Source organism: Arthrobacter sp. B1805, assembly GCF_002929745.1.
Taxonomy (GTDB): domain Bacteria; phylum Actinomycetota; class Actinomycetes; order Actinomycetales; family Micrococcaceae; genus Arthrobacter_D.
The window spans coordinates 54,250-109,692 of the sequence record NZ_PJIQ01000001.1 but is presented as its reverse complement, the minus strand read 5'-3'; the positions used below and the strand labels follow the sequence as shown (position 1 = coordinate 109,692).

The window sequence follows — 55,443 nt, the reverse complement described above, 5'->3', positions numbered from 1 at the left end:
TTCGACGGCTGATCGTAGGAGTACGCGTCAGGGTTGGTGAACCTGCCCTGCCGGTGACTCGTCAGGGTCGTCGGGCACGAGGCGTGGTCCGTTGATCTCGTCCTCGACTTCCCGGGCGAGCGTTCGTAGCTTCCTGCCGTCCCGCATCGAGTATTCCCGCGGCTGCTGGTCGATCACGCACAGCGTGCCGATCGTCCAGCCGCCAGGCCCTCGCAACGGATAGCCGGCGTAGAAGCCGATGTAGGGCTCCCCCAGGACGAGTGGGTTGTCCTTGAACCGCTCGTCCTGCAGCGCGTCCCGCACGATCAGCGGGCCCGCATTCCGGATCGTCGCGTTGCAGAAGGAGATTTCTCGTGGCATGTTCTGCTGAACCGGCCCGATCACGGATTTGAGGAACTGGCGCCGATCGTCGATCAACGCCACGATGGCCGAGCTGACCTGGAAGTAGTCCTTCGCCTGTCGTGTGATCCGGTCGAACCTCTCCTCCTGCAGGGTGTCGAGCAGGTGTGTCCGGGTGACCGCATCCAGGCGTTCCTGCTCCTGCTCCTCCGGGGTGAAGAGGAACGATCCTGCGACACCGAGAGCCCGCCGGGAATCGATCGACGATTGCTGCGGCCCCTCCACCGAACAGCGCTCGATGCGGTCCTTCGCGCCGACTCCCGCCAGCAGCTCGTTCGTTGCATCAGCCAGGATGTCGCACTCGATGTCCTGCAACTCGAACATCCCGGAGAGGTACGCCTCGAGCTCGAAGCGCGACACCGCACCGCCCCGGCCGTAGTAGCTGACCCATATGTCCTCGAGAGTCAGCCCTGTTGCCGACAGGACCTCCCTCAGCTGCTCAACCTGTGCCTGCGCGCTCATACCAGTACCCTCCATGCCGACAGCCCCGCCCAAGCCGTTGATTGTCGTCAGTGCTACCGCTTCGACCGGCAAGACGTCGGACCGTCAGCAGGCTTACTACCCCACGTTAGCAAGCCTTGCCTCCGATGACACCAGTTGCCGGACGATCTGCACCGCATACCACTGTGGCCCGGCAGCAGGAGTCCTCAATGCCGTTCAGTTGTTTTGACTTAATCAAAACAACCAGTAGGCTTGGATCATGACGCTCTCGCCCTCCGCCCCTGCCGATCCGGAGGTGCTGCGGCAATCCATCCGAGCGGCAGGGCTGAAGGTCACCGCTCCACGGGTGGCCGTGCTGCAGGCGCTGCAGAGCAGGCCGCACTCGAGCGCCGACCACGTGTTCGAGAGCGTGCGGAATACCCTTCCCGGCACGTCCACCCAGGCGGTCTACGGGGTTCTCGCCGCCTTCACGGAGGCGGGCCTCGTGCGAAGGTTCGATCCAGCCGGATCGCCGGCGCTGTTCGAGTGCAGAGTCCGCGATAATCACCACCACCTGGTGTGCATCTCCTGCGGAGCCATCCGGGATGTCGATTGCGTCATCGGCGCGGCTCCCTGCCTGACCCCCTCGGACACCCACGGATTCACCGTGATCGCGGCCGAGGTCACCTTCAATGGCCTCTGCGAGCAGTGCCGGGAGACCGTGGCTCCTGCCGGCTAGGCCGCCAGCGACACCCATATGCAACGGGTGCAGTGGCGGCGACGGTCAACAATCGAAAACCGACAACCCTCTCTTCGGCGTGCCTGATTCACCCCCCTGCAGGCACCCCTCCATCAACGGAAAGAAGCTCATGACACTCCTCGATCGCGTTTCGCCCCACACCCAGAAGCCTTCGACAGCACTCTCCGACCTCAGGGCGCCGGCCCCCATGGGCGGCAGTTACGTCACCGTCTCCGCACCCGCAACTGTTCACGGTCAGACCGGAGGGACCTATGTGACGACCGGCAGGGCCGTACCCGCGACGCGCGGAACCTACGTCTCGACGTCGTCTGCAGCTCGACCCTCCGGCGGGTTCTACACCTACTCCGCCTGACACTTCGAAAGTGGCAGAAGTCCCAACCGGGCACACCTACAGCTGGTCGTCCAGATGGAACACCTCATCGAGCCGGAGGAATCCTTCGTCCGGGCGCCCGTCGAGGGCCACGAAGAACGGTGCCATTTCCGCCTGCCACCTGGCATTGACCTCCGTGTCGGCCATCGCGGACTGGGATGCTGCGAAGTCCTCGCACTCCACGTATCCGATCAGCAGACCGTCGGGACGCAGGAACAGCGAGTAGTTGTTCCACCCCGTCGCCTTCAGTGCCCTCGCCATGTCAGGCCAGATCGCCGCGTGCCGTTCGCGGTACTCCGGGATCCGCTCGGGCCGGACCTGTAGTTGGAAGCACACACGCTCCATTGATATCGGTTCCTTCGCTGCTGGAAGAGCTGGTTGATGGGATCAGAGGGCTACGTGACGGTGCTCGACGCCGAGGAGGCTTGCTGCCGCCTTCACGTCGGCCGCCCGGTGCCCCACGCACAGGGCCCAGTGATGGCCGATGCCGGTCTGGCTCCACTCGTCCACCCACAGGCCCGGGTCTCCGCCGAAATCCACCCGCGACGTCGTGTTGCCGATGGCCAGCAGGGGCCCGGGCACCACGGTGCCCTCGGACGTGATGAAGACGTAGGACCCGTCCGGATCCTGCCCGATACCGAAAGTGGTGACGGGACCGTGGCGCACGTCGAATTCCACGGAGACGCCCCAGCCCCGCTTGCCGTGGTAGACACCCAGTCCGCGCAGCAGTGGATCAGCGGCGCTGACGGCGAGGTGGGCAGGACCGTCGTGTCCCATCTCCACCACGTTGTCGAGGAAGTTGAGCGCCTGGATCTCCGTGAAGGAGCCTCCCGCGCCCATGGTGTGGGCGGCGAGCATCGCGATGGAGGTCCGAAGCTCGTACTCGCCCGCCATGGGAACACCACGCGCGGTCAGGATCGAGGCGCCCAGGATCATCCCTGCGCCCAGGCGTTCGTGCTGCTCCCCCGCCAGGCCACGGTGGTAGTAGGCCAGCGAATCCAGGTCGAACTCCGTGACGAGGCGATCGAGCCCGACGGACACCTTCGCGCCCCACGCGAAATCCTCGTCGACGACGGATGCGTCAATGGTGAAGAGGTCCCGCGCCAGGGCCACGCGCTCACGCACCTGCTCATCGGTCACCTCGGCGACGAACTCGCGGAGGTCGTCGAACTCGACGACCTCGACGTGCGAGCCGAACGTCGTCGACACCGTGGTGAGATCCGTCGAGACATCGAGCATGCCCGGGTAGACGTGGCCCATGAGCCCGTGGCGCGCGTGTCGCAGCCTGCCGCGCACTCCGGCAGCGTGCACCCACTGGTTGATGCGCTGCCACGCCGACTCCTGCTTCAGGTGGCCGGACACGGAGCGGAACGGAATTCCTGCCCTCCGGAAGACGTTGGCGACCTCGGGTACCGGACATTGTCCGCAGTAGGCGAGCCACCTGCCGGTATCGACGTTCGCGTGGTCCATCGCCTCGGTGGGCTGCAGGTCGATCACGAGGACCGGCGTCCCCGACCGCTGTGCGATCGGCAGGACCATCGAGGACGTGAGGTAGGTGGTCAGGAAGATGACGATCAGGTCGCAGTCCGCTCGGCGCAACTCCTCCGCGGCAGTCGCCGCCTCTCGGGCATCGGAGACGAAGCCGACGTCGGTGACCTCTGCGTCGAGCTCGCCGAACCTGGCGGTGACGTAGCGCGCCGACTCCTGAAGCTGCGGCAGCAGGTCGGGGAACTGCGGCCAGTACGCACCGAGCCCGCCGGAGACCAGACCGAGGCGCGTAGGACGGCGGCGGATGGGCTCGAGCTGCTCAGGGACGGCCAGCGGGCCGGCGGATCCGGCAGTGGCATCGGTGGTCAAGGGTGCTCCTCGGACGGCGGGTCGGGGCGGGGTGGGAACAGCGAACGTTCGGGTGGGGACGCTGGACGGGGAAGGGCGGGGCGCCCGCGAGGACGCCCCGTCCGGACCGGCTAGAAGTCGTAGTCGTCGATGTTCTCCGCGTTGAACTGCGTGGGCGGACCGACCAGGACGATGCCGCCCTCGCCGACCTCGCGCTCTCCGAGCTCACCGGCCTCGAAGGTGTCACCGGGCTCGCCGGTGATGTCGCCGTCGGCCAGTGCCTTACCTGCGAACGCGGCCACGTAGCCGAGCTGTGCCGGATCCCAGAGCGCGAACTCGCTGACCGTGCCGTCCTTGACGAACGGACGCATCTCGTTGGGGAGGCCGAGGCCCGTCAGGGCGACCTTGCCCTTGTACTCCGAGGTGGAGAGGTACCGGGCGGTCGCCGCGATGCCGACCGTGGTGGGCGAGATGATGCCCTTGAGGTCCGGGTAGGCCTGCAGCAGACCCTGCGCTTCCTGGAAGGACTTCGTGTCGTCGTCGTCGCCGTAGACCTTGGCGACGAGCTCGATGTTCGCGTAATCCGGGTTCGACGCCAGTTCCTCCTCCATGAACTTGATCCACTCGTTCTGGTTCGTGGCGTTGGCCGTGGCTGAGAGGATTGCGATCTCGCCCTCTCCGCCGATCTGCTCCGAGATCAGCTCGAGCTGGACCAGGGCCACGTCCTTGGCGTTGACCTGGCTCACGAAGAGGTCGCGGTAGTCGGGGTTGGTGTCTGAGTCGAAAGCGACGATCTTCGAACCCGCCGCCCGTGCTTCCTCGAGGGCGGGACCGACGGCGTCGGGATCGTTCGCGGCGATCACGATGACGTTGGTACCACGCTGCGTCTCCGCGTTGATGAAGGACACCTGGCTCGAGGCGCTGGCGTCCAGCGGACCGACGACCTCGGATTCGGCGAAGCCGGCCTCAGAAGCACCATCCTCGCCACCGCCGAGCACCACATCGGTGTAGGGGTTGTTGAGCTGCTTGGGGATGAACGTGATCGTCTGCTCGCCGTCCGATCCGCTGCCACCCTCGCTGCCGCCGCCTTCGGAGGCAGCACCGCCACCGCACGCGCTGAGCACCAGGGCGGCACTCGTGGCGAGGGCCGCGAACGCTGCGCGCCGTCGGGTTCCGGAGTGAATAAACCTCATTGTTTTTTCCTTTCGATGGGCGCTGGAAACCAGTCGCCGGGTGCAACCCTAGGAGGACGGCCTAGGGAAGTGGTGCGCTGCGGACCTGCCGGGAATGGCGGGCCCGCCGGATGGCTGACGCGATGTTCGGCGCCACCACCGAGATGATGAGCAACGAGCCCGTCACGATGATGAGGACCACCTCCGAGACGCGATCCAGCTTCAGGGCGTAGTTGATGGTGCCGATCAGCAGCACTCCGGCCAGGACTCCTGGGATGGACCCCTTGCCGCCGAAGATCGACACTCCCCCGAGGAGTACAGCGGCGATGACCGCGAGTTCGAGCCCGCTCGCGTTGTCGCTGCGGGCACTGGAGTAACGGAGTGTCCAGTAGATACCGGCCAGTGCGGACACGGTGCCCGTGGCCAGGTACAGCAGGAACTTCGAACGGGCGACGTCGATACCGACGAAGGTCGCGGCTTCCTTGCTGTAGCCCAGCGCGAAGAGCCCGCGGCCGAACGGCGTGAAGTGCAGCACGACGGCGAAGGCGATGATCAGCACGACGACGCCGATCATGACGGTCGGGATCCCGGTGCCGCCGAGCTTCGAGGTGAAGAAGGCGGTCAGCCCGGGCGGGAAGTTCGCGACGGCGTTGTCACCGATGACCACGAGGGCGAGACCCCGGAAGAGGGCCAGCGTACCGATGGTGACGGCGAGGGACGGGAGGCCGAGATAGGCGATGAGCACGCCGTTGAAGGCACCGGCGACCAGACCGGCCAGCACGCAGATCACCAGGACGAGCGCGATGTTCATACCGCCCTGCCACAGCACGCCCATGAGGGCGCTGGTCAGTCCGGCGATGCTCGCGACAGAGAGATCGATCTCGCCCGAGATGATCACCAGCGTCATCGGCAGGGCGATGAGCAGCGTGGGAATCACATCGAGGAGCAGGAACCCGACGGTCACAGGTGAGGCGAAGCGCGGGATCACGATGCTTGCATAGAGCACGACGACGAGGAGCACGTAGATCATGATGGCGTCGCGCCCGAGCAGCATCCGCGCGGCTCCCGTGCGGCCCTTGGATACGGCGAGCACCGTGGACGTGTCGGCCTTGCCTGTCCGGGACCTCGCCGGCTTCCGGCCTGCCTCGGCCGCGGTCTTCGTGCTTCCGGGCGTAGCGGCCATGCGCCTGCCTTTCGGTGGTGGGCCGGATTCCGGCTGGTGCCCTTCGGGCTGGACGGCGGTGGGGGAAGCGGAGGGGTCAGACATTGCGGGCCTCCGCGATGCGAAGTTTGCGGGCGGACCGCACGCTGGCGATCCGATCGATGACGACTGCCGCTAGGATCAGGATGCCCACGATTGCCTGCTGCCAGAACTTGTCGACGCGCAGCGCCGTCAGGGCGCTCGTGATCGTCGTCAGGAGAAGGGCGCCGATGGCGGCTCCCACGACGGTGCCGCTGCCTCCGAAGATGGCGACCCCGCCCACGACCGCCGCTGCAACGACGTCGAGCTCGAGTCCCGATCCCGTCGTCGCGCCGACCGAGTTGAAGCGGCTCGCGTAGAGCACCCCGGCCAGACCGGCCAGGAGTCCGTTCACCACGAAGGCGAGCAGGACCCGGCGGGTGACCGGAATTCCGAACAATCGGGCGGCGTCGGGATCTGAGCCGATCGCGTAGAGGTCGCGGCCAGGGCGCGTGCCGAGCATGTAGACGGCGACGATCGCGACGACGACGACGGCGATCAGGGTAATCACGGGGAATCCGAGAGCCGTGTCCACCGAGAGGTTGCCGAACGCCTCGGGCCGGTCGCCGGCGAAGTACTGGGTGCCGCCCGCCCAGGCGTTGTTGATGCCGCGGAAGATGTAGAGCGTACCGAGCGTGATGACGAGTGCCGGCACCTTGGCGATGGTGATGAGCAGGCCGTTCAGGCCGCCGAGCACCGCTCCGAAGAGCATGCCGAGCACGAACACGGCGACGATCGGCAGGTTCGGTGCCGCCACGAAGAGGCTGCCCGTCGAGAACGCCACGAGTCCGAGGATCGAGCCGACCGAGAGATCGATATTCCGTGTGATGATCACGAGCGTCTGCCCGACGGCCAGGATCATGAGGATGGTCGCGTTCAGCAGCAGGTCCTTGATGCCCTGCTCGCTCAGGAAGAGCGGATTGATGGCCGCGGTCACGGCGACCAGCACCACGAGCGCAAGCACGACGGGAAGTTCGCGGAGCTTCAGGAGGGAGCCGAGGGCCGACGTCCGCCCGTGCTCGGGAGTGGGATGTGCGGGTGCCGTACTCTTGCTGTCGAGGCTCATCGCGTTGACTCCAGGGATGCGGTGGCGGCGTGCATGACGGTTTCGGCAGTGGCTTCCGTGCGATTCAGCCGGCCGGTGATCCGGCCCTCCCGCATGACCAGGACGCGGTCCGCCATGCCGAGCACCTCGGGAAGCTCGGAGGAAATCATGAGGATTGCGATACCGCGCCCCGCGAGTTCCGAGATCAGGCGGTGCACCTCGCTCTTGGTCCCGACGTCGATCCCGCGCGTCGGCTCGTCGATGATGAGGAGTTTCGGATCGGTCGCGAGCCACTTTGCGAGGACGACCTTCTGCTGGTTGCCACCCGAGAGCGTGGAGACGGCATGTTCCGGTGAGCCGGCCTTGACCTGCAGCCGCTTGCCCCAGGTCTCGGCGGCTTCCCGCTCGGCCCTGCCGCTGATGATGCCGAACCTCGCGAGTGAGTGGCGCAGCGTGAGCGCCGCGTTGCGTTCCACCGACAGGTCCATCACGAGTCCCTGCTTGCGCCGGTCCTCGGGGACGAACCCGATGCCTGCGTCGATGGCGGCCCGCGGGTCCTTGCGGCGGAGCGCACGTCCGAACATCTCGACGGTGCCCGACTCGTAGCGGTCGATGCCGAACACTGCCCGGGCGACCTCCGTCCGGCCGGCTCCCACGAGCCCGGACAGCGCGACGATCTCGCCCGCCCGCACCTCGAAATCGATGTCGTGGAACACTCCCGGACGCGTCAGTCCGGTCACCCTGAGGACGACGTCACCCGCCTCGGTCTCGGTCTTCGGGAACAGCGCATTGATGTCGCGCCCCACCATCTCGCGAACGATTTCCTCCACGGAGGTCGCGGCTGTGTCGTGCGTCGTGATGTAGGTGCCGTCACGCATGACCGTGATGCGGTCGCAGAGGCCGAAGACCTCGTCGAAGCGGTGCGAGATGAACAGGATGCCGCTGCCGCCGTCACGCAGCCGGCGGGCGACGGCGAATAAACGGTCCACCTCGACGCCGCTCAGTGCGGCGGTGGGCTCGTCCATGACGAGGATGCGGGCATCCAGGGAGATGGCCTTCGCGATCTCGATGATCTGCTGGTCCGCGATGGACAGGCCCTCCGCCACGCGGTCAGGATCGATTGGCACACCGAGCTGGTCGAAGAGTTCCCGGGCGCGGCGGCGCATCTCGACACGGCTGATGAGGCCGAAACGGCCCTTCGGCTGCCTGCCGATGAAGATGTTCTCGGCCACCGTGAGGTCGGGGAAGAGCGTCGGCTCCTGATAGATGACGGAGATGCCGGCAGCCTTGCTGTCGGCGACGTTCCGGAAGCTCACGGCCTGCCCTGCGACGAGGAACTCCCCGGCGTCGGGCTGGTGCACGCCGGCGAGGATCTTGACGAGCGTCGACTTCCCGGCACCGTTCTCACCCACGAGTGCGTGGATCTCCCCCGCCGCCAGCTCGATCGTCCCGTCGGCCAGGGCCACGACCGGCCCGAAGGTCTTCAGTGCCCCCCGGAGGGCCAGCACGGGCGTCCCTGCTGCCGGGTCGGTGGCGACACTGCCACCATCAAAGTGCGTCACTGCAACTCCTCCAAGGAAATGAATCGTTTCAGAGCAACGGTTCACATCGAATAGTAGGCGTGACCTACATCACCGTCAACCGCCCGAAATCGACCTGTGACCTCGGTCGGCTCTCCGCGTGATCGTCAGACCCCGGCGCGGACCGACGTCGTCGTGCTCCCGCGTTCGACCAGCTCCGGATCGAAGATGACCTGCCGGCGCCGGGAAGCGGGTGCTTCGATCTCTTCCAGGAGGAGCTCGACGGCGGTCCGCCCCATCAGCTCGGTGGGCTTGCGGACGGTCGTCAGCGGAACGACCGTCGAGGCGGAGAAGTCGATGTCGTCGTACCCGATGAGGGCGAGGTCCTCGGGGATCCGGAGCCCGCGGATCAGCAGGACTGCCTGCATGACGCCGATGGCGAGGAGGTCGTTGGCGCAGAAAATGCCGTCCGGAAGACCGCTCCCCCTGCGCCGCGCAATCTCCTCACCGGCATCCCGGCCCGCGAGGACGGTCATGGCGTCGGCCTCCACGACCTCGAGCACCGCGTCGTCGTACTCCTCGACGGCCTGGCGGGCGCCCGTCAGCCGGTCCGCCACCTGCCGGTAGTCGGCCTTCGTCCCCACGAAGACGATGCGCCTCCGCCCGGCCTCGAGGAGGTGCCGCACGGCCATGTAGCCTCCGGCGATGTCGTCCACGGACACCGAACTGCAGCGCCGCTGCGGATCGACACGGTCAACGAGGACCACGGGCATGCCCCGCTTGCGGAGCGCCTCCACCCGCGGGCCCACATCACCGACGGGCGAGATGAGCATGCCCTGGACGCGCTGCTGTTCGAAGACGTCGATGTACCTCGCCTCGCGTACGACGTCCTGCCCACTGTCACCCAGCACCACCGTGCTGCCGTTCTCCGATGCGCAGTCCTCCGCAGCGCGGGCGAGGGACGAGAAGAACGGGTTGCCGACGTCGAGGACGATTAGGCCGATGGTGCGGCTCTGGCCTGCGCGCAACTGCCGGGCGGCGTCGTTGCGGACGAAGTTCAGCTCGTCGATGGCGCCCTGCACGCGCTCCCTCGTTGCGGCGGAGACCCGGGCGGGGTGGTTGAGCACATTGGACACCGTGCCGATGGCAACGCCCGCGCGATCCGCAACGTCCTTGATGCTGACTGGTCGCCTGTCCATGGTTTCCTCGACGCTCAGGCCCCGGCGCACGGAAGGCGGCGACAGGACTGTTGACACTCGGTCTCAAGCAAGGATAACTTTGAAACGTGTCACTGAAACGATTCAAAGACACGCCATCCGCACTTCACCCTCCCGGCACGATCCATGCCGGGAAGGCCCACGAGAAACCGCCGTCCGAGGTGTGACGAAGCACCCGGTCGCCACCACGCTGGAGAGAGTACATGACTGTCATCGACGACATCGCGGCGCAGCTGGAGCAGCTCGCCATCGAGGTGCCCTCCTGGGCCTACGGCAATTCCGGAACACGCTTCAAGGTCTTCGCCACCCCCGGCACGCCTCGTACCGTGCAGGAGAAGATCGCGGACGCGGGCATGGTCAACCGCCTGACCGGGCTCGCTCCGAGTGTCGCCCTCCACATTCCCTGGGACAAGGTGGACGACTACGGTGTCCTCGCTGACTTCGCCGCCGAGAACGGCGTCGCGCTCGGCACCATCAACAGCAACACCTTCCAGGACGACGACTACAAGTTCGGCAGCCTGACGCACAGCGACGCCGCGGTGCGGAACAAGGCGATCGACCACATGTACGAGTGCATCGAGGTCATGAACGTCACGGGTTCGCGCGACCTCAAGATCTGGCTGGCGGACGGCTCCAACTACCCAGGGCAGGCGGACATGCGGTCCCGGCAGGACTGGCTGCAGGATTCCCTCCGGAAGGTGTACGACCGCCTCGGCGAGGACCAGCGGCTGGTCCTCGAGTACAAGTTCTTCGAACCGGCGTTCTACCACACGGACGTTCCCGACTGGGGCACCTCCTATGCGCACTGCCTGCAGCTCGGGGAGAAGGCCCTCGTGTGCCTCGACACCGGTCACCACGCACCAGGCACGAATATCGAATTCATCGTGGCGCAGCTCATCCGCCTCGGGAAGCTCGGATCCTTCGACTTCAACTCGCGTTTCTATGCGGACGACGACCTGATCGTCGGAGCCGCGGATCCGTTCCAGCTGTTCCGGATCATGGCGGAGGTGGTGCGCGGCGGCGGCCTCGCACCCGAGAGCGGCATCGCCCTCATGCTCGACCAGTGCCACAACCTGGAGGAGAAGATCCCGGGGCAGATCCGTTCGGTGCTGAACGTCCAGGAGATGACGGCGCGTGCACTGCTCATCGACCGGCCGGCGCTCACCGCGGCACAGGAATCCGGCGACGTCCTCGCTGCCAACGCGATCATGATGGACGCCTTCTACACGGACGTCCGCCCGGGCCTGGCGCAGTGGCGCGAGTCCAAGGGACTGCCCGCGGATCCCATGGAGGCGTACCGCGCCAGTGGGTACCAGGACCGAATCAACAGCGAACGACAGGGCGGCCAGCAGGCCGGATGGGGAGCATGACAGTGACGACGACGACGGGGCACGCAACGAGCGCCTCCACCAACGGTTCCACAGACCAGACCGTCAACCAGACGGTGCAGGACCTCATCGAGCGGTCGAACCGCCTGGGCGCGGACAAGCGCAACACCAACTACGCCGGCGGCAACACGTCCGCGAAGGGTATCGGATTCGATCCGGCCACGGGCGAGGACGTCGAGCTTCTCTGGGTCAAGGGATCCGGCGGCGACCTCGGTACGCTCAAGGAATCCGGGCTCGCCGTCCTGCGGCTGGACCGGATGCGCGCCCTGCGTTCGGTGTATCCGGGTGTCGAGCGTGAGGACGAGATGGTCGCGGCGTTCGACTACACGCTGCACGGCAAGGGCGGCGCAGCGCCGTCCATCGACACGGCCATGCACGGGCTCGTCGATGCCGCGCACGTCGACCACCTGCACCCCGATTCCGGCATCGCCATCGCCACCGCTGTCGACGGGGAGGCACTGACCTCGACCATCTTCGGCAACAAGGTGGTCTGGGTGCCCTGGCGCCGCCCCGGCTTCCAGCTCGGCCTCGACATCGCCGCCATCAAGGAAGCCAACCCCGAGGCGATCGGCACGATCCTCGGCGGCCACGGCATCACCGCGTGGGGAGAGACCTCGGCCGAGGCCGAGGCGAACTCGCTCTGGATCATCGAGACGGCCGAACGGTACATCGCCGAGCACGGCAAGGCGGAGCCCTTCGGCCCTGCACTCGAGGGCTACGCGGCGCTCCCCGAGCAGGAGCGCCGGGCCAAGGCCGCGGCCCTGGCACCGACGATCCGCGGGCTCGCCTCCACCGACAAGGCACAGGTGGGCCACTTCACCGACGATCCCCGCGTCCTCGACTTCCTCGCCTCGACCAACCACCCGCGTCTCGGCGCGCTCGGAACGAGCTGCCCCGACCACTTCCTGCGCACCAAGGTCAAGCCACTGATCCTGGATCTGCCCGCGGGCGCCGACGTCGAAAGCTGCCTGCTGCGCCTGCACGAGCTGCACGCGGAATACCGGAAGGACTACGCGGCCTACTACGAGCGCCACGCAGCGCCGGATTCGCCGGCCATGCGCGGCGCGGACCCCGCGATCGTGCTCGTACCGGGCGTGGGTATGTTCTCCTTCGGTGCCAACAAGCAGACCGCCCGCGTCGCCGGTGAGTTCTACCTGAACGCGATCAACGTGATGCGCGGGGCGGAAGCCATCTCGACCTACTCACCCATCGACGAGGTCGAGAAGTTCCGCATCGAGTACTGGGCGCTCGAGGAGGCCAAGCTCGCGCGCATGCCGAAGCCGAAGTGGCACGCCGGGCGCATCGCCCTCGTGACCGGAGCCGCGTCGGGCATCGGCAAGGCCATCGCCACACGGCTGGCGGCCGAGGGTGCGTGCATCGTCATCGCGGACCTCAACATCGACAGCGCGAGCTCGGTGGCCGACGAACTCGGTGGCCCCGACGTGGCGATCGGCGTCCAGGCGGACGTCACCGATCCCGCCCAGGTACAGGAGGCCGTGAAGGCCGCCGTGCTGGCCTTCGGTGGACTCGACCTCGTGGTGAACAACGCGGGCCTCTCCATCTCGAAGCCCCTCCTCGAGACGACCGAGAAGGACTGGGACCTGCAGCACAACGTCATGGCGAAGGGCTCCTTCCTCATGTCGCAGGCGGCAGCGAAGGTGCTCATCGAGCAGGACATGGGCGGCGACATCATCTACATCTCCTCGAAGAACTCCGTGTTCGCGGGCCCCAACAACATCGCCTACAGCGCCACGAAGGCCGACCAGGCACATCAGGTCCGCCTGCTCGCCGCCGAACTGGGCGGCTACGGCGTCCGCGTCAACGGCATCAACCCCGACGGCGTGGTGCGCGGCTCCGGTATCTTCGCCGGCGGGTGGGGTGCCAAGCGCGCCGCCGTCTACGGCGTGGAAGAGGAGAAGCTGGGTGAGTACTACGCGCAGCGCACGCTCCTCAAGCGCGAGGTGCTGCCGGAGAACGTGGCCAACGCCGTCGCCGTCCTGACCTCCGCCGAACTCTCGCACACCACGGGCCTGCACATCCCCGTGGACGCCGGCGTCGCCGCGGCGTTCCTGCGCTGACATGGCCGGTGGGATGAAGGGGGCCCGCAGGGAGGTGTTCGCCGCCGTCGATATCGGCGCCTCCTCCGGACGCGTGATCCTGGGCAGCCTGACGGAGGATGGTCCGGACCTGCGCACCGTCCACCGCTTTCCGAACGGCGCACAGTTCCTGGGCGGAGCGCTGCGCTGGGACATCGAGTCACTCTTCGAGGAGGTTCTCGCCGGGCTCGCGGCCGCCGCCGAGACGGCGGCCGCGGCCGGCGACGCCGTCACGAGTATCGGGATCGACACCTGGGCCGTGGACTACGGACTGGTCGACGACGCCGGCAGGTTGCGCCACCTTCCCTTCAGCTACCGCGACGCCCGGACCGAGTCGACCATCGGCGTCGTGCACGCGGCCGTCCCACCGGAACAGCTCTACGCGCGCACCGGGCTGCAGTTCCTGCCCTTCAACACGGTCTATCAGCTGGCCGCCGAACGCTCGCTGGACGGCGTCCAGGCACTGCTCATCCCGGACCTGCTCGCGTACCGACTGACGGGCGTGCGCCGTACCGAGTCGACCAACGCATCGACCACGGGCCTGCTCGATGCCGGTACGGGCACCTGGGCGGCGGACCTCTTCGTGCCACTGGGCCTGTCACCGGACCTCTTCCCGCCGCTCGTCGAGCCCGGAGCGGTCATCGGGCACCTGTCCCCCGCGGCCGCGCGAGCGACGGGCCTCTCGGAGCGGACCGCCGTCGTCGCCGTGGGATCGCACGACACCGCATCCGCCGTCGCCGCCGTTCCGGCGGAATCACCGCACTTCGCCTACATCTCCTCCGGCACGTGGTCTCTCGTGGGCGTCGAACTCGAGGCACCCATCCTGACCCCCGAGAGCCGCGCCGCGAACTTCACCAACGAGCGGGGCGTCGACGGGACCATTCGGTACCTCCGCAACACCGGAGGTCTCTGGCTCTTGCAGGAGTGCCTGCGGGAGTGGAGCATCGAGGGGCCCGAACCCGACCTCCTCAGTCTGCTTGCCAGCGCGGGACACCTGCCTCCGGGCGGGCCGACCGTCGACGCCGACAGCACCGAGTTCCTGGCGCCGGGCGGCATGCCGTCCCGTATCCGTCGCGCCGCCGAGGCAGCAGGGGGGCCTGTACCGTCGTCACGCGAAGCCGTCGTGCGGTGCATCCTGGACAGCCTCGCGAACGCCTACGCGCGCACGCTGCGGGACGCCGAGCGTCTGTCCGGAACACGGATCGACGTCATCCACGTGGTGGGTGGCGGGTCCCAGAACGCCCTGCTCTGCCAGCTGACAGCGGACCGGACGGGCCTTCCCGTCCTCGCGGGGCCGGTGGAGGCCACCGCACTCGGCAACGTCCTCGTCCAGGCCCGTGCTGCCGGCCTCCTCGCCGACGGAGCCGGACTCGCAGGCGTCAGGGCAGCGGCCCGTGCCGCTGCACGGACGATCCGCTACGAACCTGCGCCCCTAACCGCCGGCGAGCAGCAGCGCCTGCTCCCGGCGAGCCAGCCGTAGGGACTCCGGCGCGCATGAGACGAGCACTCACATCCGGCCGAAGACGGACCGGATGATGGCGAAGATCCCGTAGCAGATCAGGCCCACGGCGATCGCTGTGAGCACGTAGACACCGGCGGGGTGGTACTGGAGGGCCTTCAGGCTGCCGTCGAGTCCCGTTGATCCCTGCGGATCGTGGTTAAGGCCCGCCACGACGAACAACCCGCCGACAAGGAGCAGCGCGACGCCTTTCGCCACGTGCCCCACGACGCCGAGGACCTCGATGACGCGCCCGTGGGCTGTGTCCTCGAACGCCTGGAGTTCTGGCCGGAAGGCGCGCCGTACCCCCTTGATGACGAAATGCAGGCCGATCCCGAGGATGATGGCGGCGGTCAGGAACACGAGGAGCACGCCGAACCGCGATGCGAGCAGTGTCCGGGTGAAGTCCACCGTCGATTCCGAGGAGTCAGGACCGTTACCGAGCGCGAAACGCGCGAACGTGCCGGCCATGGATCCGTAGATGATCGCAAGCGATCCGGACGAGAGGTGCTTGCCGATGCGCTGCCCGGTGGTGAGGTGGCGAGCGCGCAGCGTCGCCTCGCTGAATTGCCACAGCGCGAGACCCGCGCATCCCGCAGCGCAGATCCACATGATCGGCGTCCCGAGACGCCCCTCTGCGACCTCCTCGAGCGCGCCGGTCGGTTCGGCCTCCCCGTTGCCGCCGAAAGCAAGACGGAGCGCGATGATCCCGATCAGAATGTGCACCACAGCGAGCGCCGCGAAGCCCAGGCGTGCCACGACATCGAGCGCGCGTGTATCGGACACGCATTCGGCGGCATCGGCGGCCCGGCTCGCCAGTCCCTGCGGGTCGGCGCTGCTGTCCGTCGTCACTGCTCGACCTCCCGGCACGGTTCCACGACCACCCAGCAGGGACAGAGCCCGGAGGGTGCTCGATCCAGCATAGGAGCACCACCCGGACCGCTGCACACGGGAGTGACCCTGGACGTCAGGACGATCGCGACAACCACTCGCCCAGGGCGTCCCGGACGAGTTCCGCCCCGCCCCGCCCGCCGTAGTTGGAAGCGAAGCGGGGGTCGGTCACGTACATGTCGCCCAGTCCACGGACGTATCCGGTAGGCAGGGAACCATCCTTCGTGCGGGGCACGCCGGGTACGCCCGAGAGCCAGGTCATGTGCCGTTGGGCCAGGTCCTGGGCTTCGGCGCTCGTCGGCTCGATGCCCCGCGCGGCGGCAGCGGCCCAATCGGCGTTCAGTCCGGCGAGCTCCTTCCCGAACGATTCCTTCTCGGCGTCGGACCTGCCACGCCACCGGGAGTCACCGTGCGCGTAGGCTTCGTGCCCCCAGCGCTCCTGGACCTCCTCCCTGTACCGCGTGTGGTCGAACCCGTCGAACATGTGCTCGGGCATCGGTTCCTCTCCTCGTTCGAGGGCCTCCACCGTGGTGAGGACCGCTGTGATCTGGCAGTCGAGTCGCTGTTGCTCGCCGCGGAGGTGCTCGAGGTGGGCCCGCAGGGCCGGCGCCGAAGCATCGGTGCCTTCGGTGTCGAGCACTGCCCTGATAGCCGGCAGCGGCAGGCCGAGCGACCTCAACAACAGGATGCGCTGGAGCCGCACCAGGGCTGCCGAGTCGTAGTAGCGGTAGCCGTTGCTCCCGATCCGGGACGGCTCCAGCAGGCCGACGTCGGCGTAGTGCCGCAGCGTCCGGCTCGTGGTGCCGGCAAGCCGTGCAACGGCGGTGATCGGGTAGTCCATCTGGCTCCTCCTGCAGCGCATCGTGCGCCGATGGGAACCACAGTAGAAGTTGACGCAGCGTCAAGGTCAAGCGAGGGCGAGCTACCCGGTGCTGCCTCCCGGGAACAGCTACGCTACTCAGGCAGCACCGGGGCTGCGAGGAGAAGGGCTGGAAGAATGCGCGACAGGACGGACGAAAAGACAACGGTGGCCGCGATCCGGACGTGGCAACGGATCCGACTGGTGCGATGTTTCCTCGTCCTGATGGTTCCGGTGGCCGTCCTCAGTGGTGCGAGCTACCTTCTGTGGCGCGCCGTCGCAGTATCCACACCCGAGACGTACGCGGACATCCACTTCTGGTTCTACTTCTTCGACGTAGGGCGCGAGATCAACGTTCCCACCTGGTTCAGCGCTGGGCTGTGGATCGTGATCGGCCTGCTCGCCGCGTACTACTGCCGCCACGCCGTCCGCTTCCGCTCCTCCTGGGGCTTCTTCTCCTTCCTCGCGTTCTTCCTGTCACTGGACGAGACGCTCGAGCTGCACGAACGCCTCGACGTCGTCGGCAACGAGCTCGCGCGCTTCCTGCCCGTGACGGTCGGCTTCACATGGGTGCTGCCGGGCGTCCTGATCGCAGCTGTTCTCTGCGCCTTCCTGGTCCGGCTCGTGCTGTCGCTGCCGCGTGCTGTCTCGCTCGGACTCGTGGCGTCGGGGCTGGTCTTCGTCGGAGGGTCGGTCGGCGCCGAGTCGCTGGCCGGAATGACCCTCCTCAACGAGGGTGCCGCGCCGTCGTTCTTCGTCCTGACCCTGATCGAGGAGACCCTCGAGATGTCGGGCCTCGCACTCTGCGTGGCCTCGCTGCTCAATCTCCTCGAGTACCGCAGGGTCGACGGCGGCACGGCGTACCGGATCACCCCGGCGGACCGGAGAGGGGAACCGCCGGGTACGGACGCGTCACCGCTGGGCGGACCGAGCCCCCGAGACGACCGGCCAGAACCTGATCGGGACGTCCGTGGTGGCACTGCCGGGGTGGACGGGGACGGAAACGGCTGGGGCGGGCGGACCGGCGACCCAGCGCCGTCCGTCAGCTAGTCAGCTGTACCAGAACCATTGCGGCGGACGCCACGACGCCGGGACCGCGTGCGCGTTGAACGTGCCGCACTCGGAGCAGGTGTAACTGGCGCTGGCGGGCAGGAGGTCGGTCGAGTGTTCCGCCTGCCGCGCTGGAACGAACTCCTCGAAGATCAGGTATTCATCGGTACGGCACTGGGGGCAGAAGGGTGCTTCGCCCGCTTCCGCCAGCGAGATGGGGAAGCTGCTCGTGCGCAGGCTTCTCCCGTGATCGATTGTTGTCATGAGAATCACCGTTTCCGTCCTGCAGCCGACGTTGGACGCAGGTAGTAAGGGTACTTATACCTTAAATATAGACCTCGGCCAGGGCTTGTGGAAGGACGGCGACGGTGGACGCCCGGCCCGGCACGAGTGCGCACCAGGGCTGACAGAATGGGCCCATGACGGCCAGACCCCCGAGATCCACCGCAGCACTTCCTCCCGAGCAGGCAGGGCCCCTGCGGCGCGCACTCTCGGGCAGCGCCGATGTGACGGTCTTCGTGGACGGCACCGCGCACCGCCTGCCGTCCGACGCCCGGGCCGCCGTCGTCGACCTCCTCGCCCGCCTGTCCGACGGCGATGCCGTACAGGTGACCTCGGTGGCCGAGCTGCTGACCACGTCGCAGGCGGCAGAACTGGCGGGCATCTCGCACAGCTACCTGCGCAAGCTCACCGACGCGGGCACCCTCCCTGTCGAGTACCGCGGCTCGCATCGACGTATCCGCAGGGCTGACGTCGAGGACTGGCTCCGCAGCCAGCTCCGCCGCCAGTCCTCCTCCGCCGAACCAGCACCTGCACCCAGCCCCCTGCCCGACCCCTCCTAGGCTGCAGGGCGGCCTGCCTGCCAGGCGTCGCGCTACGTCTGCTCGAAGCGCGGACGTCGTCGCCAGCGGTTGGCTTTGAGGGCCAGGTGGAGCTCCAGCCGCACCGATCCGGCGAGTGGGTCGACTCCGATGATCGACCGGACCCGGGCCAGCCGGTTGTACACGCTGCTGCGGTGGAGGTGGAGTTGCGCAGCGACATCCTGGACGGAACCGTTCTTGTCGTAGAGCAGTTCGAGGACGGGCAGGAGCTCATCGACGCGCTCCGCTTCGCTCAACTCGCCGAAGTGCACGCTGCCGTGCCTCGGCGCCTGCCAGCCCAGGGCGCCGAGGAACTGGTAGACCCCGATCCCCGCATAGGCGGTGACCTCGCCCAGACCCGGGTCGACGACGGCGGCCTGCACTGCGTGCTGCGCCTGCACGAAGGCCGTCGCCAGATCGCGGACATCGGGCGCGGGTTCGCTCAGCCCGACGACGAGACGGCCTGCCGCACGACCCGCGCGCTTGGCGACCTGGGCGCCGTACCGGTCGAGCACCTCCTGCAGCGCGCTGCGCCCGATCCCTGGAGCGCACAGCAGGACGGAGAAGGCCGAGGCGCCCGCGCTGAACAGGACCGGCACGACGCCGACGGTCGCCTGGAGCGCGACGGTCCGGTGCAGCAGCGCTAGCTCGTGTGGATCCTCGGCGTCACTCGTCGCGTCCGGCCGTGCCTGCCCGCCCCCATCCGACACCTCGTGCACGACGGCGACCCGCCATGGTCCGTGTGCTCCGAGTTCGCGCCAGCCTCGCAGCTCCTCCACGGCGGGCGCTGCTCCCCGGCAGGCCGCAAGGAACGCGGCTTCCCGCTGCGTCCGGCGCTCGGACGACGCCGAGTCCGTCTCGAGGAGGAGTTCGGCAAGGCGGTCGATCGACGGGCGCACCGCTGCCAGGGAGGCGAGAATGCCGGCCGCCGGGTCCTCTCCCGAGCGCTGCTGCACCCACAGGTAGCCCACGCGGAAGCCGCGCACGAGCAGCGGCACGCAGATCCGGCCCAGCATGCCCAGTTCCTCGTTCGCCGGCACGGCGACGGCGCGGACGGCCTGAGCGATCCCGTGGCGCAACTGCCACTCGTTGACGTCGGGGGGCACCTTCTTGCTGAGCAGGAAGTTGACCCGGACGCGGTCTGCAGATGTCTGGTGGCTGCTGTAGGCGAGAAGTACGCCGTCGGGGTCCTCCAGCGAGAGCCCGCGACCGACCGACTGCGCGATCGACTCGACGACGTCTTCGATGACCTGGTTCTGCACACCCCAACAGTAGATGGGCCGATCCCTTCGGGCCGACACTTGACGCTGCTGAAGTCGACACTTGTCGATAGCGGCATTCGCCGACGCCTGCTAGTGGCGCAGCTCACACACCTCATCAACCGCTGAACATCAGGGGTTGGGCAGGCGGGCGGTCCCGAAGGGGATGCTGTCCCCCTCGACGGCCGCGCAGAAAATCCTCCCCGTGCCCGAAGGCCGTCCCTATTCTGGAGCTACCCCCGTCCGCCCGATCGCACCCTGGAGAACCCAATGATCATCGGCGTCCCCAAAGAAGTGAAGAACAACGAGTTCCGCGTCGCCATCACGGCCTCCGGCGTCCACGAATTCCGGGCGCATGGACACGCTGTGCTCGTCGAGCGTGGCGCGGGCGTGGGCTCGAGCATCACCGATGCCGAATACGAGGCAGCCGGCGCGGAACTCGTCGACGCGGCCGATGACGTCTGGGCCCGCGCCGACATGGTGCTGAAGGTGAAGGAACCCATCGCTGCCGAGTACCACCGCTTCCGCAGCGGCCTGATCCTCTTCACCTACCTGCACCTCGCGGCGGAACCCGAACTGACCCGGGCGCTGCTCGACGCCGGCGTCATCGCGATCGCCTATGAGACCGTGCAGGACGGGCGCGCCCTGCCCCTGCTCGCGCCGATGTCCGAGGTGGCCGGCAGACTCTCGGTCCAGGTCGGCGCCCAGGTGATGACAGCCCCCGCGGGCGGGCCCGGGCTGCTGCTCGGCGGCGTCGCCGGCGTCCGTCCGGCCAAGGTGGTGGTCCTCGGAGCCGGTGTCGCGGGCACCAACGCGACGGCGATGGCCGTCGGGACGGGCGCGGAGGTCACCATCCTCGACATCAACATCACCCGGCTTCGCGAGCTCGATGCCCTGTATGCCGGACGCATCAAGACCGTCGCGTCCAACGCGCTGGAGATCGAGAAATCCGTCCTCGAGGCCGATCTCGTCATCGGGTCCGTCCTCATTCCGGGAGCGCGGGCACCGAAGCTCGTCACCAATGCCCTCGTGGCCCGGATGAAGCCCGGCAGCGTCCTCGTCGACATCGCCGTCGACCAGGGCGGCTGCTTCGAGGATTCACACGTGACTACCCACGAGAACCCCACCTTCACCGTGCACGGCTCGCTGTTCTACTGCGTGGGGAACATGCCGGGTGCCGTCCCGAACACGTCGACCTACGCGCTGACCAACGTGACGCTCCCCTATGCCCTCGCCCTCGCCGACAGGGGCGTCCGCGGCGCTTTCGAGGCCGATGCCGCCCTCGCCCACGGGCTGAACGTTGCCGCGGGCGCGGTCGCCCACCACTCGGTCTCCGAGGCACACGGGCTGGAGCTCGCGGAGGACTGGACCGCGCTCGTCGACTGAACGCGACCGGCTTACGACGGCGGCAGGAGCGGAAAGGACGCGTGCACCTGCTCGATGATGCGCACGGCGGCGAGGGCGTCCTCCGCCGGAACCGGCACTGGCCCTGTACCGTCGATTGCCGAGGCGAGGCCGGCGTAGAAGGACGTGTACGCGCCGGGTCCGATGAGGATCGGCTCCGTGTCGCCGTCGCGCCCCAGCAGCCCACGCGGACCCTCCCGCTCCGAGCGCGAGTTCGCCGTCGCTGGGATCTCGGAGGGCGCCACTCCCGCTCCCAGCAGCGCTTCCTGGGGGTCCGTTCCGTCGATCGTCAGGCCGGCGTCGCCGGTGACCCGGAACCGGGGCCGGGCCTGCGGAACGAGGGTCCCGGCGTGGAGGTGGCTGGTCACGCCCGCCGCATGCTGGAGCACCAGGAACACGTTGTCATCCGCGACGGCTCCGCGGCGGTCGCGGCGTAGTTCCGCGAACACGGCAGTGGCTGGACCGAACAGGGCAAGGGCCTGGTCGATGAGGTGCGGACCGAGGTCGTAGAGGACTCCCCCGCCGTCGCCCGGCCCCGCCTCCCGCTTCCACTGTTTCGTGATGGTCGGTTTCCACGAATCCATCGCGGACTCGAACACTCGGACCCGGCCCAGCTGCCCCGAGCCGATCATGGAGCGCACGGCGAGGAAGTCGCCGTCCCACCGCCTGTTGTGGAACGGGACGAGGAGCCGCTGAACGGCGCGCGCCTCCCTCATCAGGCGCTCGCCATCGTCGGAGCGCACGACCAGGGGCTTGTCGACCACCACGTGCAGTCCCCTGCTGAGTGCGGCGCTCGCCAGGGCTGCGTGCGTCGCGTTGGGAGTGGCGATCACGGCCAGCTCCACGTCGGGGACGGCCTGCAGGGCTTCATCGAGACCCGGAACGACGACGGCATCCGGGTACGCGGCCCGTGCCGCGTCCTGGCGCTCGAGGCTGCCGGTCACGACGACGGCGAGGTCGAAGCGCGGATCGTGGTGGAGCAGCGGGGCGTGGAAGACTCGGCCCCCGTGGCCGAACCCGATCAGCACGGTCCTCACCGGCCTGGCGGGAGTGGTGGGCGCCCTGTCGGGAACGATCAAAGCCGCGACCTCTCGATACCGGGAGTTGTCTGCCCTGGCTTCCGCACCACGCACCACCTCACCACGACCACGTGGCCGGACTGCCAGCGATTGCCCCACAGTGTACAAGCCGACCGTTCGAGCACCCCGATCCCTTCCGGGAGACGACGCGAGAGGCACGGGGGTCGTCGCGCCCTCCGTCACCCCGTCAGTCCGATCAGTGCCCGAGGGTGATCAGTGGCAGAGGGGGATCAGTACCCGAGGGGGATCAGTGCCAGAGGCTGTCGGCCCAGGCGGCGTCCCGCAGGTAGTCGCGCGCCGGGCCGATCTCCCACAGCTGTCCCTGCGACTCGAGCACGCCGTCGTGCTGCATGGACTCGACGGCCTCGGACGAGCAGCCGAGCGCCCTGGAGAGGTCGGCATCATCGACGGCTAGCACGATGGTGTTCCTGGCGTTCATGGTGCGGTCCTTTGCTTGGGGTGCACTTGCGGGTCGCAGGCCTACCGAGGGTTCCGGGTTCCGCTGACGAGGACTGCCTGCGGGCGCCAGCTCCGTGCATACAGTCCCAGCGCCGCCTCCTCACGAGCCACGAACCCGAGGCGATTGAGCGTCATGTGGGCTTGGTAGACGGTGAGGTGCTGTGCGCTGCGGCTGACGCGTACCTTGTCCGCCCGATACAGGTAGGTGTCGAGTGCGCGGAACCAGCGACGTCGCCAGTTCTGTACCGCCGACTCCGAGGCCGTTGCAGCCATGAGGGCGTGGAACCCGGTCGATTTGGAGGCTACCTGTACGGCCATCGCCTCACGGACTGCGGATGCACGGGGACCGACGTCTGCGGTGCAGGTGCGCAGGTGGCTCTCCCAGTAATAGTCCCAGGAGAGCCGGCGCCGATCGGGCCATCCGGCGGAGCGGGGACCGCGCATCATGCTCTGCGCGGCGTCGAACAGGACGAGCGCCCCGAGCGCCGAGCGGCTCTGCATGCGCGGGAATCGCTGATTGGCCCAGATGGCCAGCTCGGAGCTGAGTTCGAAGACTTCCTCCGCGAGGTGCAGGCCCTCCACCCCGCCGTACTTCACAAGGTTCGCTTCGAGCTGGGGATCGGCCATCTCCTGGCCGCCGGAGTAGTACGTGTTGTTCGCGGGTGCGGTGAATTGCTGGCGGACTGCCAGGAGGGGCAGGGTCTGCGTGCTGCGCACCTGCAGGGCCCTCTGGAACGAGCGCAGTCTCTCGAGCACCCGCGGATGGGCGTGGATGCTGAGCCTGACCTGACTCACCACTCCCGTCGACGCGTCCGCGCACCGTGTGAAGTACCATCGCTTCGCGCCGAGTGCCTGTGCCTGCGCCACCAGCGGGGTAACCAGCTCTTCAATGATGCCGTCCGCTACATCGAAGCCACCCGTGGAGAAGGAGAGGTGCCACCAGCGAGTGCTGACGACCGCCCGTGAGGCGGTTCGGACGGCTGTCAGTTGACTCATGGCTCTCTCCTTCAGGGTTTGTGGTTACCCCCGCTGGGGCGGGCTCTGGGCGGGACCACCGGGGCTCTCGACCGGTGGTCTCCTGTTACTTCGGCCAGTCCCAGCTGCTCGCTGTCGGCTGACCCTTGGGCCAGTCCCAGCTTGCTGCGCCGACGGACTGTCCTGCCGGCAGAACAGCTCCCACCACGATCAGCAGGCCTGCAGTTGCGCCGAATACTTTCTTCATGGCGATCCTTTCCTTGCCCGGCGTCCGGGAGGTCGAGCTGTTCAGCACTGCTGGTCCGCAGCGCCCGTGTCCGGGAAAGCCCTTTCGAGGTTCCCGCTGAACCGGCTTCACCAGAATGTCGGGCACCAGCAGGTAGTGTCCAGCAGTAGGGCTGGCCGTTTGCGGACATGGCGTCAAGAGGACGCCGTCGTACGGCCTGCGCGGAAGAATAGCCCCGATGTAGCCCGGAATCGGGCCTGTTTTAGGGAGATCCGGTGCTTCCGTCGTCGACGGATTGCATGCCCTATGGTTCTGTCATTAACTGGACATGTCATGTTTTTCATCGTCGTGCAAGCGATCCGCAGCTGAACCAGCGGACGGGACAAGGACTGCTCATGCTGGATGCGGTGTCGCTCGAGGTCTACCGGTACGCCGTGGGGCACCCGGGCTGGACCCGCGCGGAGGCCTCGGACGCACTCGGTCTGACCCTGCGGCGCATCGACGAGGCCATCGGCGCGTTGTCCGACCGCCGCCTGCTGAGCCCCCAGGCCGGCAGTGAGGACGGCCTGATCGCCGTTTCGCCCGACGTCGCCCTCGCCGACCTCGTGGACGCGGACGAGCGCGCCGTTCAGGACCTCAAGGCGCGGATCAGCAGCCAGCGGCGCGAACTGTCCAGCCTCCTTCCCACGTTCCTCGAAGCGCGCAAGAGCGTCCTCGCCAGCACCTCCGTGGAGACACTCGAGGACCCCCACCTCATCCATCGGGTGCTGATCGATTACGGGCGGGACGTGACGGAGAGGGTCTACATCGCGCAGCCCGGGCAGGGCTCCACGGCGGACGTCCACGAAGAGAGCGTCCGGAAGGACCTCCAGCTGCTGGAGAACGGCGTCCGGCGGCGGACGCTCTACGACACGAGCACGCGCGACCACGTCCCGACGCGCAAGGCGGTGGAAGCGATTGCGGCAGGCGGCGGAGAGTTCGGGGTGCTGCCCTTCATTCCACTGCGCATGCTCATTTTCGACGAGAAGCTCGCACTGGTCGGTCGCCAGCTGACACGCGACGACAAGGCCGCCCTCGTGATCCGCGACCACAGCCTGATCAACATCTTCACGCACCTGTTCGACATCGCCTGGGAGATCAGCGAATCGTTCCTCGCACCCGATCGGGTCGAATCCCCCCTGAGCAGCCTGCAACGATCGATCATCCAGGGCCTGGCGAACGGGCTGTCCGACGAGTCGATCGCCCGGCGCCTCGATATCAATGTGAGGACCTGCCGCCGTCACATCGCCTGGATGCTGGAGACGCTGCGCGCTGACAGCCGCTTCCAGGCGGCACTGAAGGCCCGGGAGGCCGGCTGGGTCTAGGTTTACCGGCCGCGGATCCTCGCACGCACTGAAAGGCAACACCTGTTGCCTCGGGGTCAACCCCCGCCTAGACTCTGGGCGTGACGTCCTCCAGCGAAGCCTCCGCCGATTTCCTGCCCGCCGAGACCGAAGCCGCCCTCGAACGAGCAGTCGATTCCGCCAACCGACACGACGCGCTGTTCTCGCTGCGCGCAGCCAACATCAAGCAATCCGCCGTGCGCGACGTCTTCGACATCTCGATCCGTCCCGGGCTGGTCTCCCTGGCCGGCGGCAGCCCCTACCTGAAGTCCCTCCCGCTCGAGGACCTCGGTCGCACTGCGCAGAAGATCATCGCCGAGCATGGCCTCGAAGCCCTGCAGTACGGTGGCGGCCAGGGCATGGAGGAGCTCCGCCGCCTCGTCTGTGACGTCATGGCGGCCGAGGGCATCGAGGGCGCCAGCCCCGACGACATCGTCATCACCACGGGCTCGCAGTCGGCCCAGGACGTCGCAGCCAAGGTGTTCTGCAATCCCGGCGACGTCATCCTGTGTGAGGACCCGACCTACGTCGGGGCCCTCAACACCTTCGAGGCCTATGAGGTCGACGTCGTCACCGTCCCGATGGACGACGACGGACTGATCCCTGAGGAACTCGAGCGGATCATCGGCGAGCTCGAGGCCCAGGGCCGATCCATCAAGCTGCTCTACACGATTCCCAGCTTCAACAACCCGAGCGGCATCACGCTCACCGCCGACCGCCGCCAGCGCGTCGTCGACATCTGCCGTGACCACACCATCCTCGTCCTCGAGGACAACCCGTACGGCATGCTGCGCTTCGACGGTGAACCGCTCAAGCCCATGAGGGCGGACAACCCGGACGACGTCATCTACCTCGGCTCCTTCTCGAAGATCTTCGCCCCGGGTGTGAGGCTCGGCTGGGCACTGGTGCCCAGACACCTCTACCGCCGGTTCTACCTCGCATGCGAGGCCGTTGTGCTGTGCCCGTCGCCGCTCACGCAGATGCTCGTGACCGCGTACCTGACGGAGTACGACTGGCGCGGACACCTGCACGCCATGCGCAGCCTCTACCGGGAGCGCTGCGACGCGATGCTCGGCGCCCTCGCGAAGGAACTCCCGGACGGGGTGCATTGGACCACCCCGGACGGCGGGTTCTTCGTGTGGGTCACGCTGCCCGAGGGCATCGACACCTACCCCCTGCTGTACAAGGCGATCGACGCCGGCGTCGTGTTCATCCCCGGTGCCGCCTTCACACCGTCGGATGATCCGTCGAACAAGCTGCGCCTGGCCTTCAGCGCGGTAGCACCCGAGGATATCGTCGAGGGCGTGCGGCGTCTCGCACCGATCCTGCGCACGGCGATCGAGGAGAACCGGGCGTAGCCCGAGGACCGGCGTCCAGCTCTTGCCCCACCTCCATTCGTCAACTACAGTTGACGAATGGAGGTGGGAAGACTGAAGACACTCGTAGGATCCATGGATGGCAAGGGGCCCGCGGAGTCATTGCAGCTGGTTGCCGAGCTCCACCGGGAGGTCGGGCGCACGGAGTCGGCCCTCGTTCGCAGCGCCCGCCAGGCCGGGCTCTCGTGGGAGGCCATTGCCCAGTGCCTCGGTGTGACGAAGCAGGCAGTCCACCGGAAGTACGGCAAGCAGTAGCCCGGACCCACCCGCACCCTGATCGTCAGCGCGGTGGCCGCTTCTGCTGGCGCATCGTCACCGCTATCGAGATGAGTGCGGCCACGATCACCAGGAGGGACAGGCGCGCAATCGTGCCCAGCCCGGGGAAGGCGAGCTGCAGGACGCTCGACGCGATGAACCCGATCACCACCACGAGCAGGAGCCTGCCCAGGGGGTAGCGCGGACGCGGTATGTGCTCGGCCCTTCCGCCGGGTGGCTGGCGATCCATGCCTCCAGCCTAGTCGAGCAGCAGGGCCGGCTCCTCGAGGATGGACGCGACGTCGGCCATGAAACGCGCGCTCAGGTCGCCGTCCACGACCCGGTGGTCGAACGAGCCGCCCAGCGTGGTGATCCAACGGGGGATGACCTCGCCGTCGAGCACCCAGGGCTTCTGCTTGATGGTGCCGAACGCCACGATCGCGACCTCTCCCGGGTTGATGATCGGAGTGCCGGTGTCGATGCCGAGGGCGCCGATGTTGGTGATGGTCAGCGTGCCGCCCTGCATCTGTGCCGGCTGGGTCCTGCCCGCCCGCGCCGTGGTCGCGAGGTCGTTCAGCGCCAGCGCCAGTTCCTTCAGCGAGAGGTTCTGCGCATCCTTGATGTTGGGCACCATGAGTCCGCGTGGAGTGGCCGCTGCGATACCGAGGTTCATGAAGTGCTTCACGAGGATCTCGTCGTCGGTCCAGGTGGCGTTGACGGAGGGATTGCGTGCCGCCGCCCAGATGACAGCCTTCGCCAGGATGAGCAGCGGCGATACCTTGACGCCCTCGAAATCGCGGGAAGCCTTGAGCCGCTTGACGAACTCCATGGTGCGGGACGCGTCGACGTCCACGAAGATGCTCACGTGCGGCGCCGTGAAGGCGCTCTGCACCATGGCTTTCGCCGTGGCCTTGCGGACGCCCTTCACGGGGATCCGCTCGATGCGGTCTCCACCGAGGAGCTTGCGATCGGCCCAGAAGGAATCAGCACCGTCCTGTTCGGCGTCGCGCTGGGACTGGTAGCTCATGAGGTCCTGCTTGGTGACCTCACCGGCGGACCCGGTTGCCGGGACGTCGGCGAGGTTGATGCCGAGGTCCCGCGCTGCCTTGCGCACCGGGGGCTTCGCCAGGACTCGGTTGATCAGCTGGTTCAGCGGGCTGGTCCGGGCCGGACCTTCCGGGGCCCCTGCGGGTGCGTGCGCCTGTGCCGGCGCCGGCGCCGGCGCCTGTCCAGCCCGCTGGCGGGACGCTCCGGTCATGGAACCTGCATGGTCCGGGGCGCCGGTGACGGTCGCGCCCGGATGCACACCGTTCGTGCTCGGGGACCCACCCGCGCGAGCGTCCGGCCCTGGGACAGCCTTCCGCGGGCGGCGCTTGACGGCGTCAGCCTTCGGTCCCGTGCCGACGAGCGGACCGGGCGTGCCTTCGGGAGCGGCCGCGCCGGGCGCGGCAGCACCGACGGCGTCCTCGCCCTGAGGCCCGGCGAGTTCCCCGGGCATCTGGGGAACCGGCACCGGCGCGTCGTCACTTCCATTCGAGGGGTCAGGTTCGCCCGCCGGACTGCTGGCGCCTCGAGCCGGCGTGGAGGAACGGGGGCTTCCGCCGTCAGGGTTCGCCCCTGCACCGCCCGCGCCGTCGTCCCCGCTCCCTGCAGCGCCAGCGGGCGCATCTTCCACGGAGATGATCGGCGTGCCGACCTCGATGGTCTCTCCCTCGGCCACGAGCAGCTCGGACACCGTTCCGGCGTAGGGCGAGGACAGCTCGACGAGGGACTTGGCGGTCTCGATCTCGCAGATGATGTCGTTGACCGAGACCGTTGCCCCGGGTGCGACCCTCCACTGCACGATCTCGGCCTCCGTGAGGCCCTCACCGACATCCGGCAGATTGAACGTATTGAGCGTCATCATGGTCCTTCAGTATGCGAAGGCACGGTCGAGTGCCTCGAGGATGCGGTCGATGTCCGGCAGGTACTGCTCCTCCACCCGCGCCACCGGGTACGGCATGTGAAATCCACCCACGCGTATGACGGGAGCCTCGAGCGACAGGAACGCACGCTCGGAGATCCGGGCAGCGATCTCGCCGCCGATGCCGCCGAACGTCGGAGCCTCGTGCGCGACGATCAGCCGGCCGGTGCGGGTCACGGATTCGGTGACGGTGTCGAAGTCGATCGGCGAGATGGAGCGAAGGTCGATGACCTCGACGCTGCGGCCGTCCTCCTCCGCTGCCGTCGCAGCTGCCAGGGCGACGGGTACCAGCGGCCCGTAGGCAACGATGGTCGCGTCCGTTCCCCGACGCAGGATCTGGGCGGAGAAGGGGTCACCCGCGGGAGCGGACGTATCCACCTCGCCCTTGAGCCAGTAGCGGCGCTTGGGCTCGAACACGATCACCGGGTCCTCGCACGTCACCGCCTGCTGGATCATCCAGTAGGCGTCCTGGGCATTCGACGGCGTGATGATCCTGAGGCCTGCCGTGTGCGCGAAGAGCGCCTCCGGCGACTCCGAGTGGTGCTCGACGCTACCGATACCGCCGCCGTACGGGATACGGATGACGACCGGAGCGCTCAGCATGCCGTCGCTCCGCGTGCGGAGCTTCGCGAGCTGCGTGGTGATCTGGTTGAAACCGGGGAAGACGAAACCGTCGAACTGTATCTCGCAGATGGGACGGTATCCGCGGAGCGCCAATCCGATAGCGGTTCCGATGATGCCCGACTCCGCGAGCGGGGAATCGACCACGCGCATGGCCCCGAAGTCGCGCTTCAAACCGTCGGTCACGCGGTACACGCCCCCGAGCTCACCGATGTCCTCGCCCATCAGCAGGGTCTTCGGATCGTTCGTGAGGGATGCGCGCAGTCCCTCGTTGATCGCCCGTGCAATGGTCATCGTCGCCATCAGGCGTGCTTCCCTTCTTCGGCGAATCCGGCCTCGTACTGCTCGAAGAAGCGCAATTCCTCCTGCACGAGCGGGTGCGGCTCCGCGTACACGGTGGCGAAGCGCTCGGCGAGCTCCGGGGCGGTCATCGACAGCACTGCCTCGCGCAGCTCGGATGCCATGGTGCGGGCTTCGGCAGCGAGTTCTTCGAAGAAGGCGTCGTCGGCCGTGCCTGCTGACCGGAGGTGGGCCTCCAGACGCGCCAGGGGATCCCGGGGCTGCCACTCCTGCTCGTCGCGGGACAGCCGGTACTTCGTCGGGTCGTCCGCGGTGGTGTGGGCGCTCATGCGGTAGGTGTAGGCCTCGATCAGGACGGGCCCCCTGCCCGACCGGGCGTGCTCCAGCGCCCAGCGCGTCACGGCCTCGACGGCGACGACGTCGTTCCCATCGACCCGGATGCCGGGGAAGCCGTAGCCCTCGGCCCGCTGGGCCAGGGGCACCCTGGTCTGGACACTCGAGGGGACGGAGATGGCCCACTGGTTGTTTTGGCAGAAGAACACGACAGGGGCATTGAACGACGCCGCGAACACCATCGACTCGTGGATGTCGCCCTCGGAGCTCGCTCCGTCACCGAAATAGGCGATGGACGCCGCCGGCGGCAGCGACGGGTCGGCCAGCTGGTCCCTCTGCAACCCCATCGCGTAGCCGACGGCGTGGAGGGACTGCGCCGCGAGGACCAGCGTGTAGAGGTGGAAGTTCCGCTCCCGCGGATCCCACCCTCCGTTGGTGACGCCCCTGAACAGGCGGAGGATCTGCGACAGCTCGACACCGCGGGTCAGCGCTACGCCGTGTTCCCGGTAGGTCGGGAAGGCATAGTCCTGGGGCTGCAGTGCCCGTCCGGAGCCGATCTGTGCCGCCTCCTGACCCGTGAGGGGCACCCAGAGCGCAAGCTGGCCCTGGCGTTGCAGCGCCGTCGACTCCTGGTCGAAGCGACGGATGAGGAACATGTCCCGGTACAGCGAGCGCAGGTGGTCTGCGTCCTGCGCAAGGTAGGGCCCGAGATCGACCGTGGTCCCGGCGATGTCCGCGGCCAGCCCGCTCGCCATGGTTCCGTCGGCGGCCAGGACCTGCAGCATGTCGAGGTCAGGCTCCGTCCGGCTGCCCTCCTCCGCTGCGTGCGCGGCGCGCAGAACCTCCTCGACCTCGAACTCTGCTGCCGGCAAACGGCTGCTGTTCATTCCTGCTCCTCACCCGACGCTGTACATTCCGCTTGAGGAATGTATGCTGGAAGTCATACACCGGAGAACATATGTTCCGGCGACATACTGGTCAAGACTAGTCAGCGCGCGCGTGCAGGCCTATTTAAGACTGCTTGCTCACAGAGCGGGACGATGCGCATAGCCCCGGCACAGCTCGAGGAAACGCGAATTCGCGGCCTCTTCACCGATGGACACACGCACTCCCTCCGCGCCGAAGGCCCTCACGGACAGGGCCTGCTCAGCGGCCCTGGCGGCGAAGTCCTGCGTATGCTCGCCGAGGGACAGCCAGACGAAGTTCCCCTCGGCCTCGGGGATCGCCCAGCCCAGCTCGCGCAGGCCCTCGACGACACGGATACGCTCGTCCACGATCGACTGGACGCGCGCTTCGACCTCGTCGATATGCCGCAGCGAAGTGACAGCGGCATGCTCGGCGACCTGCGATACGGCGAACGGGACGGCGCTCACCCTCAGATGCTCGGTGAGCGGCTGCTGCGACACGGAATACCCCACGCGGAGCCCCGCCAGTCCGTGGGCCTTCGAGAACGTCCGCAGCACGATGACGTTCGGGTACGTCCGGTAGAGCTCGATGCCGTCGACGGCGTCGGCGCGCCGCACGAACTCCTGGTAGGCCTCGTCGATGACGACCACGACGTGCGCCGGCACTCTCGCGAGGAACCCCACCACCTGCTCACGCGTGAGGATCGGCCCCGTCGGGTTGTTGGGAGTGCAGAGCAGAACGACACGCGTCCGGTCGGTGATGGCGGCCGCCATGGCGTCGAGGTCATGCGTGCCATCCGCACGGACGGGCACCTGCACGCCTGCAGCACCGGCGAGCCCGACACTGATGGGATAGGCCTCGAAGGATCGCCAGGCGTAGACGACCTCGTCTGGAGCGTCGTAGTCGTTCTGGCCCGCGAAGGTGGCGAGGATCTGATTCAGTGCGCCGAGGCTCCCCGCGCCCGTGACGACGTCGCCGGCGGGAACGCCCAGGTACCCGGCCAGTTCCGTGCGGAGCGCCGTCGTCATCGGATCCGGGTAACGGTTGATGGAGGTCTCCGAGGCGATCGCCTCGAGCACGGCCGGAAGGGGCGGTAGCGGATTCTCGTTGGACGAGAGCTTGAAGCTCTCGAGACCCTGCACGACGACGGGCGGCTTGCCCGCTGCGTAGCGAGGGAGTCTGCCGAGCACTCCGCGTGGACGAACGCCGGCGTCGGCGCGGGCAGAATCATCGGAGGGTGTTGCCGGGAGGTCATCGATCGACGTCATGGCAGTAGCCTAGACCCGCCCTGCTGCACCCCGCGCGTGCCCCTGGCTCCCGGACCCTCCGCCGGCTGGGGGTTCCGGACAGCGGTGAAGGAGTAGCGCCGGGCGGTACCGGACGCGCCTGCTGTGGCGAGGAGGGCTGCTGCGGGCGCAAGCGATGGTGCCTCGCTCTCGTCGACGAGCCTCGCCCCCTCCGCGTAGTTCTCCAGCTTGTGTGCCGGACCGAGGCCCCATGATTCGCGTGACCCGTCCTCCCTCGTTCCGATGATGGGAACCGGATGACCCAGCGTGACGGTGGTCCGGTTGCGCCCGTCGGCATTGTCCGTCGAATCCAGCTCGGGAACAGCGTCGGCATGGTGCTCCAGGTGGAGGTACTCGGCGGATCCGGATTCGTGCCACCCCGTGGGAGAGCCTGCGGTCAGCACCACCTGGACGTCGTACCGTCCTCCCAGCCCTTCCGAGGTTGCGAGGTTGACGGCGTGCAGGCCGCCCTGGCTGTACCCCGCGATCACGAGGGCGTCTCCCTGCTCGGCCCCGGCCCTCCTGAGGGCCTCCAGCACGGCGCCCTCGGTGAAGCGGCTCTCGGCGGCGAGCGCCTCGGCGATCCCACCCGCGTCGAAGGGATTGCTTCCAGCCGCCCCGTCGACCAGTCCCGATTGGGTGCCCGGGAGAACGACGACGTACACCGGTGCCGCGTCCGTCCCGGCGCGCAGCACCTCGAAGGTGCCCGGGTCCTCAGACTCGACCGCCGCCAGGCGTCCCACGACGCCCGCGACCGTTCCGTCGAAGGCCACCACCGCGCCGGCTGATCGATTCCGGAGCGTGATGGGCCCGACGTCGAGAACCCCGCGTTCGATGGCTGCACGCGCCGCAGCACGGGCAGTGGCCCCGCTGGCGGCCCTGGCCGCCTCCGTCGCTGCGACGGCCGCGCCGTCCGCCATCCGGTAGGCGCGCAGGCTTGCCCTGAGCCGGTTCCCGGTCGTGGCCAGGGTGCGGCCGCTGTCGAGCGCCGACGTCCACGCGGCGTCGACGTCGGCGCGTGCTGCCTGGTACAGCGGCCCCGCGACTCCTCCTGTCGGCTGCAGGTGCATGATCCGCCAGGGGAACTCGCCCAGGTCGCGGTCGAGGTACCCGAGGGCGACGGCGACGTCCCCCGTGTCGGCCGCCAGAACCGCAAGCACCGTGGCGGCCTCCTCCAGTTCCTCCCACTGGAACCGGATGCCGCCGACACCGCCGCGGACGACCAGGAAACCGTCGTCGCCCGCCACCGGATGCAGGCGGTCCGTCACAGGCCGGCCTGGCGCTGCATCTCGGCGTCCTGGACCAGTCGCCCGTAGTCGGCGAGCTGCCGGGACGCGGACTTCAGCAGGTCGGCTGTCCGGGACACTTCGGCGCACCGCTCGGACAGGTAGGACCTGAAGTTGGCTCCGGCCGGAGACTCCCAGGGAAGCAGGGTGACCGAGAGTGCGTGCCGGTGGATGTCCTCGAGCCGACGAGCGTGCCGTTGAAGGGCAGCGACCATCGCTGCGACGTCCGAACTCGCAGGGGACCGCACCGGCCCGGCATCGGCTTCCATCCGGCTGTCCATCAGCCTTCCCCTCTCCTGGCCATGCTGCAACGGTAGGAGTGCGTGTGGTGCGGCCCGGGCGGGCCGACACCTATGTGGACAGCAGCGTGAGATGTCCGAGCCGGCTCATGAAATGATGGGGCAATGGCTGACTCCGCACTCCCCCGGGTTGAATTCGCTGCACTGTCCCGAGGGGAGGGAACGTCGCTGACCCTCGGTCCCCTCGACGGCCGATACCGCGAGGCGGTAGCCCCCCTCATCGATTTCCTCTCCGAGGCCGCCCTCAACCGGGACCGCGTGCACGTCGAGGTCGAATGGCTGCTCCACCTGACCCGGCGGGCCGTGCTCCCCGGGACGGAGCCCCTGACCGAGGAGCAGGAGGCCGCCCTCCGCTCCATCGTCGCGACGTTCGACGCGGATTCGGTGGCGGAATTGGGCGAGATCGAGGCCGTCACCGTCCATGACGTTAAAGCCGTGGAGTACTACATCGGACGGCGCCTCGAGGGCATAGGCATCGACCACCTCAAGCCCCTCGTCCACTTCGGGTGCACCTCCGAGGACATCAACAACCTCTCCTACGCCCTCGGCATCAAGGGCGCCGTCCTGGACATCTGGCTCCCCGCGGCACGGGACCTCGTCGCGTCCGTCGCGGACCTGGCACGGACCTCCCGGGACACCCCGATGCTGTCGCGCACCCACGGGCAGTCGGCCACTCCCACGACCCTCGGCAAGGAGATGGCCGTCGTCGCGCACCGGCTGGCCCGGCAACTCGACCGCATCGCGGCCACCGAATTCCTCGGCAAGATCAATGGCGCCACCGGAACGTACGCAGCCCACTACGCCTCCGCGCCCCAGGCCGACTGGCAGGACATCTCCCGCTCCTTCGTGGAGGGCCTCGGCCTGACCTGGAATCCACTGACGACGCAGATCGAGTCACACGACTGGCAGGCGGAGCTGTACTCCGACGTCGCGCGGTTCAACCGGATCCTCCACAACTTCTGCACCGACGTGTGGAGCTACATCTCCATCGGCTACTTCGCGCAGATCCCGGTGGCAGGGGCGACAGGCTCCTCGACCATGCCCCACAAGGTCAACCCGATCCGCTTCGAGAACGCGGAGGCCAACCTGGAGATCTCCTCCGCGCTGCTGGACGTCCTGGCGGCCACCCTCGTGACCTCCCGCTGGCAGCGCGACCTAACGGACTCGTCGAGCCAGCGCAACATCGGCGTCGCCCTCGGCCATTCCCTGCTGGCCATCTCGAACGTCGCCAAGGGCCTGGCCCGCCTCGACGTCGCGGCCGAGGTGCTGGCGGCGGACCTCGACGGCAACTGGGAGGTCCTCGGTGAAGCCGTGCAGATGGTCATGCGGGCCGAGGCCGTTGCCGGCGTGCCCGGCCTCGACGACCCCTACGAGCGCCTGAAGGACCTCACGCGCGGCCACCGGGTCGACGCCGACCGCATGCGCGAGTTCGTCAGCAGCCTCGGGCTCAGTGCCGAAGCCGAGCAGCGGCTTCTCGCCCTGACCCCGGCACGCTACACGGGCATCGCATCGCGCCTCGTGGACCACCTGGGCTGACCTACGCCCGCAGCGCGGGGCGGCAGCGCCGAGCAGCCGCCCCGAACCACCTGCAGCACCGGAAGGCGTCATGCCACGAACGTCAGCAGCACCTCCCCTCATCAGGACCAGTTCGACGCTCCTGCACGTCATGAGCTTCAACATCAGGTACGACCGCCCGGCCTCGCAACCCGGCGACGTCGACTACTGGCCGGACCGCATCGCGCCCCTGCAGGCCCTCCTGCGCCGCGAGGTGCCATCCATCCTCGGCGTGCAGGAAGCCCTGCATCACCAGTTGGCGGCCATCGAGGTGGCCCTGCCTCCTGGGTACCGGATGATCGGCGCGGGCAGGGAGGGCGGCAGCCGCGGCGAGTACTCGCCGATCTTCTACGACGCCGGCCGCCTTCAGCTCCTCGAATGGGATCAGTTCTGGCTCTCGGACACGCCGAAGCTGATCGGCTCCTCCACGTGGGGCAACGGCGTGACGCGCATCGTCACCTGGGGCCGGTTCCGCGACACCGCGACCGATCGCGAGATGCTGCTGGCCAACACGCACTTCGACCACGAGTCCGACGTCGCACGAGCCCGCAGCGCCGCGGCCGTGCTCGATCTCGTGCGGTTCTTCAGTCCCCGCCTGCCCGCGATCGTGATGGGCGACTTCAATTCCGAAGCGGGATCATCCCCGGCCTATCGGAGTTTCGTCACGTCCGGAGTCCTCGGCGACGCCTGGGTCCTCGCCGACGAGCACCTCACCCCGGGCTTCGGGACCTTCCCGCGCTACGGGCGTCCCGTGGAGGGGGGACGCCGGATCGACTGGATCCTGACGACCCCGGACGTCCTGGTCCGGCAAGCTGCGGTGAACACGTCCACGCTCGACGGCAGGTACGCGAGTGATCACGTGCCTGTGCAGGCCCTCGTCGACATCGCGTCGCGGCCAGCCGTCCTGCATCCGCTCGGGGGGCGCTAGCACGACGCACGCAGGCGTGGCTCTCCGGCGGTTCCTTGACGCCGGCTCCACGGCGACATGACGCTGGACCGATGGAGTGGTTGACCGGTGTCCTGACTGCCGAGGACTACGAGGTGGGCCGGCAGATCCTGCAGCGGGGGGTCGCGGCCGTCTACCTGGTCGCTTTCCTGTCGGCAGTCGCGCAGTTCCCTGCGCTCCTGGGCGAGAAGGGACTGACGCCCGTCCCGGTGTTCCTCGAACGTGCGGGCAGGCGAGCCGGACCGTCGCTCTTCCACAGGCACTACTCCGATCGTCTCTTGCTCATCGTCGCCTGGTCGGGCGCCCTCATCGCGGCGCTGCTCGTGCTCGGGCTCCCGCAGGCCGGACCGCCGTGGGTGCCGCTCGTGGCGTTCCTCGCCATCTTCTGGCTCTACACGTCGATCGTGAACGTGGGCCAGTCGTTCTACGGGTTCGGTTGGGAGAGCCTCCTCCTCGAGGCGGGATTCATCGTCGCGTTCCTCGGATCCGACGTGGTCGCTCCGCCGTTCCTCGTCCTGTTGATGATCCGCTGGCTCGTCTTCCGACTCGAATTCGGCGCGGGCATGATCAAGATGCGGGGTGACCGGTCCTGGCGCGACCTCACGGCGCTGTACTACCACCACGAGACCCAGCCCATGCCGAACCCGGCAAGCCGCTTCTTCCACCTCCTGCCGAAGCCCCTGCACCGACTGGAGGTTGCGGGGAACCACGTCACGCAGCTCGTCGTGCCGTTCCTGCTGTTCGCCCCGCAGCCTGTCGCGGGCTTCGCCGCACTCGTCATGATCGTCACGCAGGGCTGGCTGGTGCTCTCCGGCAACTTCGCCTGGCTCAACACGCTGACCATCATCCTGGCCTTCGGCGCCGTTCCCGACTCGTTCTACGCAGCGGTGTTCCCAGCCCTCGACGTCTCCGGCGCCTACCAACCGACCCCGCTGTACTTCACCATCGTCGTCGTCCTCGCCATGCTGCTCCTGGCCTACCTGAGCTGGCCGTCACTCGTGAACCTGTTCGCCCGTCACCAGCTGATGAACGCGAGCTTCAATCGCTGGCACCTGGGCAACGCCTATGGCGCGTTCGGAAGCGTGACGAAGGTGCGGTACGAGGTGATCGTGGAAGGAACGCTCGACGACGTCGGACCGGGTACGCGCTGGCACGAGTACGAGTTCAAGGGGAAGCCCGGCGACCCGGCGCGCATGCCACGGCAGTTCGCGCCGTACCACCTGCGGCTGGACTGGATGATGTGGTTCCTCGCCCTCGGCTCCGAGGGCGGCTGGTTCACTCCGTTCCTGGTCAAGCTCCTGCAGGCTGATCCCCTGATCCTGAAGCTGCTGCGCGTCGATCCCTTCGACGGTGCCCGCCCGCGGTACGTCCGTGCGCGGATCTTCCTCTACCGGTTCACGACCAGGCAAGAGAAGCGCGAGACGGGGCTGTGGTGGATTCGCGAACCGCAGGGGGTGCTGGTGCATCCGGCGTCACTGCGCGCCGACGCCTCCTGAGCCCGGCCACTCCACCCCGCCACCGCCGAGCAGGATGAGGCGCTTCTCCCGCGCGTCCCAGCGCCTCACGATGCCCGCGGCCAGTATTTCGGGTGGCCGGTTCCTCAGGATCTCGAGGGCTGCGGCCAGTTCGTCGGCCGTGAGTCCGTGGGCGAGCGTGATGTGCGGCGTCCACACTCCACGGACCGTCGTCGGCACAGCGTCGGGGACGCCCTCGAGGGCGAACCAGAGGCGCCGGTGCAGGTGTGTCAGCGCGGTGTCGGCCACCACCTGCCGGGCGAGCACGAACTTCCGTCTCGTCGGGAAGACGAGGAAGCCCGCGGTCACCAGCTCCAGTGGACCGCCCTCCGCGGCGGCGGCGAGGCCGGCGTCGTACCTGTCGTCGATGCGCGCGGCAGCAGCCATCGTGATGTGCGGAGCGTTGCTCCAGGACTGGTGGCGGGACTGGTTCGGCAGGCCCTCGCCCTCCAGTGCGGCCCAGTCGTCGAGGAGGAAGGCATCGGATGCCGGTTCCAGCAGGAGTTCGACGCTATCTGCCATGCGGTCGGCTTCCGCCTTCCCGGCCGGATGCCGGCGGACCGGATCGGGCACGCAGTCCACTCCACCCCACGGTCGGTGCCGGCGGAAACGGCGTGGACGGCGGGAACGAGGGAGATCGACCCTGCTCGAGCGCACGGCGGGCGACGTCGAGCAAGGGCGCCAGCGTGGCCGGAGATCCGAGGCGGATGTGCGGCGAGCCCGTGACCAATCGCTGAGCCAAGGAGGATTTCACCCGGCCGAGGCTCACCAGCAGACCGCGGGGGCCGATGACCGAGACGGTCATGCCGCGCACCGCCAGTTCCCGGGCGAGGACGCGGACCTGATTGAGGGTAGGCAGCACCCCGCGGTAGGACGCCGGGTTGTCGACGAAGACATCGATGACCGTTCCTGCGGCACGGACGGTTCCGCGCAACCCTGCTCCCGGCCCTGCTCCGGCATCCGGTTCGCGCAGCGAGAACTGGAGGTCGATGTCGAGCCGGAGAGAATGCATGGACGTCAGCGGGTCGGGGAGTCGGGCCCAGTGGCCGTGTCGTTCGTGCTGATGCGCAACGTGCCGTTGAGCCTCCAGGTGGCGCGGGGAGCGTCCGGCCCGACATCCCGCGGCACCTCCACCGTCATGTCCTGGAGCGTGTAGTCGATCGAAGCGCCCCTGGTGGTCAGGTAGGACCAGACCTCGTCCGCCAGATCGACCCAGCTCCCCCGGGGGCTGGAGTCGTCGGCAACAACGCGCCGGGTGTCGTCGGTCATGTCGATCCCTCCGTCGTGCGCTGCCTGCATGCCATCCCGTCGGACGTACGGGCCCGACAAAGCCAACCCTAGCCGCCGGGGAACGGCGCGGGAACCCGCCCGTTGCCCGGGCGGGTTCCCTTCAGGACGTCACCATTTCGGGTGGACGGTGGCCCTGAAGTGTCGATCGTAGATCGCAGTGACGGCGGAACTGATCTCGGAGCCCAGCGCCACATGACCGGCTGCCGCTGCGTTCGATCGCGCCTGCTCCGGGTTCCTCGCACCCGGGATGACTGTGGTGACGCCGTCCTGCGCGATGATCCACGCGAGCGCGGCCTGGGCAGTACTCACGCCCTCCGGCACGAGCTCGGCGAACTCGCGGGCCGCCTGCAACCCCGTCTCGTAGTCGACGCCGGAGAACGTCTCGCCGACATCGAATGCAGCGCCGTTCCGGTTGTAGTTCCGGTGGTCGTTCTCGGCGAATGCGGTGACCTTGGTGTACTTGCCGGACAGCAGACCCGACGCCAGCGGAACGCGGGCGATGATCCCCACGCCTGCGGCCTTCGCCGCCGGCAGGACCTCGTCGAGCGGCTTGAGGCGGAAGGCGTTCAGGATGATCTGCACGCTCGCGGTATTTCCCCGAGCGATCGCGGCCAGTGCCTCGTCGGTCCGCTCCACGCTGACGCCGTAGTTCCTGATGACGCCGTCGCTCACCAGGGTGTCGAGGGCGTCGTACACCTCGTCGGAACTGTAGACGGCGGTCGGTGGGCAATGCAGCTGCACGAGGTCCAGGGCATCCACACCGAGATTCTTCCGTGAGCGGTCGATCCACTGCCGGAAGTTCGCCAGGCTGTAGTTCTCGGGCGCCTGGTCGACCCGGCGGCCCATCTTGGTGCCCACGAGGATGTCGAGGTCGGGATTGTCGGCGAGGAAGGACCCGATCGTGGTCTCGCTGCGCCCGTCGCCGTACACGTCCGCGGTGTCGAAGAAGGTGACACCCGCTTCGACGGCCGCGTCGAGGACTGCGACGGCGTCCTTGTCCGCGACCTCGCCCCAGTCCGCGCCGAGCTGCCAGGTGCCGAGACCGACGACGGAGACGGGGCGGCCGGTTCTTCCAAGGGTTCTCTGTTCCATACTTCCGACTATAAGCCGGGCAGGGTCGGCTGCGGCATCGGCGCCGTCACGGCCGACTCATTCGTCCCGGCCGGCTGATCCTCCAGTGGCGCCCGCTGCTCGAGGGGTGTCCGTCCAGCTGCCACCGGGGTGCGCCCGGCTGTCGTCGAACCGGTGCGAGGAATCCACCGCGAGGCCTCCTGCCGCAGCTCCGAGCGACGCTCTGCGTCCATCCGGTCGAAGAGCACCACGCTCATACGGGACCTCGGGTTGCGTGCGAAGAGTTCCCGGTGGTCGCCGATGAACTCCCAGTAGAGCGCATCCCAGCTGAAGCGCCAGGGACCGTCCTTGAAGTCACTCATCTTCCTGATGTAGTTGCTGCCGCTCACGTACGGCTTCGTAGTGATCATGGTCCCGGCCGCGTACTGGCTCATCGCGTAGACGTTCGGCACCATCACCCAGTCATAGGCGTCGATGAACATCTCCATGAACCACTCATAGACGGAATCGGGTCTCGCCCGCATGAGCAGCGCGGCATTGCCGAGCACCATGAGTCGTTCGATGTGGTGCGCGTACGCCGTGTCGAGGATGCGCCTCACGATAGAGTCCACTGGGGCAAGGCCGGTCTCACCGGTCCACCACCCGTCGGCGAGGTCCGCCGTCAGATGGAGCGAATTGCCCGTGCGCATCTCGCGCCCCCGGAGCACGTAGGACGCGCGCATGTACTCGCGCCACCCGATGACCTGCCGGATGAACCCCTCCACGCTCGCGATGGGGGTGTCATGGCGCTCAGCGAAGTCGAGGGCGAGCTCCACGACGACGGCCGGGCTCAGAAGCCCCGTGTTCATGCTGGAGCTCAGGGCGGAGTGGAAAAGGTAGGTCCGGCCCTCTGCGATCGCGTCCTCATAGGGCCCGAAGAGTTCGAAGCGCTCCGTGAGGAACGCTTCGAGCGCGTCGAACGCCTGCCGGTGGGTCACGGGCCAGTTGAAGGACTCGGCATTGCCGGGATTGTCCGGGAAGGCGGACTGCACCCAGGCGATCGCGTCCTCCACCTCGGGTGACCGCTCGAAGGTCGGCAGGTCCGGCAGCTCGATTTTCTTCGGCAACTTCTTGCGGTTGTCGGCGTCGAAGCTCCACTTCCCGCCGACGGGCGAGCCTTCGGGCTCGACCAGGATCCCGAGCCGCTTGCGCTGCCACTCGTAGAAGGTCTGCATGCGCCAGTTCGACGACGAGAAGTAGGTGTCGAGGACGCTCCGAGGTGTGAGGAACTGCGGCGTCTCGAGGACGCGCGCCTCCGCACCGGCATCGGCGATCGTGCGGGTGAGCCGCCGGTGGAGCCAGTCGTCGACGACGTCGTAGAAGCTCACGACGGTTGCTCCGCGGTCCACGAGCACGTCACGCAGGCGGTCCTGGCTCGTGTGCTCCGCCGACGTCTCCACGTAGTCCACGTGATAGCCCGCATCCGAGACCCGCCGCGCGAAGACGGTCATGGCCGCGCGGTGGAGGACGAGCTTCTGCTGGTGGAACCGGAGGCTGCGGAACAGGAGATCGTCCTCGAGGAACACGAAGCGGGTCTCCGGTGGCGCGTCGAGGTGCTCTTCGAACAGCTGGTGCGGCAGGACGAGTTGGACGTGCACGAGAGGTGCCTTCCTGAGCGGGGACGACCGTCCGGCCACCCTAGCCCCCGCCACCGACACGCGACCCGCCGCTTGACTGTAAGCATGCTTAGTGGTTCCGTGGGGAGCACCGACCGGCTCGCGAAGGGACCACCATGAGATCGCTCTGGCTCGCCACTGCTCCGCCCATACCGTCCGACACCCTGCAGGGACGGAACTTCGACTCCGTCGTCGTGGGTGCAGGGCTCACGGGTTTGACGACGGCGCTCCTGCTGGCGCGGGCCGGCCATCGCGTGGTAGTTCTCGAGTCGCGGACGACGGGAGCGGTGACCACGGGAAACACGACGGCGAAGCTCTCGCTCCTGCAGGGCACGAGCATCTCGACGATCCTCAAGCACCACGACGCCGACCTGGCGCGGGCCTACGTGACCGGCAACCGTGAAGGACAGAGCTGGCTGCTCCGCTTCTGCGACGACCACGGCATCGGCTACGAGACCAGGGATGCCGTCAACTACGCCACCTCCGACACGGGTGCCCGCACCCTCACCGCCGAGCACGAGGCCTGCACCGAGGCCGGGCTCGACACGGAGCTCGGCAGCGCGGCAACCCTTCCCTTCCCCGTCCGGAAGACGCTGCGCCTGAAGAACCAGGCGCAGTTCCACCCCCTCGAGGTCCTTGCCGGCCTGGCTTCCGAGTTCCGTCGCCACGGCGGCGCCCTGATCGAAGGCGTCCGGGTCGAGGGGGTCGCCAAGACCGGGGCCGACGGCGTCGAGTTGAGGACGAGCGCGGGCGCGGTGACGGCGTCGAACGTCGTGCTCGCCACCGGTATCCCCATCCTCGACCGGGGCGGGTACTTCGCCGTCCTGCAGCCGATGCGCTCCTACTGTGTCGCGCTGACGGTGGACGACGACGTCCCCGAGGACATGTACCTCAGCGTGGACTCCCCCACCCGGTCACTGCGCACCGCACTCGTGGATGGTACGAAGTACCTGATCGTGGGAGGCAACGGCCACAAGGTCGGGCACAGCTCGAACACCCAGGCGAAGGTGGACGACCTCACGCGCTGGGCCCAGGAATATTTCCCGACGGCGCGGCCCGCCTACGCGTGGTCCGCGCAGGACTACACCCCGGCCGCCGCTGTGCCCTACGTGGGCAAGGTGCCCGCGGGCGGAGGCCACCTCTACGCGGCGACGGGCTACAACAAGTGGGGCATGACCAATGCCGTCGCGGCTTCCCTTGCCCTCGCGGGCGAGATCCTCGGCGGGAACATGCCATGGGCCGATACCCTCTACCGCACCAAGGTCAGCGCCACCGACGCGCTGCAGACGGCGCAGGCGAATGCCGTCGTCGGGATGGACCTGGTGACCGGATGGATTTCGGGCCTTGCGAGAACGGGCGCTTCCGCACCCGCCGAGGGAGAGGGACACGTCGTCCGCGAGGGCGCCCGTCCGATCGGGATCTGCACGGTCGACGGGGTACAGCACCGCGTCTCTGCCGTCTGCCCGCATCTTCGCGGCATCCTCAACTGGAACGACGCCGAGCGCTCCTGGGACTGTCCGCTCCACGGGTCCCGCTTCACCGCCGACGGGAAGCTGCTCGAGGGTCCGTCGACGTCGGACCTGGCGGACACGCGCCGCTAGCCGACTATCGGTATCGCCGTGACGACGAGGTCTCAGGACCATAAATGCCGACCTGGAGGCCGATGACAGGCGCGTGCCATGGTGCGCCCGGTACCACGTCGCGCATCAGCTTCGTCTTCAACCAGGGGCTCAGGCCCTCCGCGGAACATGCCCCCTCGATGACGTCCCGCAGGAAGTAGCCTCCGACCCGGGGCACCTGCGCCTTGGTGCCGTCGAGGAAGGACAGGATGAACTTCACCTGAGGATCAGGGCGTTTCTGCGACTCTGCATGGCTGGCCTCGTGCTGGAGGGCATTGAGCGCGTGGTCGAAGACGAGGTTCGATCGGTCGAACGCCGGATGTGCCGGACACGTCACGGTATGGAATGCCACCCAGTGCAGGGGATGGATGTCCGAGATGACCGAGACCGCACCGGTGCGGGCCCGGATCTGCAACCAGACGAGGTCGTCCGGGACGCTCGCGCGGGCGGCGAGTACGGAGCGGACCGCGCAGGCGTCCCAGAGCGAGCCGACACCGAGACGAAGCGCAGGGAGGTCTGGACACTTGACGACGAACCCGTCCTCAACTGCTTCGACATCGACCTTGAAGACCAACACCCTGCACCGCCTCAGGAGCGCGCAATGCTCCTTGCGCACAGGATAGAGGTACCGGAGCCAGCGGGCCAGTACTAGTGCAGACCGTGACGCCCCGCCCGAACAACCTGAACCGTGCTTCGCCTCCTGCAGCAGAAGGTGGGGCAGGGAGCGTGACCGCATCGAACTGTGATGGTGGTCGGGCTCAGGACGGAGGACGCACCGACCTACGGGCGCGCGTTCCGCGCCGAGATCTCCTTCAGGAGGTCCCGCATCTCGGTCAGGAGGGCGATGTCGACCGGCGTGGGGGTCTCCGCCGCCTCCTGGGGCGCGGCCAGCGCGCGGAGTCGCTCATTGGCGCGGTTCATCGGAAGCACGAACAGGAAGTACACGACGGCTGCCGTGATGAGGAAGGTCACCGCCGCCGTGATGACGGCGCCGATGTCCACGAACGTCGCCTCGTTGCCCCGCCGGATCTGGAAACCCAGACCGGCAGCGTCGATCTCACCGGCGGAAGCGATGATCGGCTTGATGATGCTGTTCGTGAAGGACGTGACGAGTGCGGTGAAGGCGCTGCCGATCACGACGGCGATGGCGAGTTCGATGACGTTGCCCCGCATGATGAAATCCCTGAAACCCCTGATCATCGATCATCTCCCGATCTGTAGTCGTACGGACGTGGTGGAGGAAAGAACCCGCATGAGGCAGCGGGGGCGCCGCGGAACAGGGCCTGCATCGACCACGGCACCCAGGACCTACCGGAGCGGTCGACCGGCGACGATCAGGTCCACGACACCGAGCAGTTCCTCGATGTCGTCGGCACTCGTGCGGCCCGTGCCTGCCGATGCGAAGAACGCGGCGTCGTAGTAGAGGCCGTCGCCGAGCAGCTTGACGGCACGCGCGGTCGTGCGATCGCCGAGCTGGGACTCGAGCGCGTCGAGCCACCGTTCCTGGATCTCCGCGAGCGAGGCTTTCGCCGTCGGGTGGCCCTGCTGGGCCAGGCGCGCCATCGAGACGAGCGCACGGTCGAGGGCGCTGTCCTCGAACACGGAGGTGCGGACGTAGTAGCGCGCCGCTCCGTCGGGGGCAGAGACCATGATCTCGCGATCCCTCTCGGCCAGTCCGCGGAGTCGTTCCGCCAGGGCATCGACCAGGGCTTCCTTGGAAGGGAAGTGGTACAGCAGGCCTCCCTTGGAGACGTCTGCCGCCGCAGCGACCGCTTCCATGGTCGCGGCCCGCTCCCCGTCGCGGATCAACGCGTCTTCGAAGCTGTCGAGGATGCGCTCGCGGGAACTGGACACCTCCTGATGATACCGGTCACTTTTGTTGTACTGTACCGGCTGGACGGTATAGCTTGGATGGATGACCACAACACCTTCCGCTTCCGCATGCGTGTCCGGGGTGAACCCGCGTGCCGCTGCTTCCTCCCGCTCCTCCCTTGCCGGCCGCCGCGAGTGGCTCGCCCTCGCCGTGCTGATGCTGCCGGTGCTGCTCGTCTCCGTCGACAACACGGTGCTGAGCTTCGCCCTGCCGGAGATTTCCCGGCACTTCGCGACGAGCGGTACCACACTGCTCTGGATCGTCGACAGCTACCCCCTCGTCCTCGCCGGCCTGCTCGTCGCCATGGGGAGTCTCGGTGACCGCTTCGGTCGACGCCGTCTGCTCATGATCGGCGCGGCCGGTTTCGCGGCCTTCTCCGTGGTCGCCGCCTTCGCCCCCACTGCAGCCTCCCTGGTGGCCGCTCGCGTGGGTCTCGGCGTCTTCGGCGCCATGCTCATGCCCTCGACGCTTTCGCTGATCCGCAACATCTTCACCGATCGCAACCAGCGCCGGGTCGCGATCGCGGTCTGGGCAGCAGGTTTCTCTGCAGGAGCCGCCCTCGGACCACTCCTCGGTGGCGTCCTGCTCGAGCACTTCTGGTGGGGATCCGTGTTCCTCCTGGCGGTGCCCGTCCTGGTCCTCATGCTGGCCCTGACTCCCGCAGTCGTGCCCGAGTCCAGGGACTCGCATCCCGGACGCGTCGACTACGCCAGTATCGTCCTGTCCATCGCGACCATGCTCCCGGTCGTCTACGCCATCAAGAACCTGGCGAAGGGTGGACCGCTGCTGGTCTCGGTGACGGCTGCGTTCATCGGCCTTGCCGCCGGCGTCGTCTTCGTCGTCCGTCAGCTCCGACGCGATGACCCCATGCTCGACGTCAGGTTGTTCACCGTCCGGGCCTTCAGCGGCGCTGTCCTGGTGAACCTGCTGGCGATCTTCTCGCTCGTCGGCTTCCTGTTCTTCGTGTCGCAGCACCTGCAGCTGGTACTCGGCTACTCCCCGCTCGACGCCGGCCTCGTGCTCCTCCCGGGGCTCCTCATGACGATCATCGCGGGGCTCGCCGTCGTTCCACTGGCCCGCAGGCTACCGCCACACGCCGTCGTCTCGGTGTCACTGCTCTTCTCGGCAATCGCCTACTCGATGATCGCCTTTTTGGGCGAGGGCGGGTCCGCAGGGTTCCTGATGGTGGCCTTCGTCATTCTTGGCGTCGGGGTCGGCGCCTCCGAAACGGTATCCAACGACCTGATCCTGTCGACGGTGCCTGCGGCGAAGGCAGGGGCGGCATCGGCCGTGTCGGAGACCGCGTACGAAGTGGGCTCCGTGCTCGGGACCGCCGTACTCGGCAGCATCCTCCTGGCGTCCTATCATCGGAACCTCGTGCTTCCCCCAGGCCTCGACACAGAACAGGCCGGGAGGTCGACTGAAACGCTCGGCGGGGCCGTCGAGGTCGCCGCACAGCTTGACGCGACCGGCGCTTCGCTCCTGCGGGATTCGGCGTTCCATGCATTCGACAGTGGTGTCACGGTCACGTCGGGCATCGCTGCGCTGCTCATGATCGGCGCATCGGTACTGGCGGCGTGGAGCCTGCGTGGTGGCGGTCGTGACGGTCGTGGCGGTCGTGGCAGCGGTGGCAGCGCTCAGTAACGCGGATCGGCCTCCCGCTTCGAGAGGCGTTACCGGATGGTGGCGCAGCTGATGCCGAGTTCCGTTGCGGCGTGAAGCGCTCGCCGAGGTCCTGCACCCGCACCCCCCAGCTCGGCGCGAGGACCGCATCAGCGGCTCCCCTCAGCTCGGGCGTGAGCCGAACCAGACCCGCACTGTCAGCCCGCCCCCGGGCGTCTGATCGAACGTGAGGCGCCCGCCGTGCGCCTGGGCGATCCGGACGCACGTCGCCAGGCCGATACCGGTACCCGCAGGGTCCCCCTCACGCTCGAGGCGGACCAGCGGCTCGAGCACGCGATCGTAGTCCTCGGGCGGAATCCCCTTGCCGTTGTCCGCCACGTCCAACCGCCAGGATTCCGGTGTGCCCGTTCCGGTGATGCGCACCTCCGGCGGCACTCCGGGCCGCGCATAGGCGACGGCGTTCGTGAGGAGGTTCTGGATCAGGACACGGAGCTGTTCGCGGTCGGCCTTCCCCTCGAAGTCATCCACCGTGATCCGAACGCCGTCGACGGAGTGACCCAGATCGTCGACGGCGGCCCCGACCACTTCGGCGAGCGAGACGACTCGGGGGTGCGCTGCCCCGCCCACACGGGAGTACCCGAGCAGGTTCTCCACCATCGACGACATGCGCAGGGCGCTCGCGCCGATGCGCTTGAAGTAGGTGCCCGCGGGGCCCTCCTGGAGCGCAGGCTCGTCCTCCGCGAGTTCGGCGAGGCCGACGACATTGGTCAGGGGCCCTTGCAGGTCGTGGCTGATGCGTCCTGCAAATTCGCCCAGGAGCTCATTGCTGCGCCGCAGCTCGGACACCGTGGCGTCCAGCTGCCGGGTGCGCAACTGGAGGTCGAGGACGTCGACGACCTGCGCCGCGAGTGTCTCGAGCCCGGTGACCTGCTGCTCGGTGAGGTTCCCGGGCACCTCGTCGAAGATGCAGAGGGTGCCGAGGGGCACACCATCCCTCGTGAGCAGTGGAGTGGTCGCGTAGAAGCGGACCTCACCGAAGCGGCCGTCGACGAAGGGGTTCGAACGGAATCGGGGGTCCTCCCTGCAGTCCGGCACCACCACGGTGTGCCCGTACTGGAAGACCTGCCCGCACAGGGAATCGTCGCGCGCGCACATGAGTGGTTCGAGCCCCAGCGCCGCGATCTGGTGGAATTCGTCTTCGGTGATGACGTTGGTCGCACCGTACTTCGCGTTGCAGAGCTGCACCGCGAAGGCTACCAGGTTCTGCAGCGCGGCGGGCGCGGCGGCCGCTGCGGCCGCTGCGGCCGGCTGCGGCGTGGAACCGGCGGGCGCCACCTCACCCAGGGCCACGCCGAGCCCGTACTGCGACAGCAGTTCCGCGTGATCAGAGCCCCGCCCCATCCGTCGAACGGATGCCTGACCGGTCATGCGCCTCGTCCTCCCGGTGCCCACCTGCTGTGATCTGCCTCCTAGGGCAATCGCCCACGTCCACGCGCACAGCGAACACGTGCCTCCCCCGGAGTGCTGGTCCCTATGATCGGGGACAATGGTGGTGTGGCCCTGCTTACCGAATCCCCCGTCCTCGACGCAGATGCCGTCCGCCGTGAGGCCGGGCGTCGTCGTACCTTCGCCGTCATATCGCACCCCGACGCCGGAAAGTCGACGCTGACCGAAGCCCTCGCCCTCCTTGCACGGGCCATCCAGGACGCCGGGGTCACCCACGGCAAGTCGAGCCGGCACGCGACCGTCTCGGACTGGATGGGCATAGAGCAGGAACGCGGCATCTCGATCAGCTCCGCGGCCCTCCAGCTGACCTACCGGGACACCATCCTGAACGTCGTCGACACCCCTGGGCACGCCGACTTCTCCGAGGACACCTATCGCGTCCTCGCCGCCGTCGACTCGGCCGTCATGCTGATCGATGCCGCGAAAGGCTTCGAGCCGCAGACCGTGAAGCTCCTGGCCGTCTGCAAGCAGCGCAATATCCCGATCATCACCGTCATCAACAAGTGGGACCGGCCCGGCCTCGACGCGCTCGGCCTGATCGATGACGTCGGAGAGCGCACCGGCATGACACCGGTGCCGCTCACATGGCCCGCCGGTATCGCCGGCCACTTCCAGGGCCTGATCGACCTCCGGGCAGAGCGCGCCATCTCGCTCGAGGCCGTGGAGGCCGGGGCGCAGGCTGCGGAGGAGACGATCGTCGACATCGACGCGTTGGACCCGCGGGACGCCGGTGCCTGGCTTGACGCCCGCGAGGAGTCCGGCCTCGTCATCTCCTCCAACGGCTCCTTCGACCGGGAAGAGTTCGAGGCCGCACGCCAGACGCCGGTCCTCTTCGCGGCGGCGGCAAAGAACTTCGGTGTCTCGCAGCTCCTCGACATCCTCGTGGACGTGGCCCCCTCGCCGTCCCCCCGGCCCTCGAAGGAGGACGAGCCGAGGCCCATCGAGGCGCCCATGTCCGGGTTCGTCTTCAAGGTGCAGGCGGGCCAGGACAGCGCGCACCGCGACCACATCGCGTACCTGCGCATCTGCTCCGGCACCTTCGAGCGCGGCATGGTCATCACGAACCAGCGCACCGGCAAGCCCTTCGCCACGAAGTACGCGCACCGCGTCCTCGGCCGGAGCCGCGAGGTGGTGGACACCGCCTGGCCGGGCGACGTCGTCGGGCTGGTGAACGCGACGAGCCTCCGTGTGGGCGACAGCCTCTTCGCCGAGCAGCCCGTGCAGTTCCCCGACATCCCGCGCTTCTCACCCGAACTGTTCGCCGTCGCGCGTGCCAAGGATCCGGGCCGGTACAAGCAGTTCCGCCGGGGCATCGAGCAGCTCGAGCACGAGGGCGTGGTGCAGGTCCTCCGCTCCGATCTGCGTGGCGACCAGGCGCCCGTCCTCGCCGCCGTCGGAGCCCTGCAGTTCGAGGTCGCCGCCGAGCGGCTGGGCACCGAGTTCAACGCGCCCACCTCGCTCGACCACCTGTCCTACACCCTCGCGATGCGCGTGGCCCCAGAGAGCCAGGGCGTGCCGGAGACCTTCCGTGGCGGCGAGATCCTGTTCCGGTCGGACGGCGAGATCGTGGCCGTCTTCGGTGACAAGTGGAAGGTCGGGCACTTCAAGAAGGACTACCCCGACGTCGTGCTCGAGCCGATCGGTGCCGCGGTCGACGTCTAGCTGTTCCTTCCGCGCGCGGCGACGGTCCAGCGCTCCCTCAGGACGCCGTCGCGCACCACCTGCACCTCATCGACGAGGTTGACCGCCAGACAAACGTGGTTGGGGACGACCCGCAGCCGTGCACCGAGTGGCGGAAGGGCACCGCACGGCCATTCGACGGTGGCGTGGTGCTCGGACAACGCCACGATGCGCGCCTCGGGATGATCGAGGAGGCGCCCGTAGCCGGTCGCCCAGGGCGCGCGGTCGCTGCCGAGGACCTTGCTGCCCGCGTCGACGATGAAGCGCCCGGGCTGCCCCGGCGCGCCGCACCGATGACTCACGACCGTGCCCTCGACCGTCAGCGCGATGTCCTCCGGGAGGCAGTGGCCGAGCTCCCACTGCTGCGCATCACCGAAGACGTACACTCCCGGGCGGAGCTCGGTGAGGGTGCTACCGGAGGAGAGACGAGCCGACGGCGTCGAGCCACCGCTCACCTCGAGGTCACGGAAGCCCGCGTCCTCGAGGGCAGAGACAGCAACGGACAGGGCTCTGGCCTCGTCAGCGACGGCGGCTTCCGCGGCTCCCGGTCCGTAGCTGTGCCCGGGGAAGGTGAAGATGCCGACGACGGCGAGGCCGGCGGCAGACGCCGCTGCTGCCACCTCGAGCACTTCGTGCGGTGGAACTCCGCTGCGGTGGTGACCGCTGTCCACCTCGATCCGCACCTCGACGCGCGACGCCGACGCGCCGAGGCTGCGCGCCAGCCGCAGCGCCCCCTCGGCCGACTCCACGCCCACCGTCATGTGCGCATGGTCGGCGAGCGTCAGCAGCCTCCCGGCGGCACGCTCGTCGACCCAGAGCGGATAGGCGATGAAGATATCGGTGACTCCGGCGGCGGCGAATACCTCGGCCTCGCCAACGGTCGCAACCGTCAGGCCGATGGCGCCCGCTGCGATCTGGTGGTGGGCGATCTCGATGATCTTGTGGGTCTTGGCGTGCGGCCGCAGAACTAGTCCGCGCTCCTGCACCGAGCGGGCCATGGCAGCGATGTTGCGCCCGAGGATATCGGCGTCGACGACCACGGCCGGCGTGGACGCACCGGTCAGGATCGGAACCACGAGCCCGCTCAGGCGTCGAAGTGCGTCTGGGGAACCTGCTGGCCTATCGACGTCACCACTGCCGCAGCGACGTCCGCGAGCTTCTTGTTGCGCCCACTCGAAGCCGCCTTGAGGATGGTCATCGCCGTCTCATGACTGCACCGGTTTTGCCCCATGATGATGCCGGCAGCGACGTCGATGGTGGTGCGCGAGTCCATCGCGGCCTTGAGGTTCGAGGCGGTGTCGGCGAGGTGGGCGATCCGCACGGCCATCCGCAGCGACTTCGATGCCTCCCTGGCGAGCTCGACGGCTTCGGCGATCGCCGCGTCGTCGAATGCATCGGGTTCCGTCGAGTAGAGGTTCAGCCCGGAGGCCGCGAGCCCGTCGAGCGGGATGGGAACGCCGAGCGCGGAGCGGATGCCGTGCTCAGAGATGGCCCTCGTGTAGTTGCCAAAGCGCGACTCGGTGCGGAAGTCCGACACCGTGTAGACCTGGCCCTCACGTGCTGCACGCAGGCAGGGGCCGTCGTCGAACTGGTACTGCACCTCGTCCATCCGCTGCGCCTGCTCCGAGCTGCTCGCCACCGTCGCCTTCGACCGCGGCCGAAGGAGTGTGATGCCGCTCAACACTGCCCGGCCCTCGGTGGAGAGCTCACTGGCAGCCACCTTGGCCAATCCTTCGAGGAACTCGTTCACGTCCGCGCTGTCCAGGACCATGTCCTGCAGCATCCCCGGAAGGGACACTTCACCGAGAATCTGGCTGTCAGCCACAGCTATCCACCTTCTGCTCGTAGAGGGCCGCAACGAGCGGCCCGTGGTCCCACGTTACCGGCCCGGCGCCCGGCCCGGAAAGCGGCGTACTGCGCGGAAAGCAGCGGACTGCGCCTAGCGTGACGGGCCGCGGCGGACTGCGCGACGAGGCGCAGTGCAGCAGGAACGACGACGGCGCGACAGGCCGGAGGGCCCATCGCGCCGTTCGACGCGGTGCGGGGGTCTAGGAGGCGCGACCGGCCGGCGTGAGTCCGCCGGAGCACGCAGCACCGGGCTCGCGGGTCTGCTCACCCTGGATGTACTTGTCGAGGAAGGTGGTGAGTCTCTCGTCGTCGGCGGAGTCGACCTTCAGCTGCAGGCCCCACGCGCTGGCAGCGACGGGCGAGTCGAGGCCCGGGAAGGGGCTGAGGAGCACGTAGGAGCGGCTCCCGACCAGGTCGGTCAGTTTATCGATCTCGGCCTGGCCGATGTCGGGGTTGTACGTCACCCAGACGGCACCGTGCTCCATCGAGTGGACGGAGTTCTCGTTCGGGATGGGTTCCGTGTAGACGCCACAGTTGGTCCAGACAGGATTGTGGTCCCCACCCACGGGCGGCGACTGCTCGTACTGCACCGGAGCCTCCACGTGGTTGAACGTGACGTCGGGGAACTCCTGGACGTCCTGGATCGGCTCGGCCGCGGCGGCTTCGCGATCCCGGTTCACCTGCACCTGGTTCACGATCACGAGGGTCACCGCGATGATGATCGCCAGGATGACGGCACCGATGCCGCCGAAGATCAGGGCATTGCGCTTGCGCTCGCCGGCCCGTTGCTGGGCTTGGATGGCAGCCAGGCGCGCTTGGCGGTCCTGGTTCTCCTGTGACCGTTTCTTGTTCAACGAGGTGTCCTTCAGTGCTGGAGTGGCTGCGGCGGTCGCCGCGATTCGGGGTGCGCCGGAAACAAATGTACCGGTGGGTGCCCTCGGTCCTTCAACCGGTCGCCGGAACGGTGGGCTGGAGTGCGCCCTACAGGGCGTCGAGCATGGTCTGCATGAGCGTGATCTCGGCCTGCTGGCCCGACTGGATCTTGGCGGCCAGTGTTCGGACCTGCTCCGTGTCCGCAAGCTTCGCACCTGCCTCGGCCATCTCCACGCCGGCCTCGTGGTGGCTGATCATGAGATTCAGGTAGAGACGCTCGGCGTCCTCGCCCCGGGCGGCACGCAGTTCGTCGAGCTGCCCTTCGGTCGCCATCCCGGGCATCAGCCCTTCGGGGGTGAGCATGGAGCCGGCTCCGCTCCCCGCTCCCATGTCCATCCCATCATGGTCGCCCGCACCGGACGCCATCCATTCCATGCGCGGCTCGGCACTGCTCTGCGGCAGCCCCCACTCCTCGAGCCATGCGTACATCTGGCCGGCCTGCTGCTGCTGGGTGAGGGCTATGTCGTAGGCGATCGCGCGCAGCGTCCCGTCCTCGACGTTGTCGCGCACGATCATGGACATCTCGACGGCCTGGTTGTGGTGGACCTGCATGTCGCGGGCAAATCCGGCGTCGGCGCTGTTGGAGGCGGGGTAGGAAGGGCCGGCCGAGACGCGTCCGGCTGTGAACGCGAGCGCGAAGAGCGCGAGTACCGCGATCCCGGCGAGGATCAGGAGGACTCGCTTCTGCCAACCGGGCAGGGAGAGGGTCATGGAGGTCCTTGGAGTGGAAGTGTACCGATGAGCCAACCTACGTCATTGCGCTGGATGTTTGCTCGGAGGACCACCGACGGTCTGGCCAACGGTACCCCCGGGGGGTATAGTGAATGTCATGCGAGGAGCCACATCATGATCACCACAGCACACGACCACCCGGAGAACAGCGCACCGCACGGCTACACCGCCGACAAGGAGGCCTACCTCAAGCGCCTGCGCCGCATCGAGGGCCAGGTGCGCGGCATCGCCCGCATGGTCGACGAGGACAAGTACTGCATCGACATCCTCACGCAGGTCGCAGCCGTCAACAAGGCACTCCACGCCGTGTCGATGGGACTCCTCGAAGAGCACATAGCGCACTGCGTCGTCGGAGCCGCCCAGGAGTCCAGTGCTTCGGGCGACACCGAGGCAGTGCAGACGAAGGTCCAGGAAGCGACGGCGGCCATCGGTCGCCTGCTCCGCTGACCCGGATCCCCAGAACAACCACACCCTGAGGAAATCATCATGACCACCACCACGATCACCATCGCCGGCATGACGTGCGGCCACTGCGTCAGTGCCGTCACCGATGAGCTGTCCGGGCTGCCCGGTGTCGATTCCGTCGACGTCGACCTCGTCAAGGGCGGCACCTCCACCGCCACCATCTCGTCCTCCGCGCCGCTGGACCCCGCAGCGATCGGTGACGCCGTCACCGAGGCCGGCTACACCGTGGTTCCCGCGAGGTCCTGACATGACCACACAGCAGGTGCCGGCACAGGGCATCGAGCAGGAGCAACGCGTCGTCCAGCTGTCGATCCAGGGCATGACGTGTGCCTCGTGCGTGGGCCGCGTCGAACGGAAGCTCGGCAAGCTCGACGGCGTCGAGGCGAGCGTCAACCTGCCACTGGAGAGCGCCGTCGTGCGGGTTCCCGCGTCCATCACCGATCAGGATCTGGTCGACACCGTCGTCGCGACGGGGTACGGGGCATACGTGGTGCACCCCGAGCATGCAGGGCATCCGGCAGAAGGCGAACACGACCACACGCCCTCCCTGCTCGGAGTCCGGCTGCTCCTCGCCGCCATCCTGTCCGTGCCGGTGCTGCTGATCTCGATGGTGCCCGCCCTCCAGTTCGCGAACTGGGGCTGGGTGGTCCTCGCGCTGTCCCTGCCCGTCGTCACGTGGTCGGCCTGGCCGTTCCACCGGGCCGCGGCCATCAACGCGCGGCATCTGTCCTCCACCATGGACACCCTCGTCTCGATCGGCGTCACGGCGGCCTTCCTGTTCTCGGCCTGGCAGCTCATCGCGGATCCGGCCCTGACACAGCATGCCGGAATGGCAGGCATGGACATGACGGAGCACTCCCTCTACTTCGAGGTGGCCGCCGTCGTCGTGACCTTCCTGCTGCTCGGCCGCTTCCTCGAGGCGTCCGCGAAACAACGGGCCGGCAACGCCCTGAAGTCGCTGCTGAGCCTCGGAGCGAAGGAAGCCAACGTGCTCCGCACCGTGAACGGCCGGCGCGTCGAGGTCACCCTGCCTGCCGACGCCCTGATCCCCGGCGACGAGTTCGTCGTCCGGCCCGGTGCGAAGATCGCGACCGACGGCATCGT

The 55,443-nt window shown here is 68.0% G+C and carries 57 protein-coding genes (2 of these 57 cut by a window edge); 21 read left to right on the top strand and 36 right to left on the bottom strand.

The window, feature by feature from the left end:
• Positions 1-12 carry the 3' portion of a GAF and ANTAR domain-containing protein gene (locus tag CXQ96_RS00585; protein WP_258058700.1) on the top strand. The gene continues 744 nt to the left of window position 1, outside the view, so 12 of the gene's 756 nt are visible here — the last part of the coding sequence; its start codon lies beyond the left edge, outside the window; it ends in the stop codon at positions 10-12.
• 15 nt (positions 13-27) lie between these two features.
• Here the strand turns inward: CXQ96_RS00585 and CXQ96_RS00580 are convergent, their stop codons facing one another.
• Positions 28-861: a GAF domain-containing protein gene (locus CXQ96_RS00580; RefSeq protein WP_181036306.1), complete on the bottom strand. Its 834-nt coding sequence runs from the start codon at positions 859-861 to the stop codon at positions 28-30.
• A gap of 238 nt (positions 862-1,099) precedes the next feature.
• Between CXQ96_RS00580 and CXQ96_RS00575 the strand changes: the two genes are divergently transcribed.
• Entirely contained in the window at positions 1,100-1,558 is a 459-nt protein-coding gene (locus CXQ96_RS00575; RefSeq protein ID WP_104116100.1) for a Fur family transcriptional regulator, read from the top strand.
• A gap of 130 nt (positions 1,559-1,688) precedes the next feature.
• The gene (locus tag CXQ96_RS00570) at positions 1,689-1,931 is read left to right on the top strand and encodes a hypothetical protein (protein ID WP_104116099.1); all 243 of its coding nucleotides are present in this window, start codon (positions 1,689-1,691) and stop codon (positions 1,929-1,931) included.
• 36 nt (positions 1,932-1,967) lie between these two features.
• Here CXQ96_RS00570 and CXQ96_RS00565 read toward each other — a convergent pair whose 3' ends face one another.
• The 7 genes from CXQ96_RS00565 to CXQ96_RS00535 form a co-directional block, all read right to left on the bottom strand.
• On the bottom strand, positions 1,968-2,294 hold the full coding sequence (locus CXQ96_RS00565) for an L-rhamnose mutarotase (protein ID WP_104116098.1): 327 nt from the start codon (positions 2,292-2,294) through the stop codon (positions 1,968-1,970).
• A gap of 42 nt (positions 2,295-2,336) precedes the next feature.
• Positions 2,337-3,806: an L-fucose/L-arabinose isomerase family protein gene (locus CXQ96_RS00560; RefSeq protein WP_104116097.1), complete on the bottom strand. Its 1,470-nt coding sequence runs from the start codon at positions 3,804-3,806 to the stop codon at positions 2,337-2,339.
• A 110-nt stretch (positions 3,807-3,916) separates the two neighbouring features.
• Positions 3,917-4,978, bottom strand: coding sequence for a rhamnose ABC transporter substrate-binding protein (gene rhaS, locus CXQ96_RS00555; RefSeq protein ID WP_104116096.1), 1,062 nt, complete (start codon positions 4,976-4,978; stop codon positions 3,917-3,919).
• A 61-nt stretch (positions 4,979-5,039) separates the two neighbouring features.
• Complete coding sequence (locus CXQ96_RS00550) at positions 5,040-6,224, bottom strand: ABC transporter permease (protein WP_258058699.1); 1,185 nt, start codon at positions 6,222-6,224, stop codon at positions 5,040-5,042.
• Complete coding sequence (locus tag CXQ96_RS00545; protein ID WP_104116094.1) at positions 6,217-7,263, bottom strand: ABC transporter permease; 1,047 nt, start codon at positions 7,261-7,263, stop codon at positions 6,217-6,219. The genes CXQ96_RS00550 and CXQ96_RS00545 overlap by 8 nt, the downstream gene beginning before the upstream one ends.
• On the bottom strand, positions 7,260-8,804 hold the full coding sequence (locus tag CXQ96_RS00540) for a sugar ABC transporter ATP-binding protein (RefSeq protein WP_104116093.1): 1,545 nt from the start codon (positions 8,802-8,804) through the stop codon (positions 7,260-7,262). The genes CXQ96_RS00545 and CXQ96_RS00540 overlap by 4 nt, the downstream gene beginning before the upstream one ends.
• A 125-nt stretch (positions 8,805-8,929) precedes the next feature.
• Positions 8,930-9,961, bottom strand: coding sequence for a LacI family DNA-binding transcriptional regulator (locus CXQ96_RS00535; RefSeq protein WP_104116092.1), 1,032 nt, complete (start codon positions 9,959-9,961; stop codon positions 8,930-8,932).
• A 221-nt stretch (positions 9,962-10,182) separates the two neighbouring features.
• Between CXQ96_RS00535 and rhaI the strand changes: the two genes are divergently transcribed.
• Genes rhaI through CXQ96_RS00520 form a run of 3 tightly spaced genes read left to right on the top strand, consistent with a single transcriptional unit; the run spans position 10,183 to position 14,943 of the window.
• Complete coding sequence (gene rhaI, locus CXQ96_RS00530; RefSeq protein WP_181036305.1) at positions 10,183-11,349, top strand: L-rhamnose isomerase; 1,167 nt, start codon at positions 10,183-10,185, stop codon at positions 11,347-11,349.
• Positions 11,346-13,445, top strand: a complete 2,100-nt coding sequence (locus tag CXQ96_RS00525; RefSeq protein ID WP_104116091.1) for a bifunctional aldolase/short-chain dehydrogenase — start codon at positions 11,346-11,348, stop codon at positions 13,443-13,445. The genes rhaI and CXQ96_RS00525 overlap by 4 nt, the downstream gene beginning before the upstream one ends.
• A gap of 13 nt (positions 13,446-13,458) precedes the next feature.
• On the top strand, positions 13,459-14,943 hold the full coding sequence (locus CXQ96_RS00520; protein WP_258058698.1) for a rhamnulokinase family protein: 1,485 nt from the start codon (positions 13,459-13,461) through the stop codon (positions 14,941-14,943).
• Between the two features lie 27 nt (positions 14,944-14,970).
• Here the strand turns inward: CXQ96_RS00520 and CXQ96_RS00515 are convergent, their stop codons facing one another.
• Positions 14,971-15,813, bottom strand: a complete 843-nt coding sequence (locus CXQ96_RS00515) for a DUF1206 domain-containing protein (protein ID WP_258058697.1) — start codon at positions 15,811-15,813, stop codon at positions 14,971-14,973.
• A 115-nt stretch (positions 15,814-15,928) separates the two neighbouring features.
• Positions 15,929-16,693, bottom strand: a complete 765-nt coding sequence (locus CXQ96_RS00510) for a MerR family transcriptional regulator (protein WP_104116089.1) — start codon at positions 16,691-16,693, stop codon at positions 15,929-15,931.
• Positions 16,694-16,849: 156 nt separating this feature from the next.
• Here CXQ96_RS00510 and CXQ96_RS00505 point away from each other — a divergent pair, with 156 nt between their 5' ends.
• The gene (locus tag CXQ96_RS00505; RefSeq protein WP_104116088.1) at positions 16,850-17,761 is read left to right on the top strand and encodes a hypothetical protein; all 912 of its coding nucleotides are present in this window, start codon (positions 16,850-16,852) and stop codon (positions 17,759-17,761) included.
• Here the strand turns inward: CXQ96_RS00505 and CXQ96_RS00500 are convergent, their stop codons facing one another.
• Positions 17,762-18,025, bottom strand: a complete 264-nt coding sequence (locus CXQ96_RS00500; protein ID WP_104116087.1) for a hypothetical protein — start codon at positions 18,023-18,025, stop codon at positions 17,762-17,764. It abuts the gene before it with no gap.
• A gap of 155 nt (positions 18,026-18,180) precedes the next feature.
• Here CXQ96_RS00500 and CXQ96_RS00495 point away from each other — a divergent pair, with 155 nt between their 5' ends.
• Positions 18,181-18,603, top strand: coding sequence for a helix-turn-helix domain-containing protein (locus tag CXQ96_RS00495; RefSeq protein ID WP_104116086.1), 423 nt, complete (start codon positions 18,181-18,183; stop codon positions 18,601-18,603).
• Positions 18,604-18,635: 32 nt separating this feature from the next.
• Here the strand turns inward: CXQ96_RS00495 and CXQ96_RS00490 are convergent, their stop codons facing one another.
• Positions 18,636-19,883, bottom strand: coding sequence for a CdaR family transcriptional regulator (locus CXQ96_RS00490; protein ID WP_104116085.1), 1,248 nt, complete (start codon positions 19,881-19,883; stop codon positions 18,636-18,638).
• A gap of 267 nt (positions 19,884-20,150) precedes the next feature.
• Between CXQ96_RS00490 and ald the strand changes: the two genes are divergently transcribed.
• Positions 20,151-21,266, top strand: coding sequence for an alanine dehydrogenase (gene ald / locus CXQ96_RS00485; protein ID WP_104116084.1), 1,116 nt, complete (start codon positions 20,151-20,153; stop codon positions 21,264-21,266).
• An 11-nt stretch (positions 21,267-21,277) separates the two neighbouring features.
• Here ald and CXQ96_RS00480 read toward each other — a convergent pair whose 3' ends face one another.
• The 4 genes from CXQ96_RS00480 to CXQ96_RS18270 form a co-directional block, all read right to left on the bottom strand.
• Complete coding sequence (locus CXQ96_RS00480) at positions 21,278-22,363, bottom strand: Gfo/Idh/MocA family oxidoreductase (RefSeq protein ID WP_181036304.1); 1,086 nt, start codon at positions 22,361-22,363, stop codon at positions 21,278-21,280.
• A gap of 247 nt (positions 22,364-22,610) precedes the next feature.
• Positions 22,611-22,802 carry a hypothetical protein gene (locus CXQ96_RS00475; protein ID WP_104116082.1) on the bottom strand — a complete coding sequence of 64 codons (192 nt, stop codon included), beginning with the start codon at positions 22,800-22,802 and terminating at the stop codon, positions 22,611-22,613.
• A 41-nt stretch (positions 22,803-22,843) separates the two neighbouring features.
• On the bottom strand, positions 22,844-23,818 hold the full coding sequence (locus tag CXQ96_RS00470) for a lantibiotic dehydratase C-terminal domain-containing protein (protein ID WP_104116081.1): 975 nt from the start codon (positions 23,816-23,818) through the stop codon (positions 22,844-22,846).
• Positions 23,819-23,903: 85 nt separating this feature from the next.
• Positions 23,904-24,044 (bottom strand): hypothetical protein, encoded by a 141-nt coding sequence (locus CXQ96_RS18270; RefSeq protein WP_181036303.1) that lies wholly within the window; start codon positions 24,042-24,044, stop codon positions 23,904-23,906.
• 374 nt (positions 24,045-24,418) lie between these two features.
• Between CXQ96_RS18270 and CXQ96_RS00465 the strand changes: the two genes are divergently transcribed.
• From CXQ96_RS00465 to CXQ96_RS00455, 3 genes are all read left to right on the top strand, one after another.
• Positions 24,419-25,387, top strand: coding sequence for a LuxR C-terminal-related transcriptional regulator (locus CXQ96_RS00465; protein ID WP_104116080.1), 969 nt, complete (start codon positions 24,419-24,421; stop codon positions 25,385-25,387).
• An 80-nt stretch (positions 25,388-25,467) separates the two neighbouring features.
• A complete protein-coding gene (locus CXQ96_RS00460; protein ID WP_104116079.1) occupies positions 25,468-26,763 on the top strand; it encodes a PLP-dependent aminotransferase family protein in 1,296 nt (431 codons plus the stop codon).
• 57 nt (positions 26,764-26,820) lie between these two features.
• Positions 26,821-27,036 (top strand): transcriptional regulator, encoded by a 216-nt coding sequence (locus tag CXQ96_RS00455; protein WP_104116078.1) that lies wholly within the window; start codon positions 26,821-26,823, stop codon positions 27,034-27,036.
• 25 nt (positions 27,037-27,061) lie between these two features.
• On the opposite strand, the gene CXQ96_RS00450 is transcribed toward CXQ96_RS00455, so the two are convergent.
• The 7 genes from CXQ96_RS00450 to CXQ96_RS00420 form a co-directional block, all read right to left on the bottom strand.
• Positions 27,062-27,286 carry a hypothetical protein gene (locus tag CXQ96_RS00450; RefSeq protein WP_104116077.1) on the bottom strand — a complete coding sequence of 75 codons (225 nt, stop codon included), beginning with the start codon at positions 27,284-27,286 and terminating at the stop codon, positions 27,062-27,064.
• Between the two features lie 9 nt (positions 27,287-27,295).
• On the bottom strand, positions 27,296-28,939 hold the full coding sequence (locus CXQ96_RS00445; RefSeq protein WP_104116076.1) for a dihydrolipoamide acetyltransferase family protein: 1,644 nt from the start codon (positions 28,937-28,939) through the stop codon (positions 27,296-27,298).
• A gap of 9 nt (positions 28,940-28,948) precedes the next feature.
• Positions 28,949-29,923, bottom strand: coding sequence for an alpha-ketoacid dehydrogenase subunit beta (locus CXQ96_RS00440; protein ID WP_104116075.1), 975 nt, complete (start codon positions 29,921-29,923; stop codon positions 28,949-28,951).
• Entirely contained in the window at positions 29,923-31,140 is a 1,218-nt protein-coding gene (gene pdhA / locus CXQ96_RS00435) for a pyruvate dehydrogenase (acetyl-transferring) E1 component subunit alpha (protein WP_181036302.1), read from the bottom strand. The genes CXQ96_RS00440 and pdhA overlap by 1 nt, the downstream gene beginning before the upstream one ends.
• Before the next feature lie 138 nt (positions 31,141-31,278).
• Positions 31,279-32,427 (bottom strand): histidinol-phosphate transaminase, encoded by a 1,149-nt coding sequence (locus CXQ96_RS00430; protein WP_104116074.1) that lies wholly within the window; start codon positions 32,425-32,427, stop codon positions 31,279-31,281.
• Positions 32,424-33,713: a hypothetical protein gene (locus CXQ96_RS00425; protein WP_104116073.1), complete on the bottom strand. Its 1,290-nt coding sequence runs from the start codon at positions 33,711-33,713 to the stop codon at positions 32,424-32,426. Before CXQ96_RS00425 ends, CXQ96_RS00430 begins: the two co-directional genes overlap by 4 nt.
• The gene (locus CXQ96_RS00420; protein WP_146070777.1) at positions 33,710-34,000 is read right to left on the bottom strand and encodes a hypothetical protein; all 291 of its coding nucleotides are present in this window, start codon (positions 33,998-34,000) and stop codon (positions 33,710-33,712) included. The genes CXQ96_RS00425 and CXQ96_RS00420 overlap by 4 nt, the downstream gene beginning before the upstream one ends.
• 135 nt (positions 34,001-34,135) lie before the next feature.
• On the opposite strand from CXQ96_RS00420, the gene purB reads away from it, so the two are divergent.
• From purB to CXQ96_RS00405, 3 genes are all read left to right on the top strand, one after another.
• A complete protein-coding gene (gene purB, locus CXQ96_RS00415; protein WP_104116071.1) occupies positions 34,136-35,566 on the top strand; it encodes an adenylosuccinate lyase in 1,431 nt (476 codons plus the stop codon).
• Positions 35,567-35,636: 70 nt separating this feature from the next.
• Positions 35,637-36,512: an endonuclease/exonuclease/phosphatase family protein gene (locus CXQ96_RS00410; protein ID WP_104116070.1), complete on the top strand. Its 876-nt coding sequence runs from the start codon at positions 35,637-35,639 to the stop codon at positions 36,510-36,512.
• A gap of 71 nt (positions 36,513-36,583) precedes the next feature.
• Positions 36,584-38,026, top strand: a complete 1,443-nt coding sequence (locus CXQ96_RS00405; RefSeq protein ID WP_104116069.1) for a lipase maturation factor family protein — start codon at positions 36,584-36,586, stop codon at positions 38,024-38,026.
• Here CXQ96_RS00405 and CXQ96_RS00400 read toward each other — a convergent pair.
• From CXQ96_RS00400 to CXQ96_RS00380, 5 genes are all read right to left on the bottom strand, one after another.
• Positions 38,003-38,566: a 2'-5' RNA ligase family protein gene (locus CXQ96_RS00400; RefSeq protein ID WP_146070776.1), complete on the bottom strand. Its 564-nt coding sequence runs from the start codon at positions 38,564-38,566 to the stop codon at positions 38,003-38,005. The genes CXQ96_RS00405 and CXQ96_RS00400 overlap by 24 nt on opposite strands.
• A complete protein-coding gene (locus CXQ96_RS00395; RefSeq protein WP_104116067.1) occupies positions 38,556-39,056 on the bottom strand; it encodes a hypothetical protein in 501 nt (166 codons plus the stop codon). The genes CXQ96_RS00400 and CXQ96_RS00395 overlap by 11 nt, the downstream gene beginning before the upstream one ends.
• A gap of 5 nt (positions 39,057-39,061) precedes the next feature.
• Positions 39,062-39,313, bottom strand: coding sequence for a hypothetical protein (locus CXQ96_RS00390; RefSeq protein WP_104116445.1), 252 nt, complete (start codon positions 39,311-39,313; stop codon positions 39,062-39,064).
• Between the two features lie 129 nt (positions 39,314-39,442).
• Positions 39,443-40,426, bottom strand: coding sequence for an aldo/keto reductase (locus tag CXQ96_RS00385; protein ID WP_104116066.1), 984 nt, complete (start codon positions 40,424-40,426; stop codon positions 39,443-39,445).
• Positions 40,427-40,434: 8 nt separating this feature from the next.
• Positions 40,435-42,042: a cryptochrome/photolyase family protein gene (locus CXQ96_RS00380; RefSeq protein WP_104116065.1), complete on the bottom strand. Its 1,608-nt coding sequence runs from the start codon at positions 42,040-42,042 to the stop codon at positions 40,435-40,437.
• Positions 42,043-42,176: 134 nt separating this feature from the next.
• On the opposite strand from CXQ96_RS00380, the gene CXQ96_RS00375 reads away from it, so the two are divergent.
• The gene (locus CXQ96_RS00375) at positions 42,177-43,661 is read left to right on the top strand and encodes an FAD-dependent oxidoreductase (RefSeq protein WP_104116064.1); all 1,485 of its coding nucleotides are present in this window, start codon (positions 42,177-42,179) and stop codon (positions 43,659-43,661) included.
• 4 nt (positions 43,662-43,665) lie between these two features.
• Here CXQ96_RS00375 and CXQ96_RS00370 read toward each other — a convergent pair whose 3' ends face one another.
• The 3 genes from CXQ96_RS00370 to CXQ96_RS00360 all read right to left on the bottom strand — a co-directional run bounded on the left by CXQ96_RS00370 (position 43,666) and on the right by CXQ96_RS00360 (position 45,533).
• Positions 43,666-44,256: a hypothetical protein gene (locus CXQ96_RS00370; protein WP_146070775.1), complete on the bottom strand. Its 591-nt coding sequence runs from the start codon at positions 44,254-44,256 to the stop codon at positions 43,666-43,668.
• A gap of 203 nt (positions 44,257-44,459) precedes the next feature.
• Positions 44,460-44,879, bottom strand: a complete 420-nt coding sequence (gene mscL / locus CXQ96_RS00365; protein ID WP_104116062.1) for a large conductance mechanosensitive channel protein MscL — start codon at positions 44,877-44,879, stop codon at positions 44,460-44,462.
• Between the two features lie 108 nt (positions 44,880-44,987).
• The gene (locus CXQ96_RS00360; protein WP_104116061.1) at positions 44,988-45,533 is read right to left on the bottom strand and encodes a TetR/AcrR family transcriptional regulator; all 546 of its coding nucleotides are present in this window, start codon (positions 45,531-45,533) and stop codon (positions 44,988-44,990) included.
• A 61-nt stretch (positions 45,534-45,594) separates the two neighbouring features.
• On the opposite strand from CXQ96_RS00360, the gene CXQ96_RS00355 reads away from it, so the two are divergent.
• Positions 45,595-47,196 (top strand): MFS transporter, encoded by a 1,602-nt coding sequence (locus CXQ96_RS00355; protein WP_104116060.1) that lies wholly within the window; start codon positions 45,595-45,597, stop codon positions 47,194-47,196.
• A gap of 141 nt (positions 47,197-47,337) precedes the next feature.
• Here CXQ96_RS00355 and CXQ96_RS00350 read toward each other — a convergent pair whose 3' ends face one another.
• The gene (locus CXQ96_RS00350; RefSeq protein WP_104116059.1) at positions 47,338-48,603 is read right to left on the bottom strand and encodes a GAF domain-containing sensor histidine kinase; all 1,266 of its coding nucleotides are present in this window, start codon (positions 48,601-48,603) and stop codon (positions 47,338-47,340) included.
• 126 nt (positions 48,604-48,729) lie between these two features.
• Between CXQ96_RS00350 and CXQ96_RS00345 the strand changes: the two genes are divergently transcribed.
• Entirely contained in the window at positions 48,730-50,343 is a 1,614-nt protein-coding gene (locus CXQ96_RS00345) for a peptide chain release factor 3 (RefSeq protein WP_258058695.1), read from the top strand.
• Here CXQ96_RS00345 and CXQ96_RS00340 read toward each other — a convergent pair.
• The 4 genes from CXQ96_RS00340 to CXQ96_RS00325 all read right to left on the bottom strand — a co-directional run bounded on the left by CXQ96_RS00340 (position 50,340) and on the right by CXQ96_RS00325 (position 53,853).
• Positions 50,340-51,437, bottom strand: coding sequence for an alanine racemase (locus CXQ96_RS00340; RefSeq protein WP_258058688.1), 1,098 nt, complete (start codon positions 51,435-51,437; stop codon positions 50,340-50,342). The two genes, CXQ96_RS00345 and CXQ96_RS00340, sit on opposite strands and share 4 nt — an antisense overlap.
• Before the next feature lie 8 nt (positions 51,438-51,445).
• Complete coding sequence (locus CXQ96_RS00335) at positions 51,446-52,186, bottom strand: GAF and ANTAR domain-containing protein (RefSeq protein ID WP_258058687.1); 741 nt, start codon at positions 52,184-52,186, stop codon at positions 51,446-51,448.
• A 223-nt stretch (positions 52,187-52,409) separates the two neighbouring features.
• The gene (locus CXQ96_RS00330) at positions 52,410-53,063 is read right to left on the bottom strand and encodes a DUF3105 domain-containing protein (protein WP_104116057.1); all 654 of its coding nucleotides are present in this window, start codon (positions 53,061-53,063) and stop codon (positions 52,410-52,412) included.
• Between the two features lie 127 nt (positions 53,064-53,190).
• The gene (locus CXQ96_RS00325) at positions 53,191-53,853 is read right to left on the bottom strand and encodes a DUF305 domain-containing protein (protein ID WP_104116056.1); all 663 of its coding nucleotides are present in this window, start codon (positions 53,851-53,853) and stop codon (positions 53,191-53,193) included.
• 135 nt (positions 53,854-53,988) lie between these two features.
• Between CXQ96_RS00325 and CXQ96_RS00320 the strand changes: the two genes are divergently transcribed.
• The 3 genes in view from CXQ96_RS00320 to CXQ96_RS00310 are tightly spaced (at most 39 nt apart) and all read left to right on the top strand, a layout consistent with a single transcriptional unit that may run on beyond the window.
• A complete protein-coding gene (locus CXQ96_RS00320) occupies positions 53,989-54,321 on the top strand; it encodes a metal-sensitive transcriptional regulator (protein ID WP_181036301.1) in 333 nt (110 codons plus the stop codon).
• Positions 54,322-54,360: 39 nt separating this feature from the next.
• Positions 54,361-54,585 (top strand): heavy-metal-associated domain-containing protein, encoded by a 225-nt coding sequence (locus CXQ96_RS00315; RefSeq protein WP_104116054.1) that lies wholly within the window; start codon positions 54,361-54,363, stop codon positions 54,583-54,585.
• A gap of 1 nt (position 54,586) precedes the next feature.
• Positions 54,587-55,443 carry the beginning of a cation-translocating P-type ATPase gene (locus CXQ96_RS00310; RefSeq protein ID WP_104116053.1) on the top strand. The gene runs 1,402 nt beyond the window's last position, so only the first 857 of its 2,259 coding nucleotides appear in the window; its start codon is at positions 54,587-54,589; its stop codon lies off the right edge, out of view.

Excerpts from the sequence above, each read along its gene's own strand:
- CXQ96_RS00580 (WP_181036306.1), bottom strand. The coding sequence starts at position 861 with ATGAGCGCGCAGGCACAGGTTGAGCAGCTGAGGGAGGTCCTGTCGGCA.
- CXQ96_RS00575 (WP_104116100.1), top strand. The coding sequence starts at position 1,100 with ATGACGCTCTCGCCCTCCGCCCCTGCCGATCCGGAGGTGCTGCGGCAA.
- CXQ96_RS00570 (WP_104116099.1), top strand. The coding sequence starts at position 1,689 with ATGACACTCCTCGATCGCGTTTCGCCCCACACCCAGAAGCCTTCGACA.
- CXQ96_RS00565 (WP_104116098.1), bottom strand. The coding sequence starts at position 2,294 with ATGGAGCGTGTGTGCTTCCAACTACAGGTCCGGCCCGAGCGGATCCCG.
- rhaS (WP_104116096.1), bottom strand. The coding sequence starts at position 4,978 with ATGAGGTTTATTCACTCCGGAACCCGACGGCGCGCAGCGTTCGCGGCC.
- CXQ96_RS00550 (WP_258058699.1), bottom strand. The coding sequence starts at position 6,224 with ATGTCTGACCCCTCCGCTTCCCCCACCGCCGTCCAGCCCGAAGGGCAC.
- CXQ96_RS00545 (WP_104116094.1), bottom strand. The coding sequence starts at position 7,263 with ATGAGCCTCGACAGCAAGAGTACGGCACCCGCACATCCCACTCCCGAG.
- CXQ96_RS00535 (WP_104116092.1), bottom strand. The coding sequence starts at position 9,961 with ATGGACAGGCGACCAGTCAGCATCAAGGACGTTGCGGATCGCGCGGGC.
- rhaI (WP_181036305.1), top strand. The coding sequence starts at position 10,183 with ATGACTGTCATCGACGACATCGCGGCGCAGCTGGAGCAGCTCGCCATC.
- CXQ96_RS00525 (WP_104116091.1), top strand. The coding sequence starts at position 11,346 with ATGACAGTGACGACGACGACGGGGCACGCAACGAGCGCCTCCACCAAC.
- CXQ96_RS00520 (WP_258058698.1), top strand. The coding sequence starts at position 13,459 with ATGAAGGGGGCCCGCAGGGAGGTGTTCGCCGCCGTCGATATCGGCGCC.
- CXQ96_RS00510 (WP_104116089.1), bottom strand. The coding sequence starts at position 16,693 with ATGGACTACCCGATCACCGCCGTTGCACGGCTTGCCGGCACCACGAGC.
- CXQ96_RS00505 (WP_104116088.1), top strand. The coding sequence starts at position 16,850 with ATGCGCGACAGGACGGACGAAAAGACAACGGTGGCCGCGATCCGGACG.
- CXQ96_RS00500 (WP_104116087.1), bottom strand. The coding sequence starts at position 18,025 with ATGACAACAATCGATCACGGGAGAAGCCTGCGCACGAGCAGCTTCCCC.
- CXQ96_RS00495 (WP_104116086.1), top strand. The coding sequence starts at position 18,181 with ATGACGGCCAGACCCCCGAGATCCACCGCAGCACTTCCTCCCGAGCAG.
- ald (WP_104116084.1), top strand. The coding sequence starts at position 20,151 with ATGATCATCGGCGTCCCCAAAGAAGTGAAGAACAACGAGTTCCGCGTC.
- CXQ96_RS00475 (WP_104116082.1), bottom strand. The coding sequence starts at position 22,802 with ATGAACGCCAGGAACACCATCGTGCTAGCCGTCGATGATGCCGACCTC.
- CXQ96_RS00470 (WP_104116081.1), bottom strand. The coding sequence starts at position 23,818 with ATGAGTCAACTGACAGCCGTCCGAACCGCCTCACGGGCGGTCGTCAGC.
- CXQ96_RS18270 (WP_181036303.1), bottom strand. The coding sequence starts at position 24,044 with ATGAAGAAAGTATTCGGCGCAACTGCAGGCCTGCTGATCGTGGTGGGA.
- CXQ96_RS00465 (WP_104116080.1), top strand. The coding sequence starts at position 24,419 with ATGCTGGATGCGGTGTCGCTCGAGGTCTACCGGTACGCCGTGGGGCAC.
- CXQ96_RS00455 (WP_104116078.1), top strand. The coding sequence starts at position 26,821 with ATGGAGGTGGGAAGACTGAAGACACTCGTAGGATCCATGGATGGCAAG.
- CXQ96_RS00450 (WP_104116077.1), bottom strand. The coding sequence starts at position 27,286 with ATGGATCGCCAGCCACCCGGCGGAAGGGCCGAGCACATACCGCGTCCG.
- CXQ96_RS00445 (WP_104116076.1), bottom strand. The coding sequence starts at position 28,939 with ATGACGCTCAATACGTTCAATCTGCCGGATGTCGGTGAGGGCCTCACG.
- CXQ96_RS00440 (WP_104116075.1), bottom strand. The coding sequence starts at position 29,923 with ATGGCGACGATGACCATTGCACGGGCGATCAACGAGGGACTGCGCGCA.
- pdhA (WP_181036302.1), bottom strand. The coding sequence starts at position 31,140 with ATGAACAGCAGCCGTTTGCCGGCAGCAGAGTTCGAGGTCGAGGAGGTT.
- CXQ96_RS00430 (WP_104116074.1), bottom strand. The coding sequence starts at position 32,427 with ATGACGTCGATCGATGACCTCCCGGCAACACCCTCCGATGATTCTGCC.
- CXQ96_RS00420 (WP_146070777.1), bottom strand. The coding sequence starts at position 34,000 with ATGGAAGCCGATGCCGGGCCGGTGCGGTCCCCTGCGAGTTCGGACGTC.
- purB (WP_104116071.1), top strand. The coding sequence starts at position 34,136 with ATGGCTGACTCCGCACTCCCCCGGGTTGAATTCGCTGCACTGTCCCGA.
- CXQ96_RS00410 (WP_104116070.1), top strand. The coding sequence starts at position 35,637 with ATGCCACGAACGTCAGCAGCACCTCCCCTCATCAGGACCAGTTCGACG.
- CXQ96_RS00405 (WP_104116069.1), top strand. The coding sequence starts at position 36,584 with ATGGAGTGGTTGACCGGTGTCCTGACTGCCGAGGACTACGAGGTGGGC.
- CXQ96_RS00400 (WP_146070776.1), bottom strand. The coding sequence starts at position 38,566 with ATGGCAGATAGCGTCGAACTCCTGCTGGAACCGGCATCCGATGCCTTC.
- CXQ96_RS00395 (WP_104116067.1), bottom strand. The coding sequence starts at position 39,056 with ATGCATTCTCTCCGGCTCGACATCGACCTCCAGTTCTCGCTGCGCGAA.
- CXQ96_RS00390 (WP_104116445.1), bottom strand. The coding sequence starts at position 39,313 with ATGACCGACGACACCCGGCGCGTTGTTGCCGACGACTCCAGCCCCCGG.
- CXQ96_RS00385 (WP_104116066.1), bottom strand. The coding sequence starts at position 40,426 with ATGGAACAGAGAACCCTTGGAAGAACCGGCCGCCCCGTCTCCGTCGTC.
- CXQ96_RS00375 (WP_104116064.1), top strand. The coding sequence starts at position 42,177 with ATGAGATCGCTCTGGCTCGCCACTGCTCCGCCCATACCGTCCGACACC.
- mscL (WP_104116062.1), bottom strand. The coding sequence starts at position 44,879 with ATGATCAGGGGTTTCAGGGATTTCATCATGCGGGGCAACGTCATCGAA.
- CXQ96_RS00355 (WP_104116060.1), top strand. The coding sequence starts at position 45,595 with ATGACCACAACACCTTCCGCTTCCGCATGCGTGTCCGGGGTGAACCCG.
- CXQ96_RS00350 (WP_104116059.1), bottom strand. The coding sequence starts at position 48,603 with ATGACCGGTCAGGCATCCGTTCGACGGATGGGGCGGGGCTCTGATCAC.
- CXQ96_RS00325 (WP_104116056.1), bottom strand. The coding sequence starts at position 53,853 with ATGACCCTCTCCCTGCCCGGTTGGCAGAAGCGAGTCCTCCTGATCCTC.
- CXQ96_RS00320 (WP_181036301.1), top strand. The coding sequence starts at position 53,989 with ATGATCACCACAGCACACGACCACCCGGAGAACAGCGCACCGCACGGC.
- CXQ96_RS00315 (WP_104116054.1), top strand. The coding sequence starts at position 54,361 with ATGACCACCACCACGATCACCATCGCCGGCATGACGTGCGGCCACTGC.